The following is a 52,796-nucleotide window of genomic DNA, read 5'->3' as shown; positions in this document are numbered from 1 at the left end:
TCGCTGGAAATTCCTTACCGCGAACGACCGGATGGATTTCGATTCCTACGCCGGGTTCGCCCTCGCCTTCCCCGAGTTTCCGCGCATGGACGTGATCCGCGGCCACGCGGAAGAGGCGCTGGAACGCGGCGCCCCGAGCTCGGAGGCGCTGGTCGCCTATTTCGACCGCAATCCTCCGCGCAGCAACCCGGCCCGCGCGCGCTACGCGCTCGCCCTCGCCGGCCTGCAACGGCCCGAGGCGTTCGATGTCGCGCGCGAGGCCTGGCGCGGCGGCGACATGAGCACGCCGGCAGAAGCCTACATGCTCGGCCTGTTCGGATCGCGCCTGAGCCCGGAAGACCACGACGCCCGGATGGCCGCGCTGCTCTGGCAGGGCAAGGCCGACGCCGCCGCGCGGCACATGCCCAACGTTTCCCCCGCCTATCGCGACCTGGCGATGGCGCGGCTCTCGATCCTCCAGGGCACGGACCCGGCCGCCGCTGGCCTGCCGGTGCCCGCAGGGGCGCGCAGCGATCCTGGTTACGTCTACAACCTCGCCCGTCACTATCGCTCCACCGGCCGCCTGCCGCAGGCGATCGACCTGCTCGCCAGCCGCCCGCGCTTCGCCGGGCTGCCGTTCGACGCGCAGGATTACGTCACCGAGGCGCTGCGGATCGCGCGCGGGGCCGGGGCGCGCCCGGCGGCGCAGATCGCGGCCAAGGTGGACGACCTGTTCGCGCCCGGTGCCGATATCTCGGGCATGAGCTATCGCCTGCGCGACGACTACACCTCGCTCATGTGGCTAGGCGGGACGAAGGCCCTGTGGACCCTGGGCGACGGCGAGAGCGCGGCGCCGCTGTTCTACCGCTATGGCGCCGCGGCGCGCACGCCCCAGACCCGCTCCAAGGGCTTCTACTGGGCGGGGCTGGCCTCGCACCGGGCCGGCGACGCTGGCGAGGCGCGGCGTTACTGGGAAATGGCGGCCGAGTATCCGGAGTATTTCTACGGCCTGCTGGCGCGCGAACGGCTCGGCCGGCCGCTGCCGCCCTTCGGCACGGCGCCGGCCGCGCGGCCGACGGCGGAACAGCGCGCGGCCTTCCGCAACAACCCGCTCGCGCTTGCCGTTCGCGAGCTTGCGCGGGGCCGGACCGACTGGCGGACGGAACGGTATTTCTTCACCCAGCTGGCCGACTGGGCCCAGGACGCGGCCGAAATGCAGCTGGTGGCCGAACTGGCGCAGGAACTGCGCCTGCCCGAACTGGCCGTGGTGATCGGCCGCGCCGCGCCGGAAAAAGGGATCGCGGGCTTCGAACGGGTCGGCTTTCCCGTCGTGGACCAACCGGCCGGCACCGACTTCACCATCGTCCATGCCATCGCCCGGCAGGAAAGCGAGTTCGACCAGGACCGGGTCAGCCACGCCGGCGCCCGCGGGCTGATGCAGCTGATGCCCGGGACCGCGCGCGAACAGGCCGGGATGCTGTCGATGAGCTACAATTACGGCAACCTCATCGCCGACCCGGAATACAACATCCGCCTGGGCGATGCCTATTTCGCGCGCATGATGGATTATTACGGCGGCAGCTACCCACTCGCCATCGCGGCCTACAACGCCGGGCCGGGCAACGTGAACAAGTGGCTGCGGGCCAACGGCGATCCGCGCAACGGGTCGGTGGACTGGCTGCGCTGGATCGAGGAAATCCCGATCTTCGAAACGAAGAACTACGTCCAGCGGGTGATCGAGAACGCCGTGGTCTACGAGGCCATGCACCCCGACCGGGTCCGCTACGGCGGCCCCAAGGGCGTCAGCCGGTTCCTCGGCAAGGCGACGCCCGGCTGATCGCCGGGCGCCCCGCCTTTTCCCTCGTCCGCGATCCGCGCCAGAAGCCTTCGATGCCAGCCCCTGCCAAGACCAACCCGATCACGCCCGCCGGCTACGCCGCGATGAAGGCGCGCTACGACCAGTTGTTGGGGGTCGAGCGGCCGGAGATCGTCGAGATCGTTTCCTGGGCCGCGGGCAATGGCGACCGGAGCGAGAACGGCGACTATCTCTATGGCCGCAAGCGCATGCGCGAGATCGACCGCGAGCTGGCGCACCTGGCCCGCCGGATGAAGGCCGCCCGGGTGATCGACCCGCGCGAGCAGCCCGACCGCTCGCGCGCGTTCTTCGGTGCGCGGATCGAGCTGGCCGACGAGGACGACCGGCGCAGGACCGTGATCCTGGTGGGCGACGACGAGCAGGATGCCGGCAGCGGCCGCATCGGCTGGTCCAGCCCCATGGCCCGCGCGCTGCGCGGCGCCGCGGTGGGCGACCTGCGGACCGTGCGCTTGCCCGGCGGGGAAAAGGAATGGGAAGTGGTCGCGATCAGTTATGACTAGGTGGCGCCTATGATGAGGTGGCTATTATGATCAGGTGGCGCCTAATGACGAGGTGGCCGATCGCTCTTTTCGGCCCGGCGCTCGCCGCCCTGTCGCTGGCGGGGCCGGCCGCGGCGCGCGACAGCCTGGGCATGTTCGCCAGCTGGGCGGCGTTCCGCGACCCGGGCGTGCCGCGCTGTTACGCCATCGCGCGCCCGCTGCCCAGTTCCCGGCCCGCCGATTACCGCGCATTCGCCAGCGTCGGCACCTGGCCGCGGCGGCAGGTTCGCGGCCAGGTCCACTTCCGCCTGTCGCGAAAGCTCGCCGCGGAACCGAGGATCAGCCTCGTCGTGGGCGACCGGCGCTTTGCCCTGACGGGCGGCGGCGGCGATGCCTGGGCGCTGGACAAGGGGATGGACGCCGCGATCGTCGCCGCCATGCGGGCCGCGGGGCAGATGTCCATTTCGGCCACCGACGCCAGGAACCGGCGCTTCACCGACCGCTACGACCTGACCGGCGCGGCCACCGCGATGGACGCGGCGAGCGTGGGTTGCGCCAGACGCTGACCGCGCACGCGAAAAGGGCGGAGCCGCAGCCCCGCCCTTCCCGTTTCAATCCACCGTCCGGCGCGATCAGAAGCGCCAGCCGACCGCGGCCATGACCTGGTGCCGGTCGAGGTCAACGTCGAAACGCTCGCTGTCGGGCAGCGTGCCTTCCATGTCGATCTCGGCTTCCGAGTAGTTCGAGTAACGATACTCGCCCTTGATATACATGCCCGAATCCATCGCGTACTCGACGCCCGCGCCCACGCGGTAGCCGTCGGTGTCGATATCGTTCGCGAATTCGGTCGTGCCGTCGTTCGAGAGGATGTCGAACTTGGCATTGGTATAACCGCCCTTGGCATAGACCAGCGTGTTCGGCGTCGCCTTCACGCCGGCGCGCAGGCCGATGTAGAGGTCGCGATTGGTGTCCACGCTGCCGAGGCCGAAGCCTTCGAAGTCGCCGTCCTCGAAATCGGTATCGGCGGTCGAGCCCATGAACTCGCCCTCGATGCCGACGACCGCGCCGCCGGTGTCGAGGTCGTAACCGGCCTCGATCCCGTAGCCGAAGCCTTCGATCGACTGGTCGTTGTTGTTGTCGTCGGTGTCGTCATCGACCTCGCTGCCGGCCCGGGTCTGGTCGTAGCCGCCGATCACGCCGATGCGCGGGCCGTGGAACGGCGAATCCGCGGTCGATTGCGCCGTCGCGGGGGCCGCGAGCGCGACGAGCGATCCGGTTGCGATAAGTGCGAATGCCTTTTTCATTACGTACTCCATTGTTGTCCGGCATGGGCGTCATCCGCCCGCCTGGACCACCCCAACGGCGCGCGGTTCGGCCTGGTTTCATGAACCTGACACAACGATGTTCGTGTTGTTTTTCAGTCACATGTATCGCGACGGGCCGAGCGTTTCGGGCGACGAGCGGGTGGGAACCGGATCGCGGGCAGCACCCGTCCCGGGCGGCCGGCGCACGCCGGGGCGCGTTGCCTTTGCCATGTGCGATCGCGGCCCCTATATGCGCAGGCGCCATGGCCGACACCACATTGATGAGCATTCCGGGGCAGGTTGACCCCGTTCCCGTCGCGCGCGACATAACCCCGCGTGCCGACGGGCGCGTGGACCTGATCGGATTGCCGCGCCCGCGCATCGCCGAACTGTTCGCAGAGGCCGGGCTGGACCCGCGCCAGGCGAAACTGCGCGCGAAGCAGGTCTATCACTGGCTCTATCACCGCGGCGCGACCTCTTTCGAGGCGATGACCGACATCGCCAAGGCAATGCGCCCGTGGCTGGCCGAACGCTTCGTGATCGGGCGGCCCGACGTGGTCGAGGCGCAGCATTCCAGCGACGGCACGCGCAAGTGGCTGCTCAGCACCGCCGACGGGCACGAGTTCGAAATGGTCTTCATCCCCGATGCGGACCGCGGGACGCTGTGCGTGTCCAGCCAGGTCGGCTGCACCCTGAACTGCCGGTTCTGCCACACCGGCACGATGCGCCTGGTGCGCAACCTCACCCCCGGGGAAATCGTCGGCCAGGTCATGCTCGCCCGCGACGCGCTGGGCGAATGGCCGCGGGGCCGGATGGACGTCGCCGAAGTCGAGGACGAGGCCGAATATACCGCCGACGGGCGCCTGCTGACCAATATCGTGATGATGGGCATGGGCGAACCGCTCTATAACTTCGACAATGTCCGCGATGCGTTGCGCCTGGTGATGGACGGCGACGGGCTGGCGCTGTCGAAACGCCGCATCACCCTGTCCACCAGCGGCGTCGTGCCGATGATGGCGCGGTGCGGGGAGGAGATCGGGGTCAACCTGGCCGTTTCGCTCCACGCCGTGACGAAGGACGTGCGCGACGAGATCGTGCCGCTCAACCGCAAGTACGGGATCGAGGAACTGCTGGCCGCCTGCGCGGCCTATCCGGGGGCGTCCAATGTCCGCCGGATCACCTTCGAATACGTGATGCTGAAGGACAAGAACGACAGCGACGAGGACGCGCGCGAGCTGGTCCGCCTGCTCCGCAAGTTCGACCTGCCGGCCAAGGTGAACCTGATCCCGTTCAACCCCTGGCCCGGCGCGCCCTACGAATGTTCCAGCCCGGAACGGATTCGCCGTTTCTCCGACATCGTGTTCGAAGCGGGGATTTCCGCCCCGGTCCGCACCCCGCGCGGGCGCGACATCGACGCGGCCTGCGGCCAGCTGAAGACGACCGCGCAGAAGATGAGCCGGGCCCAGCGCGACCGCGAGGCGCAGGCCGCGGCCGGGCGCGAGGCGGCCGAGGCCGCGCCCTCCCCGGCGGCCGCGCCGTGATGCTCGCGCCGGTGCCAGGACTTCCCTTGCCCCCGCATCGCGACTAGTGTTGCAGGGCCTGCAAGGGGAGCGAATTCGACCATGCAAATCGTAAGAACCGTCGTCTGGGTGCTGCTGCTGGCCGCGCTGCTGGTGTTCTCGGCGTTCAACTGGACGCCGGTAGAGGTCAAGATCTGGCAGGGGATGGTCCTCGAAACCAAGATCCCTGCCCTCGTGATCGTCTCGTTCCTCCTCGGCCTCCTGCCCATGTGGCTGCTTCACCAGGGCTCGAAATGGCGCCTGAACCGCCGGATCAGCTCGCTCGAGACCGCCCATCGCACGGCCGTGGCGAACGCCGCCGCCGCGCCGCCGCCCGCCGCGCGCGAGAGCCGCGACATGCCGGCGGCCACGGCTGCAGGCGGCGACGTGCCGGCCGCCGACAGGGGGGATCCGGGCAAGCCACCGCTATGAGCAACCCGGTCTATCTCGCCCTCGACCTGCCGCAGCTCGACGCGGCGAAGGCCCTCGCGCAGAAGGCGCGCGCCCATATCGGCGGGGTCAAGCTGGGGCTGGAGTTCTTCTGTGCCCACGGGCACCACGGCGTTCACGAGATCGCGCACCTCGGGCTGCCGATCTTCCTCGACCTGAAGCTGCACGACATCCCCAACACGGTCGCCGGGGCGATGCAGGCGATCCACGTGCTGGAACCGGCCATCGTCACCGTCCATGCCAGCGGCGGGCGGGCCATGATGGAAGATGCCAAGGCCGCCGCGGCCAACGGCACCCGGGTCGTGGCCGTGACGATGCTGACCAGCATGGACGAACGGGACCTGCAGCAGACGGGCGTCGCCGGCAAGGCGCACGACCAGGTCCTGCGGCTGGCCGAACTGGCGCAGACCGCGGGGCTCGACGGTATCGTCTGCTCGGGCCAGGAAGTCGGCGCGGTCCACCGCCAGTGGAAGGACGGGTTCTTCGTCGTCCCCGGCCTGCGCATGGCAGGCCACGGCGTCGGCGACCAGAAACGGGTCGTCACCCCGCGCCAGGCCCGCGACGACGGGGCCAGCGTGCTCGTGGTCGGGCGCCCGATCAGCCGCGCCGACGATCCCGCCGCCGCCGCGCGCGCGATCGAGGCCACGCTCTAGCCTGCAATGCCCGCGGTGCAGATCAAGATTTGCGGGCTGACCACCCGCGCGGCGCTGGACGCCGCGATCGAGGCGCGGGCCGACTATTGCGGGTTCGTGTTCTACCCGCCTTCGCCCCGCACGCTCGGCACGGCGGCCGCGCACGAGCTGGCGGCCCATGCCGGCACGCGTATCGGCAAGGTCGGCCTGTTCGTGGATCCCGACGATGCCCTCCTGGCCGAAAGCGTGGCCGCGGGCTCGCTCGACGTCATCCAGCTTCACGGCAGCGAAAGCCCCGCGCGCGCGGCGGATATCCGCGCGCGCTTCGGCCTGCCGGTGTGGAAAGCCGTTGCGGTCGCCGCCGCCGGCGATGTCGCGCGGGCCGATGCCTATGGCGGGGCGGCCGACCTGGTCCTGTTCGATGCCCGCACGCCGCGCGGCGCGCTGCCCGGCGGGATGGGGCTGAAATTCGACTGGTCGCTGCTCGCGGCCTATCGAGGCACCCTGCCCTGGGGCCTGGCGGGCGGGCTGGCGCCGGGCAACGTGGGCGCGGCGATCGCGGCCACGGGCGCGCGGCTGGTCGATACTTCCTCCGGCGTGGAAAGTGCGCCGGGTGCGAAGGACCCGGACCTGGTCCGTGCCTTCTGCGCCGCCGCGCGGGCGGCCTAGCGCCTCCGCGGCCGCTCCCGCGCGCAAGAAAGGGGCGAGCCGCGCGCGGATCGCCCCTCTCGTGCCGGACGCGGCGATATCAGAAGCTGTAACCCAGCCCCACGACCGCGGTGTTCACATCGACGAAATCGCTGAAGAAGTGGCGATATTCGGCCTTGAGGTAGAGATTGGTCCCCACCGCGTGCTGGTAGCCGGCGCCGAGGTGCGGAACGTCTTCGCCCTCGCCGAACGTGTAGCCGCCGGCGGCATAGAGCTTGCCATTGGCGCCCAGGCGGGTGCCGACGCGCGCGCTGGCGCCCCAGACCACCTTGGCCCCGTCGACCAGGACCTTGTCCGCCGAACCCTCGATGCCGAGGAAGGCGGTATCGCCGAGATCGAAGTCGTAGCCGGCAGCAATGCCGGCGACCGCTTCCTCGACCCCTTCGGCCCAGGCGATGCCGCCGCGGGCCTCGACCCGCGCCTCGTTGGCCTGTGCCGGGACGGCCAGCGCGGCAGCGGCCGCGCCGAGAACGATTGCGAACTTGCGCATTTCTTTCTTTCCTCACAATCGCCGCCGGGCCATTCCCGGCGGGAGGCGGCGGATTGGCGCCGGAATCCTGTATCGCGGATGTACCGTCGACGAACGGCCCCGGCCGGTCGAGCAGCGTCACCAGAAGCGGCGATCCGGATCGACGAGCGACTTCGGGTGGACAGCATCGCGGGCCTGTGACAAGCGGCGGGCACGATGAACCACGGCAAATCCGATCCCGCGTCGCCACCCGCGAACAGCTATCGCCAGATGCCCGATTCGCGGGGGCACTTCGGCGACTACGGCGGCCGCTATGTCGCCGAGACGCTGATGCCGCTCGTGCTCGAGCTGGAGCGCGAATATCGCAAGGCCCAGGCCGATCCGGCCTTCCAGCGCGAGTTCGACGACCTGCTCGAACATTACGTCGGCCGCCCGTCCCCGCTCTATCACGCCGAACGGCTGAGCGAGGCGCTGGGCGGCGCGCAAGTGTGGTTCAAGCGCGACGAGCTCAATCACACCGGCGCGCACAAGATCAACAATTGCATCGGGCAGATCCTTCTCGCGATCCGCATGGGCAAGACGCGCATCATCGCGGAAACCGGCGCGGGCCAGCACGGCGTGGCCACGGCCACGGTCTGCGCGCGCTTCGGCCTGCCGTGCGTGATCTACATGGGCGCGGAAGACGTGCAGCGGCAGTCTCCCAATGTCTTCCGCATGAAGCTGCTCGGTGCCGAAGTCGTGCCGGTGACCAGCGGTCGCGGGACGCTGAAGGACGCGATGAACGAGGGGCTGCGCGACTGGGTCGCCAACGTCCACGACACGTTCTACATCATCGGCACCGCCGCCGGACCGCATCCCTATCCCGAGCTGGTGCGCGATTTCCAGAGCGTGATCGGCAAGGAAGCGCGGGCGCAGATGCAGGACCGCATCGGCCGCCTGCCCGACCTGCTGGTGGCCGCGATCGGCGGCGGATCGAACGCGCTGGGCCTGTTCCATCCCTTCCTCGACGATCCGGACGTGAAGATGCTCGGCGTCGAGGCGGCGGGCCATGGTCTCGACGGCGACGAGCACGCCGCCTCGCTGCTCGGCGGTTTCCCCGGCGTGCTCCACGGCAACAAGACGTATCTGCTGCAGGACGAGGACGGCCAGATCACCGAAGGCCACTCGATCAGCGCCGGGCTCGATTATCCCGGGATCGGCCCCGAGCACGCCTGGCTGAAAGACACGGGGCGCGTCGAATATACCGCGATCACCGACGAGGAGGCGCTCGAGGCCTTCCAGCTCCTTTGCCGCACCGAGGGCATTATCCCCGCGCTCGAACCGAGCCACGCCATCGCAGCGGTGGCCAAGCGCGCGAAGGACATGCCGAAGGACAGCGTGATACTCGCGAACCTGTGCGGACGCGGCGACAAGGATATCTTCACCGTGGCGGAGCGGCTGGGAGTGGAGATATAGCTATGGATACATTTGGGCTAGAAGCTCTTATTCCGTTTGCAGTAATAATCGGCCTAGCTCTCTTGGTCATTTACGTCGTTCATGTCGTTAATGGTTACACGACCCCAACGTCGTTCAGTCATTCAGTCAGGCGTACTGTCGCGGGTGTAGGAAGTGCTGGCGGTGGCTGGATAGTATCAAAACTAGTCCTTGGCGGAACGGGTTCACTAGGTGGTTGGGAGTTCTTGATTGCCCTCTGTGGTGTTGGTGCAGCGCTTCTTATCGTTGATCTTGTAGTTCTAACCCGCAACGGACGTCGATCCCCGGAATGACCCGCCTCTCCAACGCCTTTGCCAAGCCTCACCCCGCGCTCGTCACGTTCATCACCGCTGGCGATGGCGACACCGCGGCCAATCTCGACGCGCTGGTCGAAGGCGGCGCGGACGTGATCGAGCTGGGGATGCCGTTTACCGATCCGATGGCCGACGGTCCCGCGATCCAGCAGGCGAATATCCGTTCGCTCGGCAAGGGGACGACGACCGCCGATGTCCTGCGCATCGCGACCGAGTTCCGCCAGCGCCACGCGCAAGTGCCGCTGGTGCTGATGGGCTATGCCAACCCGATGGTCCGGCGCGGGCCGGAGTGGTTCGCCACCGCCGCCAGCGACGCAGGTGTGGACGGCGTGATCTGCGTCGATGTCCCGCCCGAGGAGGATGACGCGCTCGGCCCCGCGCTGCGCGATGCGGGCATCGCGCCGATCCGCCTCGCCACCCCGACCACCGACGACAAGCGCCTGCCTGCCGTGGTCGAGGGGAGCGAGGGCTTCCTCTACTACGTCGCGGTCGCGGGTATCACCGGAATGCAGCAGGCGGCGATCGAATCGATCGAGGCCAATGTCGCCCGCATCAAGGGCGCCACCGAGATCCCCGTCGCGGTGGGCTTCGGCGTGCGCACGCCGGAGCAGGCCGGCGCGATCGCGCGGGTCGCCGATGGCGTCGTCGTCGGATCTGCACTGGTGGAGCTCGTCGCCGAACACGGCAACGACGCACCCGGGCGGCTGCGCGAACTCACCGCCGCGCTGGCAGGTGCCGTGCGCGGCGCGCGATAACGCGCGGCCCCCGCCGCCCGCGGGGACGACGATGCTTTGAGGTTTCGTTCAGGACGACTATAGGCCCTGCCCATGAACTGGTTCACCCGCGTACGAAATTCGCTGCCCTTCGTGGCCAAGCGCTCGACCGAGGAAACGCTGTGGGTCAAGTGCCCCGGCTGTTCCGAGATGCTGTTCACCCGCGAGTACGAGGAAAACTTGCGGGTCTGCCCGCGTTGCGGCCACCACGGCCGGATCGGGGCCGACGAGCGGCTGCGGCAGCTGCTCGACGAAGGCTACGAAGTGCTGCCCCAGCCGGAGGTCGCGGAAGACCCGCTGAAGTTCCGCGATTCGAAGAAATATACCGACCGGCTGAAGCAGGCGCGGGCGAAGAACCCGCATCGCGACGCCTTCACCGTGGGTTCGGGCGCGATCGAAGGGCACCCGGCGGTCGTCGGCGTGCAGGATTTCGGCTTCATGGGCGGCAGCATGGGCATGGCCGTGGGCACGGCCTTCTGCCAGGGGGCCCAGCGCGCCCTGACGCGCAAGTGCGCCTATATCGTGGCCACCGCCGCCGGCGGCGCGCGGATGCAGGAAGGTATCCTGTCGCTGATGCAGATGCCCAAGGCGACCGTGATGACGCGGCGCCTGAAGGAAGCCGGGCTGCCCTATATCGTGCTGCTCACCGATCCCACGACCGGCGGCGTGACGGCCAGCTACGCCATGCTGGGCGACGTTCATATCGCCGAGCCGGGCGCCCTGATCGGCTTTGCCGGCCAGCGCGTGATCCAGGACACGATCCGCGAGAAGCTGCCCGAGGGGTTCCAGCGCGCCGAGTACCTGCACAAGCACGGCATGGTGGACATGGTGGTCGGGCGGCACGAGCTGCGGGGCACGCTGGCGAGCCTGCTCGACTATCTCCAGCCAAGGGCGGCGGCCTAGTGATTTCCCCCGAGAGGGGGAGCGGATGAGGGATTTCGGCAGTTCCGCCGACCCGGCGGTGCAGGCCCAGCTCGACCGTCTCGCGGCGCTCAGCGTGCCGCAGGGCCGCCTCGGCCTCGACACGATCCGCGCGCTTCTCGCACGGCTGGGCGATCCGCACCTGGCCCTGCCGCCGGTGTTCCACGTCGCGGGGACGAACGGCAAGGGATCGACATGCGCCTTCCTGCGCGCGATGCTGGAGGCGCAGGGCCTGCGGGTCCACGCCACCACCAGCCCCCATCTCGTGCGCTACAACGAACGGATCCGGATCGCCGGCTCGCTGATCGCCGATGCGCGGCTGGCGGCGCTGCTGTGCGAGGTGCTCGACGCGGGCGAGGACTTGCGGCCGAGCTTCTTCGAAGTGACGATCGCCGCCGCCTTCACCGCGTTCGCCCGCCTCGCTGCCGATGCCTGCGTGATCGAGGTCGGCCTGGGCGGACGGTTCGATGCCACCAACGTCGTCCCCCGCCCCGCCGCCTGCGGCATCGCCGCGCTCGGGATCGACCATGAACGCTTCCTTCTCGCGCCCGAGGAAGGCACCCCCACCCTGCCGCTCGCCCGGATCGCGTTCGAGAAAGCCGGTATCGCCAAGCCCGGGTCGCCGCTGGTGACGCAGGCCTACCCCGGCGAAGCGGCAGAGGAAGTGGAACGCGCCGCGCAGCGCACCGGCGCCGTGCTGGCCATGCGCGGTCGCCACTGGCAGGCAGGCGCCGACGACGACGCCCTGCGGTATTCGGACGAGGCGGGGTCGCTCGACCTGCCGCTGCCCGCCCTGCCCGGCCCCCACCAGCCGGAAAATGCCGCGCTCGCGGTGGCCATGTTGCGGCACCAGGGCGCGGTGCCGGTATCGCCCGAGGCGATGGCGCAGGGCATTCGCGCGGCGACCTGGCCCGCACGGCTGCAGCGCCTCGCCGCGGGCCCGCTGGCCGGCGAGCGCGAGGTCTGGCTGGACGGCGGACACAATCCCAGCGCAGGTGCGATCCTGGCGCGGCATTTCGCGGGCCGGCGGCTCCACCTCGTGCTCGGCATGATCGAGGGGAAGGACCCCGCGGCTCTGACCGGCCCGCTGCAAGGCAGCATCGCCAGCCTCACCGCCGTGCCGGTTCCCGGCCACGATCACCACCCGGCAGAAGCCTTCGGCGCCCGGGCCCGGGCCGCGCGCGACGTGCCGGCGGCGCTCGACGCGCTGCCCGCCGACGGCCTGCCGGTCCTTGTCGCGGGTTCACTCTACCTCGCGGGCGAGGTCCTGCGCCTGAACGGCGAGCGGCCGGACTAGCCGGCGCGCGGCGACATCATTCGGCCGGCTGCGCCGCCTGGCCCGCCTCGGGCGCGATCACCCCGGCCGCATCCTTCATCCGGCTCTGGCGCCACCATTCGAAACACACGAGCACCGCCGCGCCCAGCCCGATCCAGGTCGTGAGGATGAAGACGTCGAAATAGCCCTGTTCCTCGATCATCTCGCCCAGCGCGCCGCGCCCGAGCGTTCCGACCAGCAGGGTCAACGATGACAGGAGCGCATATTGCACGGCGCTGAACTTCTTCGACACGATCGAGGAAAGCCAGGCGACATAGGCCGCCCCGGCAATGCCGATCGCGAGATTTTCGAATGCGACGGTGATCGTCAGCTTGGCCAGCGCGGCATCGCCGATCCCCGGCACCTGTTCGATCAGGTAGGTAAAGCCGACCGCGTCGCTGAAGGCCTGCATGTTGTGCCCGCCGATCGCCATGTCGGCATAGAGCAGGTTGGTCAGCGCGGCGAGGACGCCGCCGATCAGCAGGGTCGCCATCCGGCCCAGCGCCGTGAGCATCAGCCCGCCGAGCGCCAGCCCGGCGATGATCGCCCCCACGCCGAAGAACTTCGAGGCGAAGGCCACATCGTCGTTCGTATAGGCCAGCTCGCCGAGGTAGAAGGGATAGGCGAAGGTGCCCCAGATCGCGTCGCAGATGCGATAGGTCAGCACCACGGCAAGGATCAGAACCAGCGACCAGCCCATCCGGCCGACGAATTCGACCAGCGGCAGCACGAGCGCGCGATAGAGGTGGTCGAGGACATAGGCCCCGCCGCGCGCCGGCGCCTCGTCGGCCGCCAGCAGGTGTTCGCCGCGATTCTTCTTCGACGCGAGCCAGCCCGCGATCAGCGCCGGCAGGATGATCGTGGCGACGATGATCCACGGCCCGATGTTGAGCGTGAACTCGGTCGGGTTCGGCCGGTCTTCCGGCGCATAGGTCATCGACATCACCATGAAGGCGAGCACGATGCCGATCGCCGCGGCCCAGAGCAGGGCGACGAGCGCCAGCGCACGGTTGCGGACCGCCGGCGCCAGTTCGCCCGCCCGGCGAAGCGCGCGCACCTGCCGTTCGCTCTCGGTCACGACATCGGCGGCATTTTCGCCCGAATTGGGCGCCCAGAGCCCGATGAAGCCCACCCCGAGCAGGATCGCCCCCATCAGGGCGTAGGTTTCCGGCCAGCCGATCCGCGCCGCGATGATCAGGCCCAGCGCCCCGCCCACGAGCGAGGACAGGCGATAGCCCATCTGGTAGACGGTGGAGAGAATGTCGATCGTCGCGCGCTCGTCCGCCACGTCGATCCGCCAGGCGTTGATCGCGATGTCCTGCGTGGCGCTGGCGAAAGCGCCGATCCCGGCGAGCAGGCTGAACCAGCCGAGCTGCGTGCGCGGTTCGAGCAGGCTCATCGTGACGAGGATCGCGCCAAGCGCCAGCTGCATCGGCACGATCCACTGCTTGCGCCGCCCCAGCCGCCGCAGCAGCGGTATGTTGACCTTGTCGATCAGCGGCGACCACAGGAACTGGAACGCATAGGCGAGCCCGATCAGCGAGAAGATGCCCATCGTTTCCAGATCGACCTCAGCCTCGGTCAGCCAGGCGAACAGCGTGCCCAGGAACAGCGCGAAGGGCAGCCCGCTGGCGAAGCCGAACAGGAGCATGAAGGCGGTCTTGCGGTCGCCCAGCGCCATGCCGAGCGCGCGCCAGGCGGAGATCTTCTTCTTGTTCCCTGCCACCGCGGCCATTCCCTAACGTCCTTCCGTTCAACCCGAATTTTTGCGACACTAGCGCCGGGAAAGGGCCAGGAACAGGCACCATGACAACTATCGACACCAAACACCCCGCACGCCGCCCGACCGATGGAATGCTGGCGCTCGCCCGCGCGATCGCCGGCGGGGAAACGCGGGCCGAACCGGGCGTCGCCCGGGTCCCGGCCAGCGTCTATACCGATGCCGGGCATTTCCAGCGGGAGAAGAGCGCGATCTACGACCGCCTGCCGCAGATCCTCGCGCCGTCGGCGCTGCTGCCCGATGCGGGCATGGCGGCGCCGCACGATGCCACCGGCCGGCCGCTGCTGATAACCCGCGACGGCGAAGGCAAGGCGCACGTGTTCCTGAACGTCTGCCGCCACCGCGGGACGCGACTGGTCGAAGGGACGGAGCCGCTGTGCCAGAAGCGGCTCGTGTGCCCCTACCACGCGTGGACTTACGCGGTGGACGGCCGGCTGCTCGCCCTGCCCCGTCCCGATACTTTCCCCGGTCTCGACAAGGGGGCGATGGGGCTGGTGGAGCTGCCCAGCCGCGAGACCGGCGGGCTGATCTGGTTCTGCCCGCAGGAGGAAACCGCCGATTTCACCGACGCGGAAAAGCTGGGGGAGGATTTCGACGCGCTGGGCATGGGCGACCACGTCCTGTTTCGCCGCAAGACCCACGAGGTGGCGGCGAACTGGAAGCTCATCATGGATGCCTTCCTCGAAAGCTATCACGTCACCAGGCTCCACGCCCAGACGATTGGGCCGTTCTTCAAGGACGGGGTGACATCGGGCGACATGGTCGGGCCGCATGCCCGCTCCGCCGTCGGCCGGCTGGAGGAGATGGAGGACGTCGACCTGACCGACATGGCCGCACTGCGCCGCGTGGTCACGTTCGCCTACCAGCTGATTCCCGGTGCGCTGATCATTCCCAGCCCCGACTACGTCAACGTGATGACGATGATGCCGCAGGCCCACGATCGCACGCTGGTGGAAGACTTCATGCTCATCCCCGAACATCCCGCGACCGACAAGGCGCGCGATCACTGGGAACGCAGCTGGGCCCTGCTCGACGGGGGCGTTTTCGCCAGCGAGGATTTCCGCGCCGCCGAACTGGGGCAGCAGGGGCTGGCGACCGGAGCGGTGCCCGAACTCACGCTCGGGACGCTCGAAGGCGGCATCCGGCGGTTCCACGAAACGGTGGAGGAGGCGTTGCGCGCAGCCAATTGAGCGCGTAGGCGCGCCGCATGGCACAGGACCAGAAACCCGAAGGCGAACGCATCGCCAAGCTCCTTGCGCGCGCGGGGGTCGCCAGCCGGCGCGAGGTCGAACGGATGATCGCCGATGGCCGGGTGTCGCTGCACGGCAAGGTGCTGGAAACGCCGGCCACGATCATTCCCAGCCTGCGCGGGGTTTCGGTCGATGGAAAACCGGTCGGCAAGGCCGATCGCACCCGCCTGTTCGCGTTTCACAAGCCGACCGGCCTGATCACCGCGGAGCGCGATCCGCGCGGGCGACCGACGATCTACGCCGCGCTGCGCAACGCCCTGCCCCGGGACGCCGGGCGGGTCATGCCGGTGGGGCGGCTCGACCTCAATACCGAGGGGCTGCTGCTGCTGACCAACGACGGGGAACTGAAACGGGCGATGGAACTGCCGGCCAGCGGCATCCCGCGCACCTATCGCGCCCGCACCTTCGGCGAGATTACCCAGGACCGGCTGGAAAGCCTGATCGAGGGGATCACCATCGACGGCGTGCGCTATGGCCGGATCGATGCCAACATGGAACGGCGAACCGGCCGCAACCAGTGGATCGAGCTGACGATCACCGAGGGCAAGAACCGCGAGATCCGGCGCGTCCTGGAACATCTCGGGCTGCAGGTCAGCCGGCTGATCCGCACCGGTTACGGCCCCTTCGCGATCGGGGACCTGCCCCGCGGCCAGGCGGTCGAGATCCCCAAGCAGCAGGTCGAGCGTTTCCGCAGCGGCCTGAAACGCCGATGAGGATCATCGCCGGCGAATGGCGCGGCCGCCGGCTGGTTGCGCCGAAGGGCGGCGAAACCCGTCCCACTGCCGACCGGACCCGTGAAACCCTGTTCTCGATGCTGGCCAGTCGGCTGGGCGATTTTGCCGAACTGCAGGTGGCGGACCTCTTCGCCGGGTCCGGCGCGCTGGGGCTGGAGGCCCTGTCGCGCGGGGCCGGCCACTGCCTCTTCGTCGAGCAGGACGAGGCCGCGCTCAAGGCCATCCGCGCCAATATCGCTGAACTGGGCGCGCGCGGGCGAAGCACGGTGCGCCCGGGATCGGTCCTGTCGCTCGGCCCGGCCGAGAGCGCGCCGGACCTGCTCCTCCTCGATCCGCCCTATGACACCGGGGCTGGTAGCGTGGCGCTCGACCGGATGCTGCGGCTGGGCTGGATCGGCGATGCCACCTGGATCGCGGTGGAAACGGGCGCGAAGGAAACGGTCGCGGTCAAGGGCCTGGCCGTGGAGGCCGAACGCAAAGTCGGCAAGGCGAAGCTGACTTTGCTCCGCCTCGCCGACCCGGGGTGACGGCGCGGAACCGGGCGTTACCGGTCCGCGCCGTCCTGTTCCTTACATCGGGGTTTCGCCGGCCCCGTCGTCATCGGGTGTTCCGGCGACCGTGCCGCCGGCGACCTGCGCCTCGATCTGCGCCCATGCCCGGTCCTGCTGTTCCGCCGGGAGCCCGGCCAGCGTGACCTTGTCGCTGTCCGCCAGGCGCCAGAACAGCTCCTGGCGATCGCCGGTGAGCGACCAGAAATAGGCCTGCGTCTCGGCCGGCCAGGCATCGAACTGCGCCTGCTGGGCGGGCGGCCAGGCGTCGTACTGCGCCTGCTGATCGGCCGTCAGCGTCGCCTCGGCACCCACTTCGGCCGTCGCGCCGGGAGGCATCGGGCCAGCGGGCGCATCCTGGGCGAGCGCGGGGGCAGACGCGATCGCCAGCACGGCGACGGCGGGGAGGACATTTCTGATACGCATTGCGATTCTCCTTCGATTGCCGAATGACGAACGCGAACTGCTCCTGGCCTTTTGGTCCCCTGGCCGGGATTACCCCGAGCGTGGGGAGCGCGGCGGGAGGGGGCAAGCCGGGCCCCGGCCCCGCTATCGCCCGCCGCGCACGGGCTGGCGGCAAATGTGTCGAAAACAGGGCAGGACGTCACAAACGGGTGTCATTGGCCTGCCAAAGGCGCCGTCGCGCGCGCGCGAACAGCCGACGCGCCCTGGCGGGCCAATCCCCATTTTGCTCCACCGCGCACCCGCGTTTCTGCGAAAGCAGGAACCCACCCAACCCCGCCCGCGGCGCCTCCACCACCCCGCGGCTCATCCCGGACATGCGAAGGGCGAGCCCGGTTGCCCGGCCTCGCCCTCGTCGCCCGGCCGCGGCGGGCCGAGGTCGGTCAGTCTCAGTCGTTCGGCCTCTGCGCCGGCAGCGGACCGTCGATCTCGCTCGCCGGGCGGCCCGGCCAGTAGTCGAGCGGCACGTTGCCGTAGTTCTTGCCCGCCTCGCGCGGGTTGATGCAGTTGTCCTGGATCTGCGCGCCGCAGACCGGGTATTCCTCCGCCGGCGGCGGGGCGTCCTGGACCATCGTGCTCTGCACGAAGCGCATGTTGCCGCTGGCCGACGCGGCGGCGGCGGTGTTCGCGGACGGGTTGCGCGTGGCGGCCGTGCCGCCCATCTGCGCCGCGATCTGCGCCCAGGCCGTGCTGCGCTGCTGCGGCGTCATCGCGTAGACCCGCGCGCGCTGCTCGTCGGTCAGCGCCCACCAGCCGCGCTGCTGGGCCGGCGTCAGGCTCCAGAAATAGACCTGCAGGTCCGGCGACCATGCATCGTAGGCCGCGCGGCGATCGGCAGGCCAGGCGTCATAGGCCGCCTGCTGGTTCGCATCCATCTCGACCGTCGTTTCCACTTCGGCGCCGGCGGCCACGTCCTGCGCACTCGCGGCGGCGGGAAGTGCAAGGGCAAGGGCGGCGGCCGTGCCGGCCAGTATCGTCTTCTGCATCGGAGCATTCTCCTGCTGTTCGTGTACACCCCACATACGCCGCAGCCGGGGGCCAGTTCCGCCCTGCCCCTTGCGCGTGGGGCGGCCGTTCTCTAGTTGTTCACGCGATCATGCCCCCATCCCCGCTTGCCCCCGAACACGCCGACGACGGCGAAATTCCCCTTTACGCAGCGCGACTTAACGCGCCCCAGCGGGAAGCCGTGCTGACCACGGAAGGGCCCGTGCTGATGCTGGCTGGGGCCGGCACCGGCAAGACCGCGGCGCTTACCGCGCGCCTTGCACATCTCGTCGCGACGAGGCGCGCCTGGCCGAGCGAGATCCTCTGCGTCACTTTCACCAACAAGGCCGCGCGCGAAATGCGCGAGCGCGTGGCCCACCACCTGGGCGAAGCCGTCGAGGGGATGCCCTGGCTCGGCACGTTCCATTCGATCGGCGCAAAAATGCTGCGCCGCCATGCCGAACTGGTGGGCCTGCAATCGAACTACACGATCATCGACACCGACGACCAGTTGCGCCTACTCAAGCAGCTGATCGCGGACAACGACCTCGATGAGAAGCGCTGGCCCGCGCGCCAGCTCGCCGGCCTGATCGACCGGTGGAAGAACAAGGGCCTGAACCCCGAGGATCTCGACGCGGTGGAGAACGAGGGTTACGCCAACGGCCGCGGGCAGCAGTTCTATCGCCTCTATCAGGACCGGCTGAAAGCGCTGAACGCCTGCGACTTCGGCGACCTGCTGCTGCACATGCTCAACGTCTTTCGGCGCGAACGCGACGTGCTCGCCCATTACCAGCAGCGCTTCAAATATATCCTGGTGGACGAGTACCAGGATACCAACCAGGTCCAGTACCTCTGGCTGCGCCTTCTCGCGCAGGAGCGCAAGAACATCTGCGTCGTGGGCGACGACGACCAGTCGATCTATTCCTGGCGCGGGGCCGAAGTCGCCAATATCCTGCGCTTCGAGAAGGATTTTCCGGGCGCCCACGTCGTCCGGCTGGAACAGAACTATCGCTCCACCCCGCATATCCTCGGGGCCGCCTCGGGCCTGATCGATGCCAATAGCCAGCGGCTGGGCAAGAGCCTGTGGACCGAGGTGGACGGCGGCGACAAGGTCCGCGTGATCGGCGTGTGGGACGCGCCCGAGGAAGCGCGCCGCGTGGGGGAAGAGATCGAGCGGCTGGAGCGCGAAGGCGCCCCGCTCGACCGTATCGCGATCCTCGTCAGGGCCCAGTACCAGACGCGCGAGTTCGAAGACCGCTTCATCCAGATCGGCCTGAACTACCGCATCGTCGGCGGTTTCCGGTTCTACGAACGGGCGGAGATCCGCGACGCGCTGGCCTATCTGCGGGTCATCGCCCAGCCGCAGGACGATCTCGCCTTCGAACGGATCTACAACCAGCCCAAGCGCGGGCTCGGCGCCAAGACGCTGGAAAAGATGCACCAGCACGCGCGCCGCACGGGCCTGCCGCTGGCCGCGGCAACGCTGCAACTGGCCGACAGCGACGAATTGCCGGCCCGCGCGGCGAACACGATCGGCGGGCTGATGCGCCAGTTCCTCGCCTGGCGCGAACAGGCGGAGAAAGCGACCCCGGCCGAGCTGCTGCGCACCGTGCTGGAGGAAACCGGCTACAACGCCATGCTCCAGGCCGAGAAGACCGCCGAGGCATCGGGCCGGCTGGAGAACCTGTCCGAACTCGCCCGCGCGATGGAGGAATACGAGACGCTGGGCGACTTCCTCGAACACGTCAGCCTCGTGATGGACAACGAGGCCGGCGACGACAGAGAGAAAGTCACCATCATGACGATCCACGCGGCCAAGGGGCTGGAGTTCGACAATGTCTTCCTGCCCGGCTGGGAAGAGGGGGTCTTCCCCTCGCAGCGCGCGCTCGACGAAGGCGGCCTCGCCAGCCTGGAGGAGGAACGCCGGCTGGCCTATGTCGCGATCACCCGCGCCCGGCGGCGCTGCACGATCCTGCACGCGGCCAACCGGCGGATCTACGGCCAGTGGACCAGCAGCATACCGAGCCGTTTCGTCGGCGAGTTGCCGGCCGACCATGTGGAGGAGGAAACGACGCTGACCGGGGGCGCATCGCTATGGCGCGCGGGCATGAGCGAGCGCGAAGACCCGTTCGCCCACGTCGCGACGAGCCGGCCCGAGCGCTCGGGCAGCCGCGGCCCCGGCTGGCAGCGGGCGCTTTCGACCGGTTACGACGCGACGCCGCGGCGGGTGCGCGAAACCACCCGCAGCGCCGCCAGCTTCGCCGCCAAGCCGCGCACCGACGTGACGGTCGGCCAGCGCGTGTTCCACGACAAGTTCGGCTATGGCACGGTGACGGGGCAGGAAGGCAACCGGCTCGAAATCGCGTTCGAACAGGCCGGGACGAAACGGGTCATCGACAGCTTCGTCACGCTCGCCTGACCGGCCCCCCGTCCGCGCCGCCCGCGCCGGCCCAAGCCGGTTACTTCCTGCCGAAGAAGTTGCTGGCAAAGCCGGCGATATCGTCGAACGGGTTGCCGTCACCGTCCTGGTCGAGGATCTGCGCGAACTTGGCCAGCGACCCCTCGCCGCCGATCTGTTCCACGACCTGCTGCAGCACGCCGGCATCGAGGCCGGTCTTCTGCGCGGCGAGACCGACAGTGTCGCCTTCCTCGTGGTGGGCCTCCCCCAGCGCGGCGATCGCGCGTTCGGCCTGGGCCGCGTCGATGCCGAGCTTGTCGGCCATGTTCTTCACGGTCGGATGGTTCTGCGCCGCACCGAGCAACTGATCGAAAAGAGCCACTGTCATTCTCCTGCGCGTTGTTGCCGGGCGACTGTAACCGCGCGCGCCGCAAACCAAAAGGCGCGAATCCGCGCCCCGCGGTCACGACCGCCCCGCCGGGGCGGCCCGATACGAAAAGGCCCCCGCTCCGGTTTCCCGGGCGGGGGCTCTCCTCTCCAACCGTAAAGGCCTGGCGCGGCGGCGTCAGGCGGCGACCGGGGTGCTGGGCGCGGCATCGCGCACGCCCTGGTCGACATGATCGGCAAACGGCGCGAAGTTGTCGATGAACAACTGCACCAGCTTTCTCGCGGTGCGATCGTACTCTTCCTTGTCGGCCCATGTCGAGCGCGGATCGAGGATCGCGTCATCGACGCCCGGCACGCTGACCGGCACGTCGAAGCCGAAGTTCGGATCGCGGCGGAACTCGGCATCGCCCAGCGTCCCGTCGAGCGCGGCGTTGAGCAGCGCGCGCGTGGCCTTGATCGGCATGCGCTGGCCCACGCCGTACTTGCCGCCCGTCCAGCCGGTGTTGACCAGCCAGCACTGCGCGCCGCCTTCGGAAATCCGCTTCTTCAGCAGGTTGCCGTAAACGCTCGGGTGGCGGGGCATGAAAGGCGCACCGAAACAGGTGCTGAACGTCGCCTCCGGCTCGGTCACGCCGATTTCCGTGCCGGCGACTTTCGCGGTGTAGCCCGACAGGAAGTGATACATCGCCTGTTCGGGCGTCAGGCGCGCGATCGGCGGCAGGACGCCGAAGGCATCGGCGGTCAGCATGATGACGTTCGACGGCGGCGGGCCGAGGTTCTCTTCCGAGGTATTGGGGATCGAGCTGAGCGGATAGGCCCCGCGGGTGTTCTCGGCCAGGGTATTGTCGTCGAGATCGATCTCGCCGTTTTCGTCCATCACGACGTTTTCGAGCACCGTGCCTTCCATCCGCGTCGTGGCGTAGATCTCGGGCTCGGCCTCGGGATCGAGGCGGATCATCTTGGCGTAGCAGCCGCCTTCGAAGTTGAAGACCGCAGTGTCCGACCAGCCGTGCTCGTCGTCGCCGATCAGCGTCCGGCTGGCATCGGCGGACAGCGTGGTCTTGCCGGTGCCCGAAAGGCCGAAGAACACCGCGCTCTTGCCATCCGGCCCGATATTGGCGCTGCAGTGCATCGGCATGACCCCCTTGGTCGGGAGGAGATAATTGAGCACGCCGAACACGCTCTTCTTCATCTCGCCGGCATATTTCGTGCCACCGATCAGGATCAGTTTCTCGCTCAGGTTGACGGCGATCACGGTCTCGCTGCGGCAGCCGTGCCGCTCCGGGTCCGCCCGGAAGCTGGGAAGGTCGATGATCGTGTACTCGGGCACGAAGCCATCGAGCTCGGCCTCGGTCGGGCGGACGAGCAGGGTCCGGATGAACTGGTTGTGCCACGCCAGTTCGTTGATGACGCGCACGTTGACCCGGTATTCCGGCTGCGAACCGCCGAACAGGTCGGCGACGTAGAGCGTTTCCCTGTCTGCCACGGCGGCGAGGAAATCGGCCTTGAGCGCGGCGAAATGCTCGCTCGTCATCGAGGCATTGTTGTCCCACCACACGGTGTCTTCGGTTTCCGAATCGCGCACGATGAACTTGTCCTTCGCGCTGCGGCCAGTGTGCTTGCCGGTTTCGACCACCAGCGGGCCGTGCTTCGCCCGGCGGCCCTCGCCGTTTGCCAGGGCGTGTTCGGTCAGCTCGGCCGATGACAGGTTGGCGTGGATCTTCGCCCGGGTCTCGATATTCTGGGCAGAAAGCGGGTGGGACAGCGAGGTGCTCACTCTGATCTCCTGGTCGCGCCGGGTGGCGGCCCGTGGAAGGCGCCCCGGCGAGTCGTTCGCATACGAATGCACGGAATGTCCGCAAGCGCATAATCGCGCGCTGCGCCCGCGTCAAACACCGCCGTCGTTCGCCCGCGTTGTCTCGCGCCGCGGATACGGCTAACCGTCGCAGCCACGTGCTCGCAACACCCTGACGACGGAGGCGAAATGGCCGAGAAAGAGCGTTCGCAGGCCGACGGGGAACAGGTCATCGCGCTGGTCGACGACGACCGCAACATCCTCACCACCGTCTCGATCGCCCTGCAGGCGGAAGGCTATGCGACGCGCCTCTATTCCGACGGGGAGACCGCGCTCAAGGCCCTGCTCGACGATCCGCCCGACCTGGCGGTGTTCGATATCAAGATGCCGCGGATGGACGGGCTGGAACTGCTCAACCGCCTGCGCCGGCATTCGAGCCTGCCGGTCATCTTCCTCACCAGCAAGGACGACGAGCAGGACGAGGAAACCGGGCTGGAGCTGGGAGCCGACGATTACATCGCCAAGCCTTTCAGCCTGCGGCTCCTGCTCGCGCGGATTCGCGCGATCCTGCGGCGGACCGAACTGCGGGAGGAAAAGGCCGAGCGCCCGGCCGGCACGGACGAGGTGGCGAGCGAGCCGCTGGTCCGCGGCCGCCTGACGATGGACCCGGCCCGACACCACGTCACCTGGGACGACAGACCGGTCTCGCTGACCGTGACCGAGTTCCTCCTGCTGGAGGCGCTGGCCGCGCGCCCGGGGGTGATAAAGTCGCGCAATGCCCTGATGGACGCCGCCTATCCCGACGACGTCTTCGTCGACGATCGCACGGTGGACAGCCATATCAAGCGGATGCGGCGGAAATTCCGCGCGGTCGACCCCGACTTCGCCGCCATCGAGACGCTCTACGGCGCCGGATACAGCTTCGGCGATGGCTGAAACCGGCCTGCGCGACCGGATCGACGAGCGGCTCGACCGGCTCAGCTGGTCGCGGCGTTTCTCGCTCACCACGCGGATCCTGGCGGTCAACCTCCTGCCGCTGGCGCTGCTCGGCGGCGGGATCTTCTATCTCGACACCTATCGCAAGCAGCTCCTGTCCGAACGCTACAAGCTGGCCCGGATCGAGGCGCAGATCACGGCCGAGGCGCTGGCCGGCGCATCGCGCCAGCGGCAGGAGGCCCTGCTGATCCAGATCGGCAAGGAACAGAAGATGCGCCTGCGCATGTTCGATGCCGAGGGGCTGCTGTGGGCCGACAGCTTCGCGCTGGACGGCCCGGCGTTCGAATTCGACGACGTGGGCGACGATTCGTTCTCCATCGAGTTCGCCCGCTGGCTCGACCGGGCGGTCGACGCGATCGTCGGGGCCGATCCGATCCCCGACTACATCGAGCCGGAACAGCCGGTGGCCGATTCCTGGCCCGAACTCGCCCGCGCGCGGGAGGAAGGCGTCTCGCAGATCCAGCTGCGCGATGCGCCCGACGGATCGCCGGTCATCAACGCCGCGGTCCCCGTGGGCCTGAACGGGGTCACCCTGCTGACCACGCGCAACGCGATCGACATCACCGAGAAAGTGCGCGAGGCACGCTCCACGCTGGGCATGGCGGTGCTGATCGCCCTGCTCGGTTCGATCTTCCTCTCGCTCTATCTCGCGCGGACGATCGTCCAGCCCCTGCAATCGCTGGCACGGGCGGCAATGCGCGTGCGCCTGGGACGCGAACGCGCGATCGAGGTTCCGCGAATGCCCGACCGGCGCGACGAGATCGGCGCCCTCGCCCGCGCCGTTTCGGACATGACCGCCGCCCTGCGCCACCGGATCGACGCGGTCGAGCACTTCGCCGCGGACGTCGCGCACGAGATCAAGAACCCGCTCGCCTCGCTGCGCAGCGCGGTCGAATCGCTTGCCAAGGTCGACGAACCGGGCCTGCGCAGCCAGCTCACCGCGATTGCCGAGCACGACATCCGCCGGATCGACCGGCTGGTGACCGAGATTTCCGATGCCAGCAGGGTCGATGCGGAAATCTCGCGCGCGACGTTCGAGCGGATCGACCTCGGCGAACTGGCCGCGGCGATCATCACGGCGCGCGAGGACCGGTCGGAGAACGACGGGCGCCGGATCCGGCTGCACCCGTCAGGCGCCCCGGCCCTCGTCATGGGGGTGCCGCTGCGGATCGAGCGCATCGTGGAAAACCTGCTCGACAACGCCGTGTCGTTCTCCCCCTCCGGCGGGATCATCGACGTCACGATCGAGCGTGACGAGGACGGCCGCGTCGTCCTCTCGGTCTGCGACGAAGGCCCCGGCATCCCCGAGGAAGCGCGCGAAAAGGTGTTCCAGCGGTTCCACTCGGTGCGCCCCGACGCGGAAGCTTTCGGCGATCACAGCGGCCTCGGCCTCGCCATCGCCCGCACGATTGCCGAGGCGCACGACGGCACGCTGGAGGCGCGCGACCGACCCGACGGGCAGCGGGGCGCCTGCCTCGTCCTCGGCCTGCCGGCGGCCCGGATCGCCCGGTGAGCGCGCCGGTCCAGCACCAGGCGACCTGCGTCGCGATCGGCGGGCGCGGGATATTGATCGAGGGGCCGCCCGGCGCGGGCAAGACCGGCCTGGCGCTGGCGCTGATCGATCGCGGGGCCAGCCTGGTGGGCGACGACGGCATCCTGCTCGCCCCGCGCGCAAACACGCTGTGGGCCCTGCCCCACCCGCGCACCCGCGGCCTGGTCGAAGTTCGCAACGTCGGCCTGCTGACATTCGCCTGCGCGGAAGCGGAAATCGCCCTGCGCCTCTTGCTCGACCCGGACGCGCCGCGTTTCGTCGAGCGGGCCGCGGCCACGCAGATGGCCGGGATCGCGGTGCCCACGCTCGCGTTCGACCCGCGCATCGCCCCGGCCGCGCTGCGCGCCGAGCTGGCGCTGCGCGCCCATGGCCTGCCCGGCGGTGGAACAGGGCCCGACTGACACTTTCCATTTCGCGGCAGAGAGCGCACACAGCCCATCATCATGGCCGACGATTCGCCCGCTGATCGCCAGCATATCCTCCTCGTCACCGGGCTTTCGGGTGCGGGGAAGACGACTGCCCTGCAGGTTTTGGAAGACCTCGGCTGGGAGGCGATCGACAATTTCCCGATCCGCCTCGTCGGCCGCCTGATCGGGCCGCCCAATCCCGAGGCGACGCGCCACCCGCTGGCGATCGGGTTCGATTCGCGCACCCGCGGGTTCGTGCCCGAGGAGATCATCGGCAAGGTGAAGGACCTTTCCCGGCGGCCCGACCTCGTGGTCACGACGCTGTTCCTCGACTGCAACAGCGGCGAGCTGGAGCGGCGTTACAACGAGACGCGCCGACGCCACCCGATGGCGGCCGACCGGCCCGTGCGCACCGGCATCCAGGCCGAACGCGAGCTGCTGGAGCCGCTGCGGCGCTGGGCCGACGCGGTGATCGACACCTCGAATTTCTCCAGCAACGACCTGCAGCAGGCGATCCGGGGCCAGTTCGCCGACACGGCCCCGCGTGAAATGGCGATCATCGTGTCCAGTTTCGGCTTCGCGCGCGGCACCCCGCCGCTGGCCGACCTGGTCTTCGACATGCGTTTTCTCGACAACCCGCACTGGGTGGATGGCCTGCGCGAGCAGACCGGGCTGGACGCGGCCGTGGGCGACCATATCGAGCGCGACGCCAGCTTCGCGCCGGTCTTCGCGCAGATCCGCGACCTCGTGCTGACGCTGATCCCGCGATACGAGGCGCAGGGGAAGAGCTACGTCAACATCGCCTTCGGCTGCACCGGCGGGCGGCACAGGTCGGTCTATGCCGCGCAGCGTTTCGCGCAGGCCTTGCGCGAGGCGGGTTTTTCCCCCACGGTCATCCATCGCAATCTTGGATCGCGCGCGGCCGACGAGATCGAAGGCCCGCAATGAGTCACTGCCGTCGGCCATGGTTCGCATGATTTCCCTGCCCCAACCCGCCCTCCTCCAGCCCGCCCTCCCCCTACCCGGACGAAGCACCAGACAATGATCGGCGTCATCCTGGTTACCCACGGCCGCCTGGCCGATGAATTCGTTCACGCGATGGAGCATGTCGTCGGCCCGCAGGACGCGATCGCGACCGTGTGCATCGGCCCCAGCGACGACATGGAGCAGCGGCGCAAGGATATCGCCCGCGAAATCAAGCGCGTCGATGGCGGCAAGGGCGTCGTGATCCTGACCGACCTGTTCGGCGGCACGCCTTCCAACCTCGCGATCTCGCTGCTCGAGGCAGGACGGGTGGAAGTGATCGCCGGGATCAACCTGCCGATGCTGATCCGCCTCGCCGGGGTGCGCAAGAAGGCCACCGCTGCCGAGGCCGTGCGCGCCGCGCGCGAGGCCGGCCAGACCTATATCACCGTGGCATCCGAACTGCTCGGGCAGCACGCCGATATCTCGTGATGGAGCGGCGCGAGGTTACCATCGTCAACAGCCGCGGGCTTCACGCCCGGGCCAGCGCAAAATTCGTCAATGCCGTCAGCCAGTTGCCGCCCGGCACACAAGTGCGCGTCGCCAAGGGCGGGAACGAGGCGGCCGGCGGCTCCATCCTCGGCCTGATGATGCTGGGCGCAGCCAGGGGCGACACGATCGAGGTGATCGTTAGCGGCGAGCGCGCCCCGCAAGTGCTCGACGAACTGTGCGAGCTGGTGGCCAACGGCTTCGGCGAAGACTGATGCCGGGCGCGCCGCGCCGGCTGATCACCGGCTTTTCCAACCCCACGGTCAAGTTCCTGCGTTCGCTGCGCGACAAGAAGCACCGCCGGCGCGAAGGGCGCTTTCTTGCCGAAGGGCTGCGCCTGCTGACCGACGCGCGCGAATCGGGCTTCGTGCCGGAAATGCTGGTCATGGCCGACCGGCGCGACCCGCATCCGCTGGCCGACGCGCTCGAACAGGCGGTCGAAAGCGCGGGCGGAACGATCGTCGAGACGACGCCCGAAATCCTGTCGAAGATCACCGGCAAGGACAATCCGCAGGCGATCGCAGGCGTCTTTCGCGCGTTCGATACCTCGCTTGCCGCGATCGAGCGCGATGCCGCGCCGATCTGGCTGGTCGCGCAGGCGCTGCGCGATCCGGGCAACCTCGGCACGATGCTGCGCACCGGCGATGCGGTCGGTGCGGGCGGCCTAATCCTGATCGACGACTGCACCGATCCTTTCGCGGTCGAGGCCGTGCGCGCCAGCATGGGCGCGATCTTCACCCAGCGGATCGCCCAGGCGCGGTGGGACGAATTCCTCCCCTGGCTGCGCGGCGGCCCGGGCCAGCTGGTCGCCGCCAGCCTGCGCGATGCCGTGCCCTATCGCGCGGCGCCCTACGCCGCGCCGTGCTTCATCCTCGTCGGCAATGAATCGCGCGGCCTGCCCGCCGATTACGAGAGCGCCTGCGACCTGCGCGTCACCATGCCGATGCGCGGCCGTGCCGACAGCCTCAATGCCGCGGTGGCCGGGGCCGTGCTCGCTTACGAGGTCCTGGCCTCGCTCGAGCGTGGCGATAGCTGACGAAAGGCTCGCCGGGGGCGGTTCATTCAGCCGCGACTCAGCCATTCAACCCTAGGCCCGCGCGCATGAGATTCGCCCTCCTGCCGATTGCAGCGATCGCGTGCGCCGCCTGCGTCCCGCGGGCGGCGGTGCCCGAGCGCCTGGCCGGAAGCCAGTGGCGCTTCGTCACCATCGACGGCGATTCCCCGGTCGACCCCGGCCGCTCGACCCTCACCTTTGCCGACGATCGCATGTCCGCCAGCGTCGGCTGCAACGCGATCGGTGGCGAATGGCGGGTGGAACAGGGCCGCCTGATCGCCGGCCCCCTGGCCGGCACGCGGATGTTCTGCGAAGGCGACGTGTGGGAACAGGAACAGGCGATCTCCGCCCTCCTGGTCGCCGCGCCGGTGATCGAATGGCGCGGCGAGGACCTGGTCCTGCGCTCCAGCGGGCACGAGGCGCAGCTCGAACGGCTCGGGGCCGACGCTTCCTGACCTTTCCCGCGCGCTAGTCGCCGGCGACGAGGCTGGTAATGCTCCAGGTGCCGTCGCGACTCGACGCGATCAGGCGATAATCGATCAGGCTGCGAAGCCGCTCGCTGGCGATGTAGCCGCGCACGCCGTCGGCCGTCTCGACGTGCTGGAACGGCGCCTCGGGCACGTAGCTTTCCACCACCTCGACCGCTTCCCACGAAAGCGCGCACAGGCGCTCGGCCCGCTCTTGCGCCGCCATTCGCAGCGGAACGTCCTCGCCGGTCACGATCATTCCCATCATCGGATCGACCCCGTCGATCGGCTGGGCGAAGTACCACGGCATCGTCATGCTCGCCTGCCCCTCGGCCGCGCAGCCCAGCGACAGGAGCGTTTCCAGCTCGGCCCACAGCGCGCCGCCCGGCGCCTCCAGCTCGCGGCGCAACTGCGCCCGGCCGGCCCCGCCGCCGAAGTCGAGCTTCACGTCGGGGGCGGCGAGCGCCAGCATGGCATCGACATCGCGCGCCGCGATCGCGGCGGCCAGGTCGCGGCGAAAATCGGCCGCCCCGGGCAGGTCCGCGCATTCGTCGCGCGGCGCATAGGGCCCGCTGGCGAGCGACGGCGCGGGCTGGCCGGCCGCTTCCTCCACCAGTTTCTCGGTCGCATCGCGCAACTGCTCCGACGGGGCACGGCCTTCCCCGCACCCGGCAAGAGCCAGCGAGACAGGCAGGAGAGTCAGGATCGCGAGGTGGCGCATCGTCGCGCTTTTCCCCGTCAACCGGCGCCCTTGTCAAGCGAGGGCAGCACGCGTTCGCCCTCTTCGCGGACATCGTCGGCAGTATAGCGCGGCGTCGCCTCCACCAGGGGGACGTCGGGTATCTCGGCCTTGCCGATTTCCACCCCCTTTTCCGCCATCCGGCGACCGGAAGAAAGCACGTTGCGTTCGAAGCTGCCGACGAACTTGTTGTAGTTGTTCACCGCGGTTTCGAGGCCGCCGCCGACCCGCTTCAGATGCTCCGAGGCCGCGCGCAGGCGGTCGTAGAGCTCCGCCCCCATTGCGCCGATCGCGCGCGCCTCGTCCGCCATCCTGTCCTGCCGCCAGACTTGCGCGACCGTGCGCGCGATCGCCACCAAGTTGGTCGGCGTCGCCAGCAGCACCTTGTTGCGAAAGGCGAAATCCCACAGCTCGGGATCGTGTTCGAGCGCGGCGGCCACGAAATGCTCGCCGGGAACGAACATGACCACGTAATCGGGCGCGTCGTCGAACTGGCTCTGGTAGCTTTTCGAGCCCAGCGTCTGGACATGGCCGCGCATCGATTTCGCGTGGAGATCGAGCTGGCGCGAGCGCTCGCCCTCGTCATCGGCCTCGAACGCCGCCTGGTAGGCGTTGAGCGAGACCTTGGCATCGATCACCAGCTTCTTCTGCCCGGGCACGTGGACCACCGCGTCGGGCCGCAGGCGCCCTTCCTCGGTATCGATCGAGTGTTCGAGGTTGAAATCGGTGTGTTCGGACAGCCCGCATTGCTCGAGCACGTTCTGCAGGGCGCGTTCGCCCCAGCGGCCGCGCGCCTTGGGCGCATTGGTCAGCGAGTTGCCCAGCCGCTGCGCCTCGCGCCGCACTTCCTCCTGCCCGCGCTGCATCTCGGTGATCTGCTGGTGGAGGCGCGCGAAGGCATCGGTGCGCTTTTCCTCCAGCGCGGCAACCTGCTTCTCGTAAGCCTCCAGCCGCTTGCCGACCGGGTCGAGCAGCGCGCGCAGCTTTTCCTCCGAGGTCTTCTCGGAATGGCCGAGCCGCTCGTTGGCCCGGGCGAGAAAGGCTTCCTGCGCCTTGGTCAGCACGGCAGAGCCGGTGTTCTGGAATTCCTTCAGCAGTTCCTCGCGCGCTTCGATCAGCAGGCGCTTCTGCTCGTCGAAGTTCGCGGTCTTTTCCTTCAGCATGGCCAGTTCGGCCGCCAGCGCGCCATTGCTGCGACGCAGTTCCTCCATCGCCGCCTCGTGCTGGCGGCGCGCCTCGCGCAACTCGCCGTCGAGCGCATCGGCCCGCTCGGCGCGGACCGTGGCATTTTCCAGCTCGACGATCGCGCGGCGGAACTTCTCGTCGAGCTCGCGCGCCTCGGCATCGCGCTCGCCATGGCGCGCCTGCCAGTCCCTGACCGGGGCCGCGCCCGACCGGTGACCGAGGAAGTATCCCAGCGCGAGGCCGAGGACGATGGCGGCAATGGCAAGAACTGTCGGGTCCATGCCCGCCCATTACGCGGAACGGAGAGGGAACGCCAGAGGCGCCTGCCGGGAACCCACAGGCAGAGCCTTGCCCAAGCGTCGCGCAGCTGGCGTGCAGGCGGCGCGCAGGCGCCCCGGGCGTCGAACCCGCCGGCCTAGGCTGCCTGGCGCAGTTTCTGCAGCTTCTTGAGCGCCATCTGCCGCTTCAGCCGGCTGAGGTGGTCGATGAACAGGATGCCTTCGAGGTGGTCCATCTCGTGCTGGATGCAGGTGGCCATCAGCCCCTCCATCGCTTCTTCGTGGACATTGCCTTCCAGGTCCTGCCACCGCACGCGGCAGGTCGCCGGGCGATCGACGTCGGCGTAGATCTCGGGGACCGAGAGGCAGCCTTCCTGGTACGTTGCCAGTTCTTCCGCCGGATCGAGGATCTCGGGATTGATGAAGACGCGCGGTTCCCGGATCGTCGGCTGGTGCGTGTGCTGGTGCCCACCGTGGTCGCAGACCTCGGGCTCCGCGTCCGGGTCTTCCGGCTGCAGGTCGATCACCAGCACCCGTTTGGGCACGCCGACCTGGATCGCGGCCAGGCCGATGCCCGGCGCGTCGTACATCGTGTCGAACATGTCCTCGACCAGCGTTTTCAACTCGTCGTCGAACTCGGTCACCGGTTCGGACACGACCTTGAGCCGGGGGTCCGGCACTTCCAGGATTTCGCGAATAGCCATGGCGGGGAAATAGTGCGCCGCCCGGCAAATCTCAAGTGAGGGTTACCCCACCGGGCGCCGCGCGCGCAGGGCCTGGGCCAGCGTGCCCTCGTCGAGATAGTCCAGCTCCCCGCCCACCGGCAGGCCATGGGCGAGCTGGGTCACGCGCACCGGCAGGTCCTCCAGCCGTTCGGCGATGTAATGGGCCGTCGTCTGCCCTTCGAGCGTGGCGTTCATCGCCAGGACGATCTCGTCCACCCCGCCTTCGCGCACGCGTTCAAGCAGCGCGCCGATCGTCAGGTCTTCCGGCCGCACGCCGTCGAGCGCCGACAGCCGCCCGCCGAGCACGTGGTACTTGCCCGTGAACAGCTTCGCCCGGTCGAGCGCCCAGAGATCGGACACGTCCTCGACCACGCAGATGGAGCGCGCGTCGCGGCGGTGATCGGCGCAGATCCCGCAGGGCGCGCGGGTATCGATATTGCCGCACACCGGGCATTCGACGAGCTTGTCCTTCACCTCGGCCATCGCGGCGAGCAATTGCTCCAGCGCGGTTTCGCGGCGCTTGACCAGCCACAGCACCGCGCGCCGCGCCGAGCGCGGGCCGAGCCCGGGCAGCCGCGCGAGCGCCGATGCCAGGTTCTCGATCTCTTGCGATGCCATGGGGGCGGAGATAGGGGCTGCGCGTCCGCAACGAAAGGTGGCCCGCCCGCTTATGCGCATCGTCTTCATGGGAACGCCCGATTTCGCGGTGCCGGCGCTGAAGGCGCTGCACGCGGCCGGGCATACGATCGCCGCCGCATATACCCAGCCCCCGCGGCCGGCCGGCCGGGGCAGGAAGCTGCAGCCGTCGCCGGTCCAGCGCGAGGCGGAAACGCTCGGCATCCCGGTCCATTCCCCCGCCTCGCTGAAGCCGCAGGACGTGCAGGACACGCTGGCCGAGGCGAAGCCCGATGTCGCGGTGGTCGCGGCCTACGGGCTGATCCTGCCGCAGGCCGTGCTCGACATCCCGGCGTGCGGGTGCCTGAACATCCATGCCAGCCTGCTGCCGAAATGGCGCGGGGCAGCACCGATCCAGCGCGCGATCCTGGCGGGCGACGCGGTTACCGGCGTCACGATCATGCAGATGGAGGCCGGGCTCGACACCGGGCCGATGCTGGCGACCGCGCGCACCCCGGTCGAGCGCAAGACCGCGGGCGAGCTGACCGCCGAGCTGGCCGAAATGGGCGCGCAGCTGATGGTCGGCACGCTGATCGACCTGCCGGCCCTGCAACCCGTCCCGCAAGACGATGCCATGGCCACCCACGCGCCCAAGATCGACAAGGCGGAGGCCCGGGTCGACTGGTCGCACGATGCCGAGGCGATCGAGCGCCAGGTGCGCGCCTTCGCCCCGTTTCCCGGGGCGTGGTTCACCCTGGGCGGGGAGCGGATCAAGCTGCTCGCCGCAGATGTCATCGCGCGCGAGGGCAAGCCGGGCGTGACGCTGGACGACGATCTCACCATCGCCTGCGGCTATGCCGCGTTGCGCCCCACCCGCATCCAGCGCGCTGGCAAGCCGACGATGGACGTCGCAGCCTTCCTGCGCGGCCGCGCCGTGCCGGCGGGAACGATGGTGGAATGACCCGCACTCTGCACGATCACGGGAGCTGACCGATGACCAGGACGCCGATCGCCCGTTTCACTCTGTTCGCTGCGCTTGCGCTCGGCCTCGCCCCGGCGGGTGCGACCACCGCTGCCGAGCCCGGCCCGTCTGAGTCAGGCCCGGCGGTCGAACGCTACGGCGTCGATCTCGAATACTTCGCCTACCCTTGGCCGGTCGAGACGATGCCGGTCGAAGTGGGGGACCGCGAAGCGCAGCTGGCCTTCATGGACCTGGCGCCCGACAGGCCCAACGGGCGCAGCGTCGTCCTGCTGCACGGCAAGAACTTCTGCGGCGCGACCTGGGAGGACACGGCGCGGGCCCTGCTGGGCGCCGGCTACCGCGTGCTGATCCCCGACCAGATCGGCTTCTGCAAGTCGTCCAAGCCGCGCGAGGCGCAATATACCTTCGCCATGCTGGCCTCGTTCACGCGCAAGCTGATGGAGCGGCAGGGGATCGCGCAGGCCGCGATCGTCGGCCATTCGACTGGCGGGATGCTGGCGATGCATTTCGCCCATGCCTATCCGGACGCGACGCGGCAGCTCGTGCTGATCAACCCCCTCGGCCTGACCGATCGCATGGCCGAGGGTGTTCCCTACGTCCCCCTGTCGCAATTGATCGCGCAGGAGCGGGCGAAGGATTACGAGGCGATCCGCCGCTATCAGCTGGAAACCTACTATCACGGCCACTGGAAGCCGCGCTACGATCGCTGGGTGCGGATGCTGGCGGGCCAATATGCCAGCGGCGACGCCGTGGCCCATGCCCAGGCCAAGACCAGCGAGATGATCCTGACCCAGCCGATCGCGCAGCACATCGAGGGCATCGCCATGCCAGTAACCTTGATGATCGGGATGCGCGACACGACCACGTTCGGCAAGGGGCAGGCTCCGCAAGAGGTGCAGCGGCGGCTGGACGCGATCCCGGCCCTGGCCCAATCCGCCGCGCCGCGTTTCCCCGCCGCGACGCTGGTGACGTTCGACGATCTGGGCCATTCGCCGCAGGTCGAGGCGCCCGAGGTGTTCGAGCCGCGCCTGCTCCAGGCGCTGGCCCGGGCCGAGAAGCGCGCCGCCACCGGGACATGACCCGCTTCGCCCTCACCCTCGAGTTCGACGGCACGCCGTTCATGGGCCTGCAACGCCAGCCGCACGGCCCCAGCGTGCAGGAATCGGTCGAGCGCGCCGTCCATGCCGTGACCGGCGAGGAGGCGACGCTGCATTCGGCCGGGCGGACCGATACCGGCGTCCACGCACTGGCCATGCGCAGCCATGTCGATATCGAAAAGCCGTTCGAACCCTTCCGGCTGATGGAGGCGCTGAACGCGCTGCTCCGGCCCGATCCGATCGCGGTCACCGCCTGCGAGATCGTGCCCGGCGACTGGCACGCGCGCTTTTCCTGCACAGGGCGGGCTTACGAATACCGGATCGTCAACCGGCGCGCGCCCTTGACGCTGGAGCGGAACCGCGCCTGGCAGGTGCCCCAGCCGCTCGACGCCGAGGCGATGCATCGCGCGGCGCAGGCGCTGGTCGGGCGGCACGATTTCACCACGTTCCGCTCGGTTCACTGCCAGGCCGCCAGCCCGGTCAAGACGCTCGACCGCCTCGCCGTGCGGCGCGCGGGCGAAGAGGTTTCGATCGCGGCCGAAGCGCGCAGCTTCCTCCACCACCAGGTCCGCTCGATGGTCGGCTGCCTCGCGCTCGTGGGCATGGGGCGCTGGCCGGTGGAGCGGGTCGCGCGCGCGCTCGAGGCTCGCGACCGGCAGGAATTGGGATTGAATGCCCCGCCGCATGGCCTGTATTTCGTTAGTGCCAGCTACGGCACGAACGCGGGGGACGAGACATGGCGAAGTGGTACAAGATCCCACTGACCTTCAGAATTACCGAGCGCGAGTATCGCGCCAATATCAATGGAATAAACATCGTTTTTGGCGCGGTCCTGGGGTTCGTCCTGGCCGGCGCCGAGGGCCTGCCGCCACACGATTTCGCAGGTCTTCTGTTTATCAGCGCGTTCGTTGTGGTGATGATCCTTTATCTCGGATCGACCGAATATACCCTGTTTTATGCATTGGCGACCGCGTCCAGTATCGTGTTTCTCCCATTCCTGCTTGAAGTGGTTGGAGTGGCACGCGCAGAGGTTCCGCAACTCCAGCCGACCCTTGCTGTCTGGGCGATCATGATCGTGATGGCAGAACTCACCCGGGAAAGGACGAACGATGCTTGACCTAACGACACCCTAGCCAAGCGCTTCTCTCGCGCTTAGCGATAGGCCCGATCGATCGAGGATCGAAGCGGGAGAATGCAGATGACGACCACGGGCAAACAGCTTTTCACCACTCTTGAAAGCGACGGTACGCTGACCGTCGAGATCGCGCAGAGCGAGTTTCCCGATCCCACCGGCAACCAGGTGCTGGTCAAGATGGAAGCCGCGCCGATCAACCCGTCGGACCTCGCGATCCTGACCGGCGCGGCCGATTTCGAGAATGCCGACTATTCGCCAGGCAAAGTCGTCGCCAAGATGCCCGAGCCGTTCAACTCGGGGCAGAAAGCCCGCCATGGCCAGCGCCTGCCCGCCGGCAACGAGGGTGCGGGCACCGTCGTGGCCACCGGCGACAGCGACATGGCAAAGGCGCTGATGGGCCAGCGCGTCGCCTGCGTGCCCGGCACCGCCTTCTCCGAATATGCGATTGCCGATGCTGCGATGTGCCTGCCGCTGGGCGATCACAGCGCCGAGGCGGGCGCATCCAGCTTCGTCAATCCGATGACCGCGCTGGGCTTCGTCGAAAACGCCAGGATGGATGGCCAGAAGGCGATCCTGCACACCGTCGGCGCGTCGAACCTCGGCCAGATGCTCAACCGCATCTGCCTCGAAGACGGCATGGGCCTCGTCAACATCGTCCGCAAGGACGAGCAGGCGAAGCTGCTCAAGGACCAAGGTGCGACGCATGTCGTGAACTCGTCGGACGACGACTTCCTCGAACAGCTCAAGGCAGCGATCGACGAGACCGATGCCTTCTACGGCTTCGACCCGATCGGCGGCGGCAAGATGGTCGATACCTGCTTCAAGGCGATGGAGCAGGTCGCGGTCGGCAAGATGAGCGAATACTCGCGCTATGGCTCCAACCAGCAGAAGCGCATGTTCATCTACGGCCGCCTCGACTTCGGGCCGACCACGCTGACGCCCAGCTACGGCTTCGGCTGGACGCTATCGGGCTGGCTGCTGACGCCGTTCCTGCAGAACGCGGGGATGGAAACGGTGATGCGGATGCGCAAGCGCGTGCTCGACAACCTCACCACGACTTTCGCCAGCCATTACAAGACCAAGGTCGATCTCGAAGGGATGCTGACGAGGGACGCGATCCTCGACTATCGCCAGATGAAGACCGGCGAGAAATACCTGGTCACGCCGCACGGCTGATCCGCGCACCGTGCCCTCCCCGCCCGCCCGGCGGGGAGGCTAGCCGCCGTCGAAGGCGCGCTGGATGGCCGCGGGATCGCCTTGCCCGCTCGCCAGCAGCAGTTGCAGCAGGATGCGCGCCTTCTGCGGGTTGAGCGCCCGCGCGGCGACGAAACCGCGCTTGTCGTCGGCCGGCTCGCGGTCCACCAGCCCCTCGTCCGCGCGGCTCGACCGGACCACGCGGACACCCTCTCTGGCCAGTTTCGCGAGTTCGCCCCGCACGGCATCGGGCATGTTCCCTTCGCCGACGCCGGCGATCACCACCCCGCGCGTGCCCGGCCCGACCTGTCGCCGCAGGGCCTCGGCATCGAGACCGGCATGGACGTAGACGATCGCGACTTCGGGCAGGTCCGCCGTCCACCGAAAGGCCGCGCCGGTCCCGTTGCGCCAGGGGGCGCCGAACCATTCGAGCGAGGCGGGCGTCACCAGGGCGACCGATTCGCGCGGAAAGCCGCGAAAAGCCTCGGTGCCCCGGGTGCGGACCTTGTACACGTCGCGCGCGGCGAAGACACGGTCGCCCATCACCACCAGAACGCCGCGCCCCGCCGCCTGCGGATCGCTGGCGACGCGCACCGCATTGGCGAAATTGCGCAGGCCGTCATAGCCGACGGCATCGGCCGGTCGCATGGCGCCCACGACCACCACCGGCTTGTGCGCGGGCAGGACCTGGTCGAGCAGGAAGGCGGTTTCCTCCAGCGTATCGGTGCCGTGGGTGACGATCACGCCGTGGCAATCGTCCTCGGCCAACGCGCCCTGGGCCGCCGCGTGAAGCGCGTCCCACACCGCCGGGCCGATATTGGCCGAATCGATGTTGGCGATCTGCGTGCCCGAAAGCTCCGCCCCCAGCCCCAGGCCGCCGGCCTTCTCCAGGTATTCGTCGATCCCGATCTCGCCCGCGCGATATTCGTGCTTGATCGCGGAGCCGGCGATGCCCGCGATCGTGCCGCCGGTGGCCAGGATGCGAATGTGCGGTTGGCTCATGTCCGCGCGCCCTAGCGCCGCCGCGCCGCGCCGCCAATGCCCATGCGCCGCGGGCGATTGATTATCCGGCCATGCGCGCTATGTGCTGGCGCTCCCGTGGGGCGGTTAGCTCAGTTGGTAGAGCATCTCGTTTACACCGAGAAGACAGCCGCCTTTTCGCCTTGGACCTGTCCAACGTCGCGAGAACAAGGCGGGATTCAATGCAGAACAAACGAGCATTTGCGGACCAATCGCGGACCACTTTTCTGCGCCCGCCTTCCCTCTAGCAATGGAGATAGGAAACATGGCTAAACTTAAAATCACCGGCTTCCAGTTCGGCTTCGCAGGCGTGGTCATCGCCTTCATGAGCGCGCTTCATCGACCGCGGTTCGTCCGCTTGGTCGGGCAAAAGGGGTGGCTACTGCTTGCCGGGCCGCTGTCCGTATCGCGGCTTCCGACCAACCGGCGCGCCCTGCACGCCTGCATCTTTTGAGGCCCGACATGAACGTATATTTCGAACCCCTCGACGTTGAAGAACTCGACCGAGAAACTGTCGAGCAGGAAAGCGATCCCGACGTTCTACAGGGATGGTTGCGGGAGCAATCCGCGCAGGCCGCTGAGCTTACGGAGATGAAGAAGGCCATGTCCGGGACCGGCGGCGGGATCGGGGTCGCCAGGAAGCTCGGTTTCACGCGCCTGTCGATCCTGTGGATCAAGAACCGCCTCGCCCAGTTGGACGAAGCTCCGGCGGATGAATCCTTCAAGCAGAAGGCCAAGCGACAGGCGAGGCAGCTTGGCACACTCCAGGAGGCGCTCACCAAGGCCAAGGCCCGCAACAAAGAACTCAATCGAGAGAACGAGCAATTGCGCGCCGAGATCGCCCGCCTCTCCCCCAGCAAGAAGGATAACTGACATGAAGGATAAACTGGTAGAGCGCGCCCGCTTTCTGGCGAGCGGCCAGGACGATCCGCACAGCGTAACGATTGACGAACTGTGTGATCGCATCGAAGCTCAGGCAGCGGCGTTGCGGGAGTCGGCAGCGGCACTCCAATGCGCGAAAGAGGAACTCGCACTTCTTATACCGGCTGAATGCTTACAGGATGGTGGTCCACAAATCCCCGCTGACTGGCCCGTTCCCAACGAAGCTGACGGAGAGTGCATCCAGTCTGCATGGGATGCTATTGAAGGGAATTATATACTTGACTCCCGAAAACAGATAGGGTAGCTATCTTCTTATCGGGCGGGTAAGCCGCTAAAGAAAAGGAGAAAAACATGGGACAAAGTCCGTATACCATGCCGGTTCGTTATGAATATGAGAAAGGCTATACCGCTCGGTTCCGCTATCATCAGGTTTGGGATAGGCTCGATGGATCGCTAGTTTCCTGCCATGAGACTTACGCGTCCGCGATGCGGAAGATTGAAAGGCTCAATGAGGAATGGCGAATGACATATCAACCCAATCTCGAAGATACAGGTGATATGTCATCTATAAAGCATCGTTCCGCAGCGGACGCGCTACTCCATTACCGTGGAGCGCTGGCGGCAATCGTTGCCGATGTTGATTGCTGCGCCGCATCAAAAGCTATCGCTCGTGACGCGTTGCGCGAACAAGGAGTTGCGTAATGAGCAAATCGACCATCTCCACTTTCGAACTGTTTCAGATGTTCCCCGATCAGGAGAGCGCCCGCGCCTATTTCGAGGAGCGACGCTGGCCTGACGGGGCCACCTGCCCCGCTTGTGGCGAGGCGGAACGCATCGGAACGCGCAAAGGCGGCTTCTACCGCTGCAACGCCTGTTTGCTCGATTTCACCGTCCGCACGGGCACGATTTTCGAGCGGTCCAAGGTGCCGCTGCACAAATGGCTCTACGCCATGTATCTGCTCGTCACGGCTCGCAAGGGTATCAGCAGCGTCCAGCTTCACGCGCAGATCGGCGTCACGCAAAAGACCGCTTGGTTCATGCTTCAACGGCTGCGCGAAGCCTGCGGCAACGACCCTACTGAACTGGCAGGAACGGTCGAAATCGACGAATGCTACATTGGCGGCAAAGAGTCCGCGAAGCACGAAAGCAAGCGTCTCAAGCTGGGGCGTGGCGGTGTCGGTAAGACTGCCGTGATCGCTGGCCGCGAACGCGAGAGCGGACAGGTCAAGGCAGAAGTCCGCGATACTGTCACGGGCCGCAATGCCAACGGCTTCACTAGTCGCCATGTTCAAGTCGGCTCGACCATCCACACTGACGAAAGTGCGATCTACAACCGCGTCGGCGGGCTGCTCTACAAGCATGAGCGCATCAACCATTCCGCTGGCGAGTATGTGCGAGGCGATGTGACCACGAACGGCATTGAGAGCGTGTTCGCGTTGCTCAAGCGCGGTCTGCACGGGGTCTATCACCACGCAAGCCCGAAGCATCTGCATCGCTATGTCGGAGAGTTCGCTTTCCGCCTTGGTGACGGCGATGTGAGCCATCACACCATGCAACGCCTTGAGCGGCTGTTCAGTGCAGCCATTGGGCGGCGCATCACCTACGCGGAGTTGATCGCATGAATAATACGAACGATGAAAACCGGCCTTTGACCGAGAAGGAAACCGCGATGATTGACGCGGCTTGGGAGCGCCACAAGGCAGCGAGGTTCGGCAGAACTGTGGCCTTAGAAACTCGCCTATTGGAGTTCGTGGACTTGTGCTGGGAAAATCCCCTTGGGGGAGATGAAGAGCGCGATGTTGCCTATGGACTAATCCGACAAGCGGCGGCGGAGATCGCCAGCCTTCGCCAGCGCATTGAGCAATGCCCTGCGCGTCACTCAATGCATGGTTGTCCTGCCTCTTTCCTGGCAAAGGAGCGGGAAGAATGACCGAACGCATCAAGCAAATACTCGACGCTGTAACCGACAAGGTGATGGCTTACCGACCTGCCGACAAAGGCCAGCAGGCGAAGAAGATCGAACGCCGCGTGAAGCGTCGCCGAAAGAAGCAGGATTAGGAGGATGGGAAGTCAAGTATATAATTCCCCTATTGAAGCCGCCCTCGCCTCCCACCGCAAAGCCACCAGCGAACAATAGGAGAGACATCGTGCGTAATGCAGCCAATGACACCGAAGAAGGGGTAGCGATCCCCTACATTGCCGCCCGATGCAGCACAGCGGGCGCTTTTTCTGGCGTATCATTCCGAGCGACGGCCCGGTTATTTCGGGCTTTGCGCCGAATAGCATGGCCGGGATGCGCGATATGATGCGCGCTGCCGGGGAGTATTCGAGTGACGATCTTGTTCGGGCAGAGATACGCCTAGAAGGCAACGAGTGGTCGCCAACGGAGATCGCGGTTACCCGCCCTGAATGATCGGTAAGGGAGAATAGAGCGATGACTGAGGCAGAACGCGAACGGGCTGCGATTGTGGCGTGGCTGCGGACTTTTCCAAGCGTCATCGGACTAGACGAAATGGCCGCATGGAATGTCGCCGCGCATATTGAACGCCTCGACCACCACAAGGAGGACGGCAAATATGACTGATCTTAGAGAGGTGATAGCGAGAGGGTTACGGGAAAGCGATCCCGAGGGCTGCGACGAAGATTGGTCCTACGAACCACAGGCGAAGAAGCTGCTGGCGTTCTTCAAGCAAGCAGGGCTTGTTGTGTTGCCTGTGGAGCCTACGGAAGCGATGGTGGAGAGAGGCTTGGATAACTGGTGCCTAGACTCAGACGATCCCGAGCGAGACGTCCTCCGCATCTACCGCGCCGTGATCGAAGCCGCCAAGTGAGCCGCACTCTTATAGGCGTATTAGGAACCCTGATTATCCTGGGGTTAGCGGTGGTGATCTATTCCCATAGGGCTGAGCGGATCGAGGTGGGACCGGAGCTGCCGGGCTAATCGCCGCCCCAGCCTTCGCCTGTCATACTGCCGACGCCTTCGCGCATGGTGATCTCCTATCGTTGTGACGCAGCGGCCAAAGCGTCCTTACGCGCAGCCTCACCCGCGATCAGGTGTATCGCGGGTGCGTCACTGAACCGCCGCGTCACCCTCTCTCTGTAGCGGAATACCGGCTTGTAGCCAAGGAAAAAATGTGGTAGTGAGGCCATCGCACTAGGCGGCGCTGAAAGCAGAAGCGCTAATCAGTGGAGCGAGAAGTCGAATATCTGATTGTGGAGCCGGTGGCTGTAACTGGTGATAGGCAGCGGTCGGTAAACAACCCAATCGCCTTATGCGGGTTCGATTCCCGCCCGGTTCCAACCGGACCCTCGACTGGACTAAAACGAGGCGCAGGTGAGCGCCTATCGCCCACACAGCCGGAGTCGCGCCCGGCCCTAGTGCAATTTCACTTTCCTACACGCCCCCACCCTGCATAGACCGCAGGCCATGATTCGAGAAAACATCCTGGCCCGCGCTCGTCTTGCCTTCCGTAAGGGACGCATGAGAGAGTATCTTATACTGACCATGCTTGCCCTAGAGGCAGAGACGATACGAGAGACTAGCCATCCCTGACGTTGCCCTTTCCGTTACCGCCGCGTGCTGTCTCTTATGGGGCATTGCCATGGGGGTGGCCGCTTTCGTTCCGAACCCCGATCATGACAGGGGGAACAAGATCGCGCGGTTTGCCTTTGGCCTGTTGCTGGTGGCAGGGGCAGCGTTCTTCGCTTGGGCCGCGTTTACGATGCCGAAGCTGACCGCTTAGAGCAAAGCCGGTCGTAAACCTCGTTATGGGCAAGCACCTCTAGGAAGGTTTGCTCGGTATCGAACAGGTTCCCCGGGTCGTCCGCGTCGGGAGCGATCGGGTGCGGCTCCACGGTCAGCCGTTTAGCGGCTAGGCAGAAGTCGCTGGCAGTTCGCGGGGGTTCGTGCCGACCGCAGGCACTGCTCGTAACGAGTGCGATCACCAGTCCGAATGTCATCGCGCGCTTCATTGGCTTTCTCCGCCCGTTCGATAGTCTTGCGTAGATCCCCTTCCCGTTGGACCTTCGCGCCGATCTCTTGATTGGCCCTGTCGTCCGCTTCCTCGCGGGCCTGGAGCCACAGAATGCCGCCGATAAGGGCCGCCAGCAGGATGGCGAGCCATATCCACCGCTGTAGGCCAAGCGCCTTTGTCCCGAGCCACGCTAAGAGCATCGCACTTCCTTTCGCTATGTTCTTGCCATGTTCCGCAGGTTTTGGCAAGTATTTTCCGCTTGCTTTATCGGGCCGGATTCGGCAGTATCTGTCGAGAAAGGGGATTGAGTATGGACTGGCAGCCGATTGAAACACTACCGCAAGGTGAGGCAGTTTTGCTTTTCTATGAGGGGCCGTTCACCGACACAAAGGCCACGGGGCACACCGTCGGCACATGGCTGGGCGGCGATGAATGGTGGCTCACGGCAATTTGGGCTGGGGCGAGCGGGCGGGGTAAGCCCCTCAAGTGGATGCCCCTACCGAAAGCGCCCGATGCCTAATCCCCTCGACTACGCCACCGACAAAGAGAGGCAGCGCTTAAAGGAACTGGACGCCATAATCGCATTTGCAGCCCCCGCCCGAAAAGAGCGGAGAAAGATCATGGACCGCCTCGTTAAGAGGCAGAAAGCGAGCAGGGAATGAGCGAGGAAACCACCTATCGAGTGACGTGGAGGCCGCCGCCGATGCACTACGATGGCCGGTTCCTGCGCATCTATCACCATCGCGATGATCCGCCGGAAGTCACTGTCGAGTGCCTTTGCAGGCAGAAAGCGAGTGAAGGATGAGTGACCGTCAATTTCTGCCCGATGGCGAGCAACGCTTCTATGATAGCGTGGTGGACGGGCTGCGACGGAAGGGATGGAGCCGGATTGAGGCAGAGGGCGAGGCGCTAGACAAGCTGGAACGCCTCCGCGTCAACAGGTCCACGAACCTGTCCGCGCCTAGCTAATCCCCTCCCTCCGCCTCATATTTCTGGCGCGCATAGATCCACCCCCCGCAACCGGCGCACAGGGCAGTCCACCCCCCGCCGAATGCCACCGGGTCGAAGCTCTTGTTCACGAACACATGCCAGATCGACGCGCCGAGAAACGTCAAGACGCCCAGCAGCGAAGACAGCCGCGAAATGTCGAGGTTTTCGTTGCCCCGCGCATACAGCAGGTCGCGCAGCAGTTTCATAGCTCGTGCCCTCCGCTCCACCCGTTTCGATGCCCTAGTTCGTGGCAGGCAATCCGCGCGAACAACTCTACGTCCCCCATCGGGCACGGGTTCGGCAGCACCAGCACCGGCGTTCCCTCAACCTGGAACGCGCATCCCAGCAGGGTGTAACCAGCAGGCACTCCCAACGGGCAATGATCGTTCACGTCATCTGCGAACATGACGATTGCCACCCCTTCCCCTTGGAACCGCTCAGGCGGCATTCCGGCGAAGTAGGGGCGCTCGACCGGCGCGGCCGATGCTACCGATAGACCGGCTGCAATGGCCGCTAGGGCCTTCACCGGGCCTCTCCGCGATACATGGAGGCCTCGGCAGCACGGCGACGCGTCAGCCCGCGTAGCACCCTACCGTTGGCCTTGTTCCAGCGCGCAAACTCGTTCGCAGCGCCTTCGTAGTCGCCTTCCATATGCTTGCGGAACAGCGTGGAGCGTTTGAGGCTATCAGGGCCAAGGTTGAACGCGAACGACACCATCGCATCGAACTGGCCTTGCGTAGTGGGGGCGCTGCCGAGCATATCCCGCACAGGGTCAGCGTGACGCTCAATGTCCACTAGCAGCAGCTTGTCAGCCTGCGCCTGCGTGATCGTCTCGCCGGGGTGAACGGGCCGCCCGTCAATGCGGGTTGCGCCGTAACCGATAGTCCAAGGCTTGCCCCCGGTGCCGGGGTCGGGATAGGCCGTCAGCTTGCAGCCTTCGAATTCCTTAATCAGATCCAGCCCATCGTCGCTCAGGGCCAGTTCGTTCCCGGCATAGTCGAGGTTCCGCATGGCAGCGTCTAGCGCACGGTCGAGTGCTTCGACCTCGACTTGCTTGAAGCTACGGCCCAACAGGCGGCGGACTGCATCGAACACGGTCTTGCGGTTCATCGTGACCTCCCCATCGAACGGCCAATTTCCTGCACCCAGCACCCCCAGTCAGAGGCGGGCTCGCCAGCGTCCAGGCGCTTCACGATCTTGAACAGCACGTTCGCGAAACCGGCGTTGGTTTCGGACACGGCGAAGCCTTCCGGGCGGGTGCGGTCACTCATCGATTTCCTCCCTGCGCTGGCGCTGTTCCTCGGCGTCCGCCTCGCACTGGTCGAGATGGGCTTGCCAAACGGCCTCGGCTTCATCGCCAAGCCAAAATGCGAGACGGTCGATCATGCTGCGAAGGCCCTCAATTGCGGCGGAGTGTAGTGGTCGGGATGCTTTTGAAGGATGCGGTCGCGCACCATCTCGATAGGCATGACAATCCGCCCCCGGTCGCCGTAGCGGCGGGACCGCAGGACAAGGCTCATGCACTGCTTTGAGCGCCAGCCCCCGTCATGGGCATACTTGTCGCGGGGCGCGAGGTTGTTCCAGCTTTCGAACACGCACCCGGCAAGCTCTTTCCGCTGCGAATGGTGGACGTGGCCGCCGTCGAGATAGCGGAACTCAGCCTCCCCCCAATCCGCGCTGAAATCGCTTGAAGCCACGTCGCGGAACTTTTCGGGCTTGGCTTTGTCGCCATGGTGGACAACCACCAGCGTCTTGCCCATGCGATAGGCGATGTAGGGGCTTTGGTTTGGCAGGACCGTCACGCGGGGATTGTTCCGGTGGAGCGAACGCATATGCGCCGCCATCCAGACATCGTTCGACCGCGAGTGATTGCCCTGATTATAGAGCAGGTCCACTTTCTGCGCCTTCGCCAGCGCGCGCTCGCAAATGAACTCGCTGATCTCCAGGTAAGCGTCGATCATCTTCCAATAGCGGGTGTCCTGATCGACCGCGTGACCGCTCGCCTCGGTTTCCGCCTTGAACGTTTCGAAGTGTGTCCCGTCGCCAAGGTCGTTAATGACCATGCGCTCGCAATCCGGCGCTGCATCGATCAACGCGGCGGCGGCTTCCATGATCTCGCGCTTGCCAATCGCGATGTCGAAGTTGGCTCCCGTCTCCACCTCGCTCGCTAGCATCCCGATATGGGCGTCCCCGATTTGCAGCCACGGGATTACGTCTGCATCGGGTTCGTCCGGGGCGGCCGGAATGCGCGTCGGATCGATTGGCTTGACCCGCTCGATTGCGCTGGCGATCCCCTCCCAATAGTCACGCTCCGCTTTGCGCGTCTTGAGCCATATCGGCTCACCCGTCTGCGTTTTCGTGAACTGGGAATAGCCGCGAAGCTCGAAGCCCTCGGCAATGCGGCCTTCCATGTCGGCTTTCAGTTCGTCGCCGGTTTGGAACCTCTCCCTCGCCTTATGGACTTGATCGGAAAGAGTCTGGCGCGGCATGTTCAACCGGCGGGCCGCCTCCGCAATGCTGCCGTACTCAGAGACGACGCGAAGGGCCTCTAGAAGCTGATCTTCGCTTAGCCGCGGTGTGGGCATTACCCGAATATCCCTTGCCAGAGCTTCATGAACCCGGCCCCGGCAGCCCCACCGGCGAGGCCAACCCCCACCAGCAGGCCGATGCCCCGGTTCTTCAATTGCGCCAGTTCCGCCTTGTCGGTATCGAGATCGGCGCGAATGGCCTTCATGTCCGCGCTCAGTTCGTCGATGCGCTTGACCACGCCCTCTTCGAGCAAGGTTTCGATGCGGGCCAATCGCTCCCCCTGTGTCATTTTCACCTGCACCTCCCCCAAACGAAGGCGCAGGCCGCCAGCGAACAAAGCGCCGCACCGGCCAAAAGGCTGATAAGAAAGCGGGATTCGAGCGTCGTCATGACGCGATTATCCCATGGTTGCGAAGTGCCGCTATAACCTCATTGAGGGTCGCCTGATTGGGGGCACCGCTGGCATCGTCAGCAATTGCGGGCTGTTGCGCGCCCAGAACCTTTGTTCCAGTGTAATACAGGCCATCCGGGCGGGCGGACAGCCGCTGACTGAGGTTCACATTGCCATAAGTCCCCGTCTTGCGCCGATAAGCGGAAATATTGATGTTATCGCTGGTGTCGGCACTCGCGAAGACAATCCTGTTGTCAGGGCTACCGCCGTTGTAATTCTCCCACTCAATTGCGACCTGGCTCCTGAACAGAGCAAAGTCCTGGAAATATGCCGAATATCCCGTGCTCGCCGTGGACGAGGCAGGGGACGACCCCGCCGCCGCGAACGTCTGCCGCGCAGCGTGGAGAACGGGATTGGAGGTGTTCGGCTCGATATCCCTTTGGGGGAACGTCCCGCCACGGGAATAAAGGCCCGTGGAGTTTGCCGGATTGAGAAACACCACCGGGCTTGTCGCGGTATGGCAGGACAGGAACGAAGGCCGGGTGCATCCCGCCGCAAATTCAACATCAGCGGCCTGGCTCGCCTCAAATCGAACCCCGACACAAGCGGTTTCGCGCCCCCCGGTTCTCAGCCCGACCCGGCAGCCTTCCGCGCGCCCCCTGGTGATGCCAATTGTATCGACACCATTTTCAACGTCGAAACCAAAATCGCAGGCGATGGCCTCACAGTTGAAGAAGCTGTTTTCGTTTGCCGCATCTTCGGCCACAAACGAACGCTTCATATATATCGCCGCGCAGTCCATGATGGAGTTAGTGTAGGAGGCAGCATCAAGAGGAGCCGAACACCTGACGCTAATCCCGCCCGCGCAATAGACAGGCTGGCCCGCGCCCGTTGCGTTGGCAGACATGGTGAATTGCGTTGCGCTATCTACGGATAGAACGGTCGTCCCGGCGGGAATATGGGGGCCGAAAACCGACTGCCCAGCCCTGACCCGAGACGTGTTATTCCCCCCCGCACCGGATAGCGTAACCACGGCAGAACCGCCCGTGGTGGTCGGACTTCCGAACCCCGCGCCGCCCGTAAACGAGCAATCGCGCACCACAGCGTTATTAACACTGGCGAGATCAACCGCTATGCAGTCCTCACCGTTAAGATCGAAATGCAGCTTCTCGACCCCGCAATAAGCGGTAGATCCGAACGCCGAATTAGTGTTCTGACAAATCGCGCCAGTGGCACCCGACGCAGCCTTTATGATCGTGCTGGACTTAGAGGCCCCGACCCATCGCGTTCCTGCGGCGTTCAACTTCATGGCCCCAGGGGAGAGGGTGTAGGTCCCATCGGGGATGAAAATTTCCTGCCCCAAGTGCGCGTCGTAAGCCGCGACAAATGCCGCCGTGCTATCCGTCGCCCCGGTCGGGTCCGCGCCGTAGTCGAGAACCGAAGGACGTTCGCGCAGCTTGGCTTCCACGTCCCGCAACGCGGCCCCGGCCCCGCTGTCGATCCAGCCAACACGGCCTGCGCCACCGGACGCGGCGAGATCGGCCGAGTTTTCTTTCGCATCCAAGTCGGTGGTCAGGTCGGTGACCGCGCTCTGCGGAATATCGCCCGGCAAGTTGTTCAGGACGTAGTTGTCGCCAAACCCCTCAATCGGCGGGCGAGCAAGGTCGCCCCCCGGGTCCAACACCTGCAAGAGCTGCCCGGTCGCGGCGGTCCAGTAGAACTGCACCATGCCGGTGTCTTCGTCCGACGTGGCGTAGTTGACGATATTGCCAGCGCCGTCAGTGAACCGCGTGCCTGAGCGGTCCTGGTAAATGTCCACCACCGCGCCGGTGTCGTCCACGATCTGCGCCCGATAGCCAAACAGCACGTCGCCGCGCAGGTTGGTCAGCGTTTCATAATACTTGTTCATGCGCCACCGGTCCCCCTGGTGAAAGTCGCGGAAATGTCGTGGGAGGCGGTCTGGCCGAGAGAGTCGGTCACGATGACACGCCAGGTGTCAGTGACGATCTGCCCGGGGATCAGGCCGCTCTTGCTGAAGCTGGTGCCAGCGCTGGTCGGCGCGGTGGCGGTCGAGGGGTTTGCGCCCCCATTCGCAACCAGCGACCAGGCGTAAGTGTAGGGACTGAAGCCCCCGCTGGGGCTGGCCGTCACAAGGTTCGTTACAACCGTCGAACTGTCCTGATGCCCGCTCGTATCGGGCGCAGTGACCGCAAGCGGATCGGCAAAGATCGCAACCGTCCGCAACACGCCGCCATCCATGACCTTCAAGGTGCGAATGCTGCGATTGACCCCCGCCTGCCGGATAGTCAGTCTCGTGATCGTGCGGAGCGTGCCCGCGTCGCGGATTTGCAGGGCCATCAGGCACAAAAAAAGCGGCCCGTAGGCCGCTCCCTCAGTCTTTTCATTTCGAAGCCCCCTTAAATGTGCTTCCAGGTTTTTCGCTTGATCGCATTGCAGGCGGTGGCAGGGGACACCCCGTATTCCCTCGCCAGCGCATTGGTGCCCTCGCCCCGCCTGTAACGGAGGCGCATCTGCCGGACAGACGCCGCATCCAATTTGGAGTTATGGACCCGCTCTCCGCGAGGGGCGGCCCCCAGTCGAATTCGATCCGATCCGTTTTCTCGGGCTGTCACCCAGCGCAGATTTTCCGCTCGATTATTGCCGGTATTGCCATCCCAATGAGCACAGTGTTCTTTGTCGGGCGGGCAAGGGCCGTGAAATGCCTCACAAACGAGACGATGGACAAGCGCCGGTCTGATCTTAGTATCGCGTTGCAACGAAACCCGGAGATAACCGTAGGGCCCTGCAGTAGCCCTCATCAAGCGCTCCCCCACCTTGCGGGTAACGGGGTTCCCGCGTTTCGATAGGAAGTGCTGAACGTGTGCTTTAGACTTCACGCGCCCAAGGTTGCTAACCTCGTAACGGTCCTCCCACCCGGGAATGGCTTTCCAAACTTCATCGGGCGGGCTATCGGCTTGGTCAGCCATACGGGCGCTCCTATCGCTCGTGTTGGTCAGGGCCGCGCGGTGTTACCAGCACCGTTGCGGCCCGCTGACCTTAGAACAAAGGGCGAATCTGAGCAACCTAATACGTCATTAAAATGTCCCCATTTGACATTGTTGGGGTGGCCGCGCCCTCTGCTTGGACGAATATGCGGCCCGAGGCGTTTGCCGCATTTCCATGGTGCAGGACCGCCCCGCGCGCGCTGACTGTGGGCTGTCCGGTGAAGGCAGGGGCGTCGAGCGGCGCGTAGCCCGACAGGTCAATTGCGGTCACCTGATCGTAAAGCTCGCGCCCGTCAGACATGAGCTGGCGAATTGCCATATTGATCGTGCCTGGCGAGGTCGTGCCCTCGGCAATGGACTGCCCGTCGATGGTCAGATTGTTCGATGGCGTAAGGCTGTAGTCGCTGAAGGACATTGCGGCGCTCCAAACGAAAAAGCCGCCCCGTATTGGAGCGGCTGCTAGGTTGTGGTATGGTGCCCGGGTGAGCGATCCCACCATCGAGCGGATAGAAGCGGAACTACGGCAATCTCGGTTCGAACCGTGGGACGTGGAACTGTTCCTGGCGAAACGGCATCAAGCGAAGATCGACGCCCTCACCCGCAGCGACGAAGCCTCCCCTTGGGACAGACGCTGGACCGTTGCCAAAGAGCTAAGCGTCCTCGCTTTCGCCTTCATCGGGTATTTGACCGTCATGGCCATGGCAGGGGTGTGGCTACTTACGGGCCAACTCCCCATTCAACCCGTCAGTTAGTATTCGGACACAGTGAGCGGCAGGGTTGCCCGGCCGAACAGCCCACGGCGGGCATTGATGATGCGTCCCGCCGTTTTCATCGCCTCGGGACGATCCAGCAGGGCTTTCGTCAGCGCTTTCTGTCCCCGCCTTGTGCCCCCTGCCATTAGTGCGAGGGTGGCGAGCGCGGACCCGATGGCACCCGTCTGTGCGCCTTCACCGCCGCCGAGGCCCGCACCTGCGCCGGCACCTGCACCGACAAGACTGCCGCCCATGAGCATCTGGGCTCCGCGTCCGGCCGTCCCGCTGTCGGGGATCTGCGAAGGGAGGACCGCCTGCCCTTCGTCGGCCAGATCCCGGAGAGCCATCTCACCCGGATACTTCTTTTGCGTTTTTGCCACCGCACCCTGAAGCTGCGACGGCGTGAAGGTGTAAATCTCGCCGGATTGCGAGCCGCCTTTTGCCCGCGAGACAGCATCCTCTAGCGTCTTCGTGTTCCGATAAGCCGCGTTGGCATTATCAAGCCCCCGCACGACGCTTTCCCCGCCGCCGCGCTCCATCTGTCGGGTGAGGGCATCCTGAGCCTTTGTGAGGGCCGCTCGGTAGTCGCCTTCGAACCCCGGCTTGATGTTCTCCGACTTGTAGGACTTGAGGCCGCGAATGGCCTGCTGGTAAGTGTCGCCCGTCATCGCGCCAGCGTCGTTGATCGGATTGACGCGATTGTTCAGCGCGAGGCCGAGCTTATTCCGCAGGTCGTCGGGGAGCCTTTGCCCCATCGCCGCAATTTCGCTGAAGTCGCTGGCATACTGGCCGTCAAGCGGCACTTCCACGCCTGCCGTCGCGCTATCGTAGGCATTGCCGGCCTGTTCGTAGAGTGCTTCGGTGCCCTCCCGGCCGATAGCGTCAACCCGCGCGCCGATGGGCTTGCCCGCTTCGTCGAACGCTTCGCGATTGAACGCCTGCAACCCCTCAAGGCGGCGAGCGTTTATCATATCGCCCACCAGCGGGATGCTCGTGGCCTTGTCCTCAACCGACTTGGCCATACCGCCCAGCGACTGCCCCACCGTCAGCGGGACGCCTCGGGCGCGCAGAGCCTGCACCGGCTGCGAAGCGTTGATGCCTCCCACGGCCTTGCCTGCCGCCCGGCCGACACCCTGCCCCAGGACAGAGCCGCCCGCGCCGAATGCGGCGGTGGCCAGCGGATCCTGCTCGGTAATGCCGCCGTAAATGCCGCCGTATGCTGCATCCGTTGCAACGTTGCGGCCAAACTGTGCCCGGCTACCGCCGCCCAGCAGGCTCGGCGCTGCCTTTCCGGCAAGTGCGCCTGCACCGCGCGCCAACAGCCCAGTCCCGGTGATCGAGCCGCCGATCTGTCCTGCTGTCAGCGCAAGGGGCTGTTCCTCGCTGAGGGCCTGCATCTGAGCGGGCGCGAGCGCGGACACACCGCCGAATCCGCCCATGTCGGCTGCACCAATTGCCGCGGCCCCGAGAGGCGAGGCAGCAATGTCGTTCCGCACTTGCTCGCTGGTAGATAGGTCGCGCTCGGGCGGGGTAATGCCCGCCGGGACTGAGGATCCGCCCTGATCGAGATAATCGTTGATGCGGCTTGCCCAGGCAATGTCACCCTGTTCGTCGCCCTGATACCCGAACTGGCGGTTAAGGTCCGCGCGGGCACGAGCGTAAGCTTGCGGGTCGAGACGGCCGCCGCCCTGTTGCAAGAGGCGGTTCACCAGCTGCTCGTGCGCTGCGACCATTTCAGGGGGATACGGCTCTGCCGTAGTGGTCGCGCCTGCCCCCGCCGCCTGTGGGCCGCCCGTGCGGATCGCACGCGGCATGGTCAGGGCGTTACGATATTCCTGCCCGATGTTGCTGCCGCGCGGCGCGGTCCAACCCTTAATCGTGCCGTGCTGCTCGTAATAGCGGGCGGCGCTGTCTTTCGCTGCCCCGGAGGACCGCAACTCGCTGATAAGGTTACGCAGGCGGCGCGCGTTCGATTCCTCGTTCTGAGTGGGGTCGAACGTTCGGGCTAGGATGCCTTCGCCTTCCTTTTGCGTGAACTGCGCGCCCAGCGTCTGGCGCAGGGTTTCCTGAATGGCCCGTTCAACGTCTGCACGAACGTCCTGGCTCGCCGGATTGACCATCTGCTGGATAAACTTGGGGAGCCGGCCGAAGACGGGGCCAGTGATCGTATCGCTGCCCTCGATGGTGTCGAGCGCTTCCTCCAGCACGCGCAGCTTGTTCTCCAGCCCGGCCAAACCGCCACCCGCCGTCCAATCGGCATAGTCGGTCGCGAACGCTTCATCGACCTTGCGCTGCCCCGGGGTAAGTCCTCCGCCGCTGTTCTGCTCCGCAATCAGTTTGTTGGCCTGCGCCTGCGCGGCAGCAGCCTCCGCATTGGCCTTGCGGATCTCGGCATCCATGGTGGACGCCGCAACCGTAGCATTGGCCTCAGCACGGCGAGCATCCGCCGCCGCCTTTGGCCCTTCATACTGATACGTCGGATCGGCCGGCATCTGCGACTGCGGGCCTGAGACAAACACCGGGTTCGGGTCATTCGGCCCCGACGCCTCCCAAATGTTGCCAGCATCATCGACAAAACGAGGCATCAGCGTCCCCCATATCTGCGGCGCGAACCGCTAACGTCCGGTGCCTTCCCCCAACCCGGGAAGGTGACGTGAATTGAATTACCGTTACTCGGGATGGCCTTGGCCCCCGGATATTGACGCTGCACCATCGCGATAGCCTG

62 protein-coding genes and 1 pseudogene (2 of these 63 running past the window's edge) are annotated in these 52,796 nt (G+C 66.6%); 39 read left to right on the top strand and 24 right to left on the bottom strand.

The annotated features are described in order from the left end of the window. The 3 genes in view from GRI72_RS03245 to GRI72_RS03235 are tightly spaced (at most 53 nt apart) and all read left to right on the top strand, a layout consistent with a single transcriptional unit that may run on beyond the window. Positions 1 to 1,816, top strand: the 3' portion of a protein-coding gene (locus GRI72_RS03245) for a transglycosylase SLT domain-containing protein (RefSeq protein WP_337191120.1). 149 nt of this gene lie to the left of the window's left edge; 1,816 of the gene's 1,965 nt are visible here — the last part of the coding sequence; its start codon lies beyond the left edge, outside the window; its stop codon occupies positions 1,814 to 1,816. A 53-nt stretch (positions 1,817 to 1,869) separates the two neighbouring features. Further along, a complete protein-coding gene (gene greB / locus GRI72_RS03240; RefSeq protein WP_160732475.1) occupies positions 1,870 to 2,355 on the top strand; it encodes a transcription elongation factor GreB in 486 nt (161 codons plus the stop codon). Between the two features lie 44 nt (positions 2,356 to 2,399). Continuing rightward, positions 2,400 to 2,900 (top strand): hypothetical protein, encoded by a 501-nt coding sequence (locus GRI72_RS03235; protein ID WP_160732474.1) that lies wholly within the window; start codon positions 2,400 to 2,402, stop codon positions 2,898 to 2,900. A gap of 66 nt (positions 2,901 to 2,966) precedes the next feature. Here GRI72_RS03235 and GRI72_RS03230 read toward each other — a convergent pair whose 3' ends face one another. Then, positions 2,967 to 3,638 carry an outer membrane protein gene (locus GRI72_RS03230; protein WP_160732473.1) on the bottom strand — a complete coding sequence of 224 codons (672 nt, stop codon included), beginning with the start codon at positions 3,636 to 3,638 and terminating at the stop codon, positions 2,967 to 2,969. A 263-nt stretch (positions 3,639 to 3,901) separates the two neighbouring features. Here GRI72_RS03230 and rlmN point away from each other — a divergent pair, with 263 nt between their 5' ends. The 4 genes from rlmN (at position 3,902) to GRI72_RS03210 (ending at position 6,948) form a co-directional block, all read left to right on the top strand. Next, on the top strand, positions 3,902 to 5,179 hold the full coding sequence (gene rlmN / locus GRI72_RS03225) for a dual-specificity RNA methyltransferase RlmN (protein WP_160732472.1): 1,278 nt from the start codon (positions 3,902 to 3,904) through the stop codon (positions 5,177 to 5,179). A gap of 81 nt (positions 5,180 to 5,260) precedes the next feature. Then, positions 5,261 to 5,629, top strand: a complete 369-nt coding sequence (locus tag GRI72_RS03220) for a DUF1049 domain-containing protein (protein WP_160732471.1) — start codon at positions 5,261 to 5,263, stop codon at positions 5,627 to 5,629. Continuing rightward, entirely contained in the window at positions 5,626 to 6,300 is a 675-nt protein-coding gene (gene pyrF / locus GRI72_RS03215; RefSeq protein WP_160732470.1) for an orotidine-5'-phosphate decarboxylase, read from the top strand. Before GRI72_RS03220 ends, pyrF begins: the two co-directional genes overlap by 4 nt. Before the next feature lie 6 nt (positions 6,301 to 6,306). After that, complete coding sequence (locus GRI72_RS03210; RefSeq protein WP_160732469.1) at positions 6,307 to 6,948, top strand: phosphoribosylanthranilate isomerase; 642 nt, start codon at positions 6,307 to 6,309, stop codon at positions 6,946 to 6,948. Positions 6,949 to 7,027: 79 nt separating this feature from the next. On the opposite strand, the gene GRI72_RS03205 is transcribed toward GRI72_RS03210, so the two are convergent. Next, complete coding sequence (locus tag GRI72_RS03205) at positions 7,028 to 7,477, bottom strand: outer membrane protein (RefSeq protein WP_160732468.1); 450 nt, start codon at positions 7,475 to 7,477, stop codon at positions 7,028 to 7,030. Positions 7,478 to 7,672: 195 nt separating this feature from the next. Between GRI72_RS03205 and trpB the strand changes: the two genes are divergently transcribed. The 4 genes from trpB (at position 7,673) to GRI72_RS03185 (ending at position 12,234) form a co-directional block, all read left to right on the top strand. Beyond that, the gene (gene trpB, locus GRI72_RS03200) at positions 7,673 to 8,911 is read left to right on the top strand and encodes a tryptophan synthase subunit beta (RefSeq protein WP_160732467.1); all 1,239 of its coding nucleotides are present in this window, start codon (positions 7,673 to 7,675) and stop codon (positions 8,909 to 8,911) included. Positions 8,912 to 9,218: 307 nt separating this feature from the next. Next, positions 9,219 to 9,998, top strand: a complete 780-nt coding sequence (trpA, locus tag GRI72_RS03195; RefSeq protein ID WP_160732466.1) for a tryptophan synthase subunit alpha — start codon at positions 9,219 to 9,221, stop codon at positions 9,996 to 9,998. Positions 9,999 to 10,070: 72 nt separating this feature from the next. Continuing rightward, positions 10,071 to 10,919, top strand: a complete 849-nt coding sequence (gene accD / locus GRI72_RS03190) for an acetyl-CoA carboxylase, carboxyltransferase subunit beta (RefSeq protein ID WP_160732465.1) — start codon at positions 10,071 to 10,073, stop codon at positions 10,917 to 10,919. 25 nt (positions 10,920 to 10,944) lie between these two features. Then, positions 10,945 to 12,234: a bifunctional folylpolyglutamate synthase/dihydrofolate synthase gene (locus GRI72_RS03185; protein WP_160732464.1), complete on the top strand. Its 1,290-nt coding sequence runs from the start codon at positions 10,945 to 10,947 to the stop codon at positions 12,232 to 12,234. A 16-nt stretch (positions 12,235 to 12,250) separates the two neighbouring features. Here GRI72_RS03185 and GRI72_RS03180 read toward each other — a convergent pair whose 3' ends face one another. Further along, positions 12,251 to 13,987 (bottom strand): AmpG family muropeptide MFS transporter, encoded by a 1,737-nt coding sequence (locus GRI72_RS03180; RefSeq protein WP_160732463.1) that lies wholly within the window; start codon positions 13,985 to 13,987, stop codon positions 12,251 to 12,253. 71 nt (positions 13,988 to 14,058) lie between these two features. On the opposite strand from GRI72_RS03180, the gene GRI72_RS03175 reads away from it, so the two are divergent. Genes GRI72_RS03175 through rsmD form a run of 3 tightly spaced genes read left to right on the top strand, consistent with a single transcriptional unit; the run spans position 14,059 to position 16,543 of the window. Next, complete coding sequence (locus GRI72_RS03175) at positions 14,059 to 15,222, top strand: aromatic ring-hydroxylating oxygenase subunit alpha (protein ID WP_160732462.1); 1,164 nt, start codon at positions 14,059 to 14,061, stop codon at positions 15,220 to 15,222. 17 nt (positions 15,223 to 15,239) lie between these two features. Continuing rightward, positions 15,240 to 15,995: a pseudouridine synthase gene (locus tag GRI72_RS03170; protein WP_160732461.1), complete on the top strand. Its 756-nt coding sequence runs from the start codon at positions 15,240 to 15,242 to the stop codon at positions 15,993 to 15,995. Further along, a complete protein-coding gene (rsmD, locus tag GRI72_RS03165) occupies positions 15,992 to 16,543 on the top strand; it encodes a 16S rRNA (guanine(966)-N(2))-methyltransferase RsmD (RefSeq protein WP_160732460.1) in 552 nt (183 codons plus the stop codon). Before GRI72_RS03170 ends, rsmD begins: the two co-directional genes overlap by 4 nt. A 42-nt stretch (positions 16,544 to 16,585) precedes the next feature. Here rsmD and GRI72_RS03160 read toward each other — a convergent pair whose 3' ends face one another. Both GRI72_RS03160 and GRI72_RS03155 read right to left on the bottom strand, forming a co-directional pair. Further along, positions 16,586 to 16,990, bottom strand: coding sequence for a hypothetical protein (locus GRI72_RS03160; RefSeq protein WP_160732459.1), 405 nt, complete (start codon positions 16,988 to 16,990; stop codon positions 16,586 to 16,588). Between the two features lie 425 nt (positions 16,991 to 17,415). Continuing rightward, the gene (locus GRI72_RS03155; RefSeq protein WP_160732458.1) at positions 17,416 to 18,012 is read right to left on the bottom strand and encodes a hypothetical protein; all 597 of its coding nucleotides are present in this window, start codon (positions 18,010 to 18,012) and stop codon (positions 17,416 to 17,418) included. Between the two features lie 110 nt (positions 18,013 to 18,122). Here GRI72_RS03155 and GRI72_RS03150 point away from each other — a divergent pair, with 110 nt between their 5' ends. Further along, complete coding sequence (locus tag GRI72_RS03150) at positions 18,123 to 20,429, top strand: ATP-dependent helicase (protein ID WP_160732457.1); 2,307 nt, start codon at positions 18,123 to 18,125, stop codon at positions 20,427 to 20,429. Positions 20,430 to 20,469: 40 nt separating this feature from the next. Here the strand turns inward: GRI72_RS03150 and GRI72_RS03145 are convergent, their stop codons facing one another. Both GRI72_RS03145 and GRI72_RS03140 read right to left on the bottom strand, forming a co-directional pair. Further along, a complete protein-coding gene (locus GRI72_RS03145) occupies positions 20,470 to 20,796 on the bottom strand; it encodes a hypothetical protein (RefSeq protein WP_202388884.1) in 327 nt (108 codons plus the stop codon). A 177-nt stretch (positions 20,797 to 20,973) separates the two neighbouring features. Next, positions 20,974 to 22,572, bottom strand: coding sequence for a phosphoenolpyruvate carboxykinase (locus GRI72_RS03140; protein ID WP_160732455.1), 1,599 nt, complete (start codon positions 22,570 to 22,572; stop codon positions 20,974 to 20,976). A 207-nt stretch (positions 22,573 to 22,779) separates the two neighbouring features. Here GRI72_RS03140 and GRI72_RS03135 point away from each other — a divergent pair, with 207 nt between their 5' ends. The 8 genes from GRI72_RS03135 to GRI72_RS03100 all read left to right on the top strand — a co-directional run bounded on the left by GRI72_RS03135 (position 22,780) and on the right by GRI72_RS03100 (position 28,566). Further along, entirely contained in the window at positions 22,780 to 23,526 is a 747-nt protein-coding gene (locus tag GRI72_RS03135) for a response regulator transcription factor (RefSeq protein WP_160732454.1), read from the top strand. Then, positions 23,519 to 25,099, top strand: a complete 1,581-nt coding sequence (locus GRI72_RS03130; protein ID WP_160732453.1) for a sensor histidine kinase — start codon at positions 23,519 to 23,521, stop codon at positions 25,097 to 25,099. The genes GRI72_RS03135 and GRI72_RS03130 overlap by 8 nt, the downstream gene beginning before the upstream one ends. Then, entirely contained in the window at positions 25,096 to 25,539 is a 444-nt protein-coding gene (locus GRI72_RS03125; protein WP_160732452.1) for an HPr kinase/phosphatase C-terminal domain-containing protein, read from the top strand. Before GRI72_RS03130 ends, GRI72_RS03125 begins: the two co-directional genes overlap by 4 nt. A 42-nt stretch (positions 25,540 to 25,581) precedes the next feature. Further along, positions 25,582 to 26,493, top strand: coding sequence for an RNase adapter RapZ (gene rapZ / locus GRI72_RS03120; RefSeq protein WP_160732451.1), 912 nt, complete (start codon positions 25,582 to 25,584; stop codon positions 26,491 to 26,493). A 93-nt stretch (positions 26,494 to 26,586) separates the two neighbouring features. Further along, positions 26,587 to 27,000: a PTS sugar transporter subunit IIA gene (locus GRI72_RS03115; RefSeq protein WP_160732450.1), complete on the top strand. Its 414-nt coding sequence runs from the start codon at positions 26,587 to 26,589 to the stop codon at positions 26,998 to 27,000. After that, a complete protein-coding gene (locus GRI72_RS03110; protein ID WP_160732449.1) occupies positions 27,000 to 27,272 on the top strand; it encodes an HPr family phosphocarrier protein in 273 nt (90 codons plus the stop codon). Before GRI72_RS03115 ends, GRI72_RS03110 begins: the two co-directional genes overlap by 1 nt. Next, positions 27,272 to 28,093, top strand: coding sequence for a TrmH family RNA methyltransferase (locus GRI72_RS03105; protein WP_160732448.1), 822 nt, complete (start codon positions 27,272 to 27,274; stop codon positions 28,091 to 28,093). The genes GRI72_RS03110 and GRI72_RS03105 overlap by 1 nt, the downstream gene beginning before the upstream one ends. 65 nt (positions 28,094 to 28,158) lie before the next feature. Beyond that, on the top strand, positions 28,159 to 28,566 hold the full coding sequence (locus tag GRI72_RS03100) for an META domain-containing protein (protein ID WP_160732447.1): 408 nt from the start codon (positions 28,159 to 28,161) through the stop codon (positions 28,564 to 28,566). Positions 28,567 to 28,579: 13 nt separating this feature from the next. Here GRI72_RS03100 and GRI72_RS03095 read toward each other — a convergent pair whose 3' ends face one another. From GRI72_RS03095 to recR, 4 genes are all read right to left on the bottom strand, one after another. Then, a complete protein-coding gene (locus GRI72_RS03095) occupies positions 28,580 to 29,299 on the bottom strand; it encodes a nuclear transport factor 2 family protein (protein ID WP_160732446.1) in 720 nt (239 codons plus the stop codon). A 17-nt stretch (positions 29,300 to 29,316) separates the two neighbouring features. After that, positions 29,317 to 30,783, bottom strand: coding sequence for a DNA recombination protein RmuC (locus tag GRI72_RS03090; protein WP_160732445.1), 1,467 nt, complete (start codon positions 30,781 to 30,783; stop codon positions 29,317 to 29,319). Between the two features lie 134 nt (positions 30,784 to 30,917). Then, positions 30,918 to 31,484 (bottom strand): peptide deformylase, encoded by a 567-nt coding sequence (locus GRI72_RS03085; protein WP_160732444.1) that lies wholly within the window; start codon positions 31,482 to 31,484, stop codon positions 30,918 to 30,920. Between the two features lie 42 nt (positions 31,485 to 31,526). Next, positions 31,527 to 32,123: a recombination mediator RecR gene (recR, locus tag GRI72_RS03080; RefSeq protein ID WP_160732443.1), complete on the bottom strand. Its 597-nt coding sequence runs from the start codon at positions 32,121 to 32,123 to the stop codon at positions 31,527 to 31,529. A 52-nt stretch (positions 32,124 to 32,175) separates the two neighbouring features. Here recR and fmt point away from each other — a divergent pair, with 52 nt between their 5' ends. From fmt to GRI72_RS03055, 5 genes are all read left to right on the top strand, one after another. Then, the gene (gene fmt / locus GRI72_RS03075) at positions 32,176 to 33,081 is read left to right on the top strand and encodes a methionyl-tRNA formyltransferase (RefSeq protein ID WP_160732624.1); all 906 of its coding nucleotides are present in this window, start codon (positions 32,176 to 32,178) and stop codon (positions 33,079 to 33,081) included. Between the two features lie 32 nt (positions 33,082 to 33,113). Beyond that, positions 33,114 to 34,181, top strand: a complete 1,068-nt coding sequence (locus GRI72_RS03070; RefSeq protein WP_160732442.1) for an alpha/beta fold hydrolase — start codon at positions 33,114 to 33,116, stop codon at positions 34,179 to 34,181. Then, complete coding sequence (truA, locus tag GRI72_RS03065) at positions 34,178 to 34,963, top strand: tRNA pseudouridine(38-40) synthase TruA (RefSeq protein WP_160732441.1); 786 nt, start codon at positions 34,178 to 34,180, stop codon at positions 34,961 to 34,963. Before GRI72_RS03070 ends, truA begins: the two co-directional genes overlap by 4 nt. Then, positions 34,936 to 35,316, top strand: coding sequence for a hypothetical protein (locus GRI72_RS03060; protein WP_160732440.1), 381 nt, complete (start codon positions 34,936 to 34,938; stop codon positions 35,314 to 35,316). The genes truA and GRI72_RS03060 overlap by 28 nt, the downstream gene beginning before the upstream one ends. Positions 35,317 to 35,397: 81 nt before the next feature. Continuing rightward, a complete protein-coding gene (locus GRI72_RS03055) occupies positions 35,398 to 36,510 on the top strand; it encodes a zinc-binding dehydrogenase (protein ID WP_160732439.1) in 1,113 nt (370 codons plus the stop codon). Between the two features lie 39 nt (positions 36,511 to 36,549). Here GRI72_RS03055 and GRI72_RS03050 read toward each other — a convergent pair whose 3' ends face one another. Next, positions 36,550 to 37,530 (bottom strand): asparaginase, encoded by a 981-nt coding sequence (locus GRI72_RS03050; RefSeq protein ID WP_160732438.1) that lies wholly within the window; start codon positions 37,528 to 37,530, stop codon positions 36,550 to 36,552. Positions 37,531 to 37,798: 268 nt separating this feature from the next. Here GRI72_RS03050 and GRI72_RS03045 point away from each other — a divergent pair, with 268 nt between their 5' ends. The 10 genes and pseudogenes from GRI72_RS03045 (at position 37,799) to GRI72_RS03005 (ending at position 41,730) form a co-directional block, all read left to right on the top strand. After that, positions 37,799 to 38,002 (top strand): hypothetical protein, encoded by a 204-nt coding sequence (locus tag GRI72_RS03045; protein WP_160732437.1) that lies wholly within the window; start codon positions 37,799 to 37,801, stop codon positions 38,000 to 38,002. Between the two features lie 8 nt (positions 38,003 to 38,010). Further along, complete coding sequence (locus GRI72_RS03040) at positions 38,011 to 38,421, top strand: hypothetical protein (RefSeq protein ID WP_160732436.1); 411 nt, start codon at positions 38,011 to 38,013, stop codon at positions 38,419 to 38,421. Position 38,422: 1 nt separating this feature from the next. Further along, the gene (locus tag GRI72_RS03035) at positions 38,423 to 38,734 is read left to right on the top strand and encodes a hypothetical protein (RefSeq protein ID WP_160732435.1); all 312 of its coding nucleotides are present in this window, start codon (positions 38,423 to 38,425) and stop codon (positions 38,732 to 38,734) included. Between the two features lie 47 nt (positions 38,735 to 38,781). Continuing rightward, the gene (locus GRI72_RS03030; protein ID WP_160732434.1) at positions 38,782 to 39,132 is read left to right on the top strand and encodes a hypothetical protein; all 351 of its coding nucleotides are present in this window, start codon (positions 38,782 to 38,784) and stop codon (positions 39,130 to 39,132) included. Beyond that, on the top strand, positions 39,132 to 40,052 hold the full coding sequence (locus GRI72_RS03025) for an IS1595 family transposase (RefSeq protein WP_160732433.1): 921 nt from the start codon (positions 39,132 to 39,134) through the stop codon (positions 40,050 to 40,052). Before GRI72_RS03030 ends, GRI72_RS03025 begins: the two co-directional genes overlap by 1 nt. Further along, entirely contained in the window at positions 40,049 to 40,360 is a 312-nt protein-coding gene (locus tag GRI72_RS03020) for a hypothetical protein (RefSeq protein WP_160732432.1), read from the top strand. Before GRI72_RS03025 ends, GRI72_RS03020 begins: the two co-directional genes overlap by 4 nt. Beyond that, positions 40,357 to 40,488, top strand: coding sequence for a hypothetical protein (locus tag GRI72_RS14830; RefSeq protein WP_272916362.1), 132 nt, complete (start codon positions 40,357 to 40,359; stop codon positions 40,486 to 40,488). Before GRI72_RS03020 ends, GRI72_RS14830 begins: the two co-directional genes overlap by 4 nt. A 376-nt stretch (positions 40,489 to 40,864) precedes the next feature. Next, complete coding sequence (locus GRI72_RS03015) at positions 40,865 to 41,014, top strand: hypothetical protein (protein ID WP_160732431.1); 150 nt, start codon at positions 40,865 to 40,867, stop codon at positions 41,012 to 41,014. After that, positions 41,007 to 41,261, top strand: coding sequence for a hypothetical protein (locus GRI72_RS03010; protein ID WP_160732430.1), 255 nt, complete (start codon positions 41,007 to 41,009; stop codon positions 41,259 to 41,261). The genes GRI72_RS03015 and GRI72_RS03010 overlap by 8 nt, the downstream gene beginning before the upstream one ends. A 384-nt stretch (positions 41,262 to 41,645) precedes the next feature. Further along, a pseudogene (locus GRI72_RS03005) lies at positions 41,646 to 41,730 on the top strand. A 1,639-nt stretch (positions 41,731 to 43,369) separates the two neighbouring features. Here the strand turns inward: GRI72_RS03005 and GRI72_RS03000 are convergent. From GRI72_RS03000 to GRI72_RS02960, 10 genes are all read right to left on the bottom strand, one after another. After that, positions 43,370 to 43,600, bottom strand: coding sequence for a hypothetical protein (locus tag GRI72_RS03000; protein ID WP_160732429.1), 231 nt, complete (start codon positions 43,598 to 43,600; stop codon positions 43,370 to 43,372). A gap of 316 nt (positions 43,601 to 43,916) precedes the next feature. Next, entirely contained in the window at positions 43,917 to 44,504 is a 588-nt protein-coding gene (locus tag GRI72_RS02995; protein ID WP_160732428.1) for a lysozyme, read from the bottom strand. Beyond that, positions 44,501 to 44,665: a hypothetical protein gene (locus GRI72_RS02990; RefSeq protein ID WP_160732427.1), complete on the bottom strand. Its 165-nt coding sequence runs from the start codon at positions 44,663 to 44,665 to the stop codon at positions 44,501 to 44,503. The genes GRI72_RS02995 and GRI72_RS02990 overlap by 4 nt, the downstream gene beginning before the upstream one ends. Next, positions 44,658 to 44,780, bottom strand: a complete 123-nt coding sequence (locus GRI72_RS14825) for a hypothetical protein (protein WP_272916361.1) — start codon at positions 44,778 to 44,780, stop codon at positions 44,658 to 44,660. The genes GRI72_RS02990 and GRI72_RS14825 overlap by 8 nt, the downstream gene beginning before the upstream one ends. Next, a complete protein-coding gene (locus GRI72_RS02985; protein WP_160732426.1) occupies positions 44,777 to 45,979 on the bottom strand; it encodes a helix-turn-helix domain-containing protein in 1,203 nt (400 codons plus the stop codon). Before GRI72_RS02985 ends, GRI72_RS14825 begins: the two co-directional genes overlap by 4 nt. After that, a complete protein-coding gene (locus GRI72_RS02980) occupies positions 45,979 to 46,194 on the bottom strand; it encodes a hypothetical protein (protein ID WP_160732425.1) in 216 nt (71 codons plus the stop codon). Before GRI72_RS02980 ends, GRI72_RS02985 begins: the two co-directional genes overlap by 1 nt. A gap of 115 nt (positions 46,195 to 46,309) precedes the next feature. Beyond that, the gene (locus GRI72_RS02975; RefSeq protein ID WP_160732424.1) at positions 46,310 to 48,223 is read right to left on the bottom strand and encodes a glycosyl hydrolase family 28-related protein; all 1,914 of its coding nucleotides are present in this window, start codon (positions 48,221 to 48,223) and stop codon (positions 46,310 to 46,312) included. Beyond that, positions 48,220 to 48,672: a hypothetical protein gene (locus GRI72_RS02970; RefSeq protein ID WP_160732423.1), complete on the bottom strand. Its 453-nt coding sequence runs from the start codon at positions 48,670 to 48,672 to the stop codon at positions 48,220 to 48,222. Before GRI72_RS02970 ends, GRI72_RS02975 begins: the two co-directional genes overlap by 4 nt. 59 nt (positions 48,673 to 48,731) lie before the next feature. Beyond that, the gene (locus GRI72_RS14990; protein WP_160732422.1) at positions 48,732 to 49,301 is read right to left on the bottom strand and encodes an NUMOD4 domain-containing protein; all 570 of its coding nucleotides are present in this window, start codon (positions 49,299 to 49,301) and stop codon (positions 48,732 to 48,734) included. 97 nt (positions 49,302 to 49,398) lie between these two features. Next, on the bottom strand, positions 49,399 to 49,734 hold the full coding sequence (locus GRI72_RS02960) for a hypothetical protein (protein WP_160732421.1): 336 nt from the start codon (positions 49,732 to 49,734) through the stop codon (positions 49,399 to 49,401). A 67-nt stretch (positions 49,735 to 49,801) separates the two neighbouring features. Here GRI72_RS02960 and GRI72_RS02955 point away from each other — a divergent pair, with 67 nt between their 5' ends. Then, on the top strand, positions 49,802 to 50,071 hold the full coding sequence (locus GRI72_RS02955; RefSeq protein ID WP_160732420.1) for a hypothetical protein: 270 nt from the start codon (positions 49,802 to 49,804) through the stop codon (positions 50,069 to 50,071). Here the strand turns inward: GRI72_RS02955 and GRI72_RS02950 are convergent. Together GRI72_RS02950 and GRI72_RS02945 are read right to left on the bottom strand one after the other, a co-directional pair. Beyond that, positions 50,068 to 52,656, bottom strand: a complete 2,589-nt coding sequence (locus tag GRI72_RS02950; protein WP_160732419.1) for a hypothetical protein — start codon at positions 52,654 to 52,656, stop codon at positions 50,068 to 50,070. The two genes, GRI72_RS02955 and GRI72_RS02950, sit on opposite strands and share 4 nt — an antisense overlap. Beyond that, positions 52,656 to 52,796, bottom strand: partial view of a M15 family metallopeptidase domain-containing protein gene (locus GRI72_RS02945; protein WP_160732418.1) — the 3' portion only. 204 nt of this gene lie beyond the right edge of the window; only the last 141 of its 345 coding nucleotides appear in the window; its start codon lies off the right edge, out of view; it ends in the stop codon at positions 52,656 to 52,658. The genes GRI72_RS02950 and GRI72_RS02945 overlap by 1 nt, the downstream gene beginning before the upstream one ends.

This window comes from Pelagerythrobacter marinus (assembly GCF_009827515.1).
Lineage (GTDB): Bacteria > Pseudomonadota > Alphaproteobacteria > Sphingomonadales > Sphingomonadaceae > Pelagerythrobacter > Pelagerythrobacter marinus.
The sequence above is the reverse complement of the archived record's forward strand: the minus strand, read 5'-3'. Positions and strand labels throughout refer to the sequence as shown.

Excerpts from the sequence above, each read along its gene's own strand:
- GRI72_RS02995 (WP_160732428.1), bottom strand. The coding sequence starts at position 44,504 with ATGAACCGCAAGACCGTGTTCGATGCAGTCCGCCGCCTGTTGGGCCGT.
- trpA (WP_160732466.1), top strand. The coding sequence starts at position 9,219 with ATGACCCGCCTCTCCAACGCCTTTGCCAAGCCTCACCCCGCGCTCGTC.
- rlmN (WP_160732472.1), top strand. The coding sequence starts at position 3,902 with ATGGCCGACACCACATTGATGAGCATTCCGGGGCAGGTTGACCCCGTT.
- GRI72_RS03105 (WP_160732448.1), top strand. The coding sequence starts at position 27,272 with ATGCCGGGCGCGCCGCGCCGGCTGATCACCGGCTTTTCCAACCCCACG.
- GRI72_RS03030 (WP_160732434.1), top strand. The coding sequence starts at position 38,782 with ATGGGACAAAGTCCGTATACCATGCCGGTTCGTTATGAATATGAGAAA.
- GRI72_RS03145 (WP_202388884.1), bottom strand. The coding sequence starts at position 20,796 with ATGACAGTGGCTCTTTTCGATCAGTTGCTCGGTGCGGCGCAGAACCAT.
- GRI72_RS03170 (WP_160732461.1), top strand. The coding sequence starts at position 15,240 with ATGGCACAGGACCAGAAACCCGAAGGCGAACGCATCGCCAAGCTCCTT.
- trpB (WP_160732467.1), top strand. The coding sequence starts at position 7,673 with ATGAACCACGGCAAATCCGATCCCGCGTCGCCACCCGCGAACAGCTAT.
- GRI72_RS03000 (WP_160732429.1), bottom strand. The coding sequence starts at position 43,600 with ATGAAACTGCTGCGCGACCTGCTGTATGCGCGGGGCAACGAAAACCTC.
- GRI72_RS03130 (WP_160732453.1), top strand. The coding sequence starts at position 23,519 with ATGGCTGAAACCGGCCTGCGCGACCGGATCGACGAGCGGCTCGACCGG.
- GRI72_RS03025 (WP_160732433.1), top strand. The coding sequence starts at position 39,132 with ATGAGCAAATCGACCATCTCCACTTTCGAACTGTTTCAGATGTTCCCC.
- GRI72_RS02960 (WP_160732421.1), bottom strand. The coding sequence starts at position 49,734 with ATGTCCTTCAGCGACTACAGCCTTACGCCATCGAACAATCTGACCATC.
- GRI72_RS03100 (WP_160732447.1), top strand. The coding sequence starts at position 28,159 with ATGAGATTCGCCCTCCTGCCGATTGCAGCGATCGCGTGCGCCGCCTGC.
- GRI72_RS03060 (WP_160732440.1), top strand. The coding sequence starts at position 34,936 with ATGGCGAAGTGGTACAAGATCCCACTGACCTTCAGAATTACCGAGCGC.
- GRI72_RS02950 (WP_160732419.1), bottom strand. The coding sequence starts at position 52,656 with ATGCCTCGTTTTGTCGATGATGCTGGCAACATTTGGGAGGCGTCGGGG.
- GRI72_RS03015 (WP_160732431.1), top strand. The coding sequence starts at position 40,865 with ATGACTGAGGCAGAACGCGAACGGGCTGCGATTGTGGCGTGGCTGCGG.
- GRI72_RS14825 (WP_272916361.1), bottom strand. The coding sequence starts at position 44,780 with ATGATCGACCGTCTCGCATTTTGGCTTGGCGATGAAGCCGAGGCCGTT.
- greB (WP_160732475.1), top strand. The coding sequence starts at position 1,870 with ATGCCAGCCCCTGCCAAGACCAACCCGATCACGCCCGCCGGCTACGCC.
- GRI72_RS03175 (WP_160732462.1), top strand. The coding sequence starts at position 14,059 with ATGACAACTATCGACACCAAACACCCCGCACGCCGCCCGACCGATGGA.
- pyrF (WP_160732470.1), top strand. The coding sequence starts at position 5,626 with ATGAGCAACCCGGTCTATCTCGCCCTCGACCTGCCGCAGCTCGACGCG.
- GRI72_RS03010 (WP_160732430.1), top strand. The coding sequence starts at position 41,007 with ATGACTGATCTTAGAGAGGTGATAGCGAGAGGGTTACGGGAAAGCGAT.
- GRI72_RS03205 (WP_160732468.1), bottom strand. The coding sequence starts at position 7,477 with ATGCGCAAGTTCGCAATCGTTCTCGGCGCGGCCGCTGCCGCGCTGGCC.
- GRI72_RS02985 (WP_160732426.1), bottom strand. The coding sequence starts at position 45,979 with ATGCCCACACCGCGGCTAAGCGAAGATCAGCTTCTAGAGGCCCTTCGC.
- GRI72_RS03155 (WP_160732458.1), bottom strand. The coding sequence starts at position 18,012 with ATGCAGAAGACGATACTGGCCGGCACGGCCGCCGCCCTTGCCCTTGCA.
- GRI72_RS03210 (WP_160732469.1), top strand. The coding sequence starts at position 6,307 with ATGCCCGCGGTGCAGATCAAGATTTGCGGGCTGACCACCCGCGCGGCG.
- GRI72_RS02975 (WP_160732424.1), bottom strand. The coding sequence starts at position 48,223 with ATGAACAAGTATTATGAAACGCTGACCAACCTGCGCGGCGACGTGCTG.
- GRI72_RS03185 (WP_160732464.1), top strand. The coding sequence starts at position 10,945 with ATGAGGGATTTCGGCAGTTCCGCCGACCCGGCGGTGCAGGCCCAGCTC.
- GRI72_RS03045 (WP_160732437.1), top strand. The coding sequence starts at position 37,799 with ATGGAGATAGGAAACATGGCTAAACTTAAAATCACCGGCTTCCAGTTC.
- GRI72_RS03110 (WP_160732449.1), top strand. The coding sequence starts at position 27,000 with ATGGAGCGGCGCGAGGTTACCATCGTCAACAGCCGCGGGCTTCACGCC.
- GRI72_RS02970 (WP_160732423.1), bottom strand. The coding sequence starts at position 48,672 with ATGGCCCTGCAAATCCGCGACGCGGGCACGCTCCGCACGATCACGAGA.
- GRI72_RS02990 (WP_160732427.1), bottom strand. The coding sequence starts at position 44,665 with ATGAGTGACCGCACCCGCCCGGAAGGCTTCGCCGTGTCCGAAACCAAC.
- GRI72_RS03095 (WP_160732446.1), bottom strand. The coding sequence starts at position 29,299 with ATGCGCCACCTCGCGATCCTGACTCTCCTGCCTGTCTCGCTGGCTCTT.
- GRI72_RS03150 (WP_160732457.1), top strand. The coding sequence starts at position 18,123 with ATGCCCCCATCCCCGCTTGCCCCCGAACACGCCGACGACGGCGAAATT.
- accD (WP_160732465.1), top strand. The coding sequence starts at position 10,071 with ATGAACTGGTTCACCCGCGTACGAAATTCGCTGCCCTTCGTGGCCAAG.
- GRI72_RS03085 (WP_160732444.1), bottom strand. The coding sequence starts at position 31,484 with ATGGCTATTCGCGAAATCCTGGAAGTGCCGGACCCCCGGCTCAAGGTC.
- GRI72_RS03135 (WP_160732454.1), top strand. The coding sequence starts at position 22,780 with ATGGCCGAGAAAGAGCGTTCGCAGGCCGACGGGGAACAGGTCATCGCG.
- GRI72_RS03040 (WP_160732436.1), top strand. The coding sequence starts at position 38,011 with ATGAACGTATATTTCGAACCCCTCGACGTTGAAGAACTCGACCGAGAA.
- GRI72_RS03050 (WP_160732438.1), bottom strand. The coding sequence starts at position 37,530 with ATGAGCCAACCGCACATTCGCATCCTGGCCACCGGCGGCACGATCGCG.
- GRI72_RS14830 (WP_272916362.1), top strand. The coding sequence starts at position 40,357 with ATGACCGAACGCATCAAGCAAATACTCGACGCTGTAACCGACAAGGTG.
- GRI72_RS03180 (WP_160732463.1), bottom strand. The coding sequence starts at position 13,987 with ATGGCCGCGGTGGCAGGGAACAAGAAGAAGATCTCCGCCTGGCGCGCG.
- rsmD (WP_160732460.1), top strand. The coding sequence starts at position 15,992 with ATGAGGATCATCGCCGGCGAATGGCGCGGCCGCCGGCTGGTTGCGCCG.
- GRI72_RS03035 (WP_160732435.1), top strand. The coding sequence starts at position 38,423 with ATGAAGGATAAACTGGTAGAGCGCGCCCGCTTTCTGGCGAGCGGCCAG.
- GRI72_RS03160 (WP_160732459.1), bottom strand. The coding sequence starts at position 16,990 with ATGCGTATCAGAAATGTCCTCCCCGCCGTCGCCGTGCTGGCGATCGCG.
- GRI72_RS03220 (WP_160732471.1), top strand. The coding sequence starts at position 5,261 with ATGCAAATCGTAAGAACCGTCGTCTGGGTGCTGCTGCTGGCCGCGCTG.
- recR (WP_160732443.1), bottom strand. The coding sequence starts at position 32,123 with ATGGCATCGCAAGAGATCGAGAACCTGGCATCGGCGCTCGCGCGGCTG.
- GRI72_RS03115 (WP_160732450.1), top strand. The coding sequence starts at position 26,587 with ATGATCGGCGTCATCCTGGTTACCCACGGCCGCCTGGCCGATGAATTC.
- GRI72_RS14990 (WP_160732422.1), bottom strand. The coding sequence starts at position 49,301 with ATGGCTGACCAAGCCGATAGCCCGCCCGATGAAGTTTGGAAAGCCATT.
- truA (WP_160732441.1), top strand. The coding sequence starts at position 34,178 with ATGACCCGCTTCGCCCTCACCCTCGAGTTCGACGGCACGCCGTTCATG.
- GRI72_RS03055 (WP_160732439.1), top strand. The coding sequence starts at position 35,398 with ATGACGACCACGGGCAAACAGCTTTTCACCACTCTTGAAAGCGACGGT.
- GRI72_RS03020 (WP_160732432.1), top strand. The coding sequence starts at position 40,049 with ATGAATAATACGAACGATGAAAACCGGCCTTTGACCGAGAAGGAAACC.
- rapZ (WP_160732451.1), top strand. The coding sequence starts at position 25,582 with ATGGCCGACGATTCGCCCGCTGATCGCCAGCATATCCTCCTCGTCACC.
- GRI72_RS03070 (WP_160732442.1), top strand. The coding sequence starts at position 33,114 with ATGACCAGGACGCCGATCGCCCGTTTCACTCTGTTCGCTGCGCTTGCG.
- fmt (WP_160732624.1), top strand. The coding sequence starts at position 32,176 with ATGCGCATCGTCTTCATGGGAACGCCCGATTTCGCGGTGCCGGCGCTG.
- GRI72_RS03235 (WP_160732474.1), top strand. The coding sequence starts at position 2,400 with ATGACGAGGTGGCCGATCGCTCTTTTCGGCCCGGCGCTCGCCGCCCTG.
- GRI72_RS03230 (WP_160732473.1), bottom strand. The coding sequence starts at position 3,638 with ATGAAAAAGGCATTCGCACTTATCGCAACCGGATCGCTCGTCGCGCTC.
- GRI72_RS03090 (WP_160732445.1), bottom strand. The coding sequence starts at position 30,783 with ATGGACCCGACAGTTCTTGCCATTGCCGCCATCGTCCTCGGCCTCGCG.